Source organism: Caulobacter sp. Root343, from assembly GCF_001425745.1.
Classification (GTDB): domain Bacteria; phylum Pseudomonadota; class Alphaproteobacteria; order Caulobacterales; family Caulobacteraceae; genus Caulobacter.
On sequence record NZ_LMDF01000007.1, the window covers coordinates 661 to 55,442 of the forward strand.

General features: G+C 67.2%; 56 protein-coding genes (1 of these 56 running past the window's edge). 38 read left to right on the forward strand and 18 right to left on the reverse strand.

Annotated features, from left to right (window positions below):
* Positions 1 to 379: 379 nt before the first annotated feature.
* Positions 380 to 1,615, reverse strand: a complete 1,236-nt coding sequence (locus tag ASC70_RS12725) for a serine hydrolase (protein ID WP_082539703.1) — start codon at positions 1,613 to 1,615, stop codon at positions 380 to 382.
* A gap of 247 nt (positions 1,616 to 1,862) precedes the next feature.
* On the opposite strand from ASC70_RS12725, the gene ASC70_RS12730 reads away from it, so the two are divergent.
* Positions 1,863 to 3,626 (forward strand): class I adenylate-forming enzyme family protein, encoded by a 1,764-nt coding sequence (locus ASC70_RS12730; protein WP_056050629.1) that lies wholly within the window; start codon positions 1,863 to 1,865, stop codon positions 3,624 to 3,626.
* A gap of 123 nt (positions 3,627 to 3,749) precedes the next feature.
* Here the strand turns inward: ASC70_RS12730 and ASC70_RS12735 are convergent, their stop codons facing one another.
* On the reverse strand, positions 3,750 to 5,237 hold the full coding sequence (locus ASC70_RS12735) for an amidase (RefSeq protein WP_056050630.1): 1,488 nt from the start codon (positions 5,235 to 5,237) through the stop codon (positions 3,750 to 3,752).
* Positions 5,238 to 5,358: 121 nt separating this feature from the next.
* Between ASC70_RS12735 and ASC70_RS12740 the strand changes: the two genes are divergently transcribed.
* The gene (locus ASC70_RS12740) at positions 5,359 to 6,090 is read left to right on the forward strand and encodes a TlyA family RNA methyltransferase (protein WP_056050632.1); all 732 of its coding nucleotides are present in this window, start codon (positions 5,359 to 5,361) and stop codon (positions 6,088 to 6,090) included.
* A gap of 58 nt (positions 6,091 to 6,148) precedes the next feature.
* Here ASC70_RS12740 and ASC70_RS12745 read toward each other — a convergent pair whose 3' ends face one another.
* Complete coding sequence (locus ASC70_RS12745; RefSeq protein ID WP_082539704.1) at positions 6,149 to 6,811, reverse strand: hypothetical protein; 663 nt, start codon at positions 6,809 to 6,811, stop codon at positions 6,149 to 6,151.
* Between the two features lie 184 nt (positions 6,812 to 6,995).
* Between ASC70_RS12745 and ASC70_RS12750 the strand changes: the two genes are divergently transcribed.
* From ASC70_RS12750 to ASC70_RS12785, 8 genes are all read left to right on the forward strand, one after another.
* Complete coding sequence (locus tag ASC70_RS12750) at positions 6,996 to 8,237, forward strand: class I SAM-dependent RNA methyltransferase (RefSeq protein ID WP_056050636.1); 1,242 nt, start codon at positions 6,996 to 6,998, stop codon at positions 8,235 to 8,237.
* A 7-nt stretch (positions 8,238 to 8,244) separates the two neighbouring features.
* A complete protein-coding gene (locus tag ASC70_RS12755; protein ID WP_056050638.1) occupies positions 8,245 to 9,318 on the forward strand; it encodes a class I SAM-dependent methyltransferase in 1,074 nt (357 codons plus the stop codon).
* A 55-nt stretch (positions 9,319 to 9,373) separates the two neighbouring features.
* Positions 9,374 to 10,381, forward strand: coding sequence for an acyltransferase (locus ASC70_RS12760; protein ID WP_056050640.1), 1,008 nt, complete (start codon positions 9,374 to 9,376; stop codon positions 10,379 to 10,381).
* Positions 10,382 to 10,455: 74 nt separating this feature from the next.
* A complete protein-coding gene (locus ASC70_RS12765; RefSeq protein WP_056050641.1) occupies positions 10,456 to 10,851 on the forward strand; it encodes a YciI family protein in 396 nt (131 codons plus the stop codon).
* A complete protein-coding gene (locus tag ASC70_RS12770) occupies positions 10,848 to 12,107 on the forward strand; it encodes an RNA polymerase sigma factor (RefSeq protein ID WP_056050643.1) in 1,260 nt (419 codons plus the stop codon). Before ASC70_RS12765 ends, ASC70_RS12770 begins: the two co-directional genes overlap by 4 nt.
* Positions 12,108 to 12,184: 77 nt before the next feature.
* On the forward strand, positions 12,185 to 12,589 hold the full coding sequence (locus ASC70_RS12775) for a glyoxalase/bleomycin resistance/extradiol dioxygenase family protein (protein ID WP_047407124.1): 405 nt from the start codon (positions 12,185 to 12,187) through the stop codon (positions 12,587 to 12,589).
* Positions 12,590 to 12,618: 29 nt separating this feature from the next.
* On the forward strand, positions 12,619 to 13,152 hold the full coding sequence (locus ASC70_RS12780) for an SRPBCC family protein (protein ID WP_056050644.1): 534 nt from the start codon (positions 12,619 to 12,621) through the stop codon (positions 13,150 to 13,152).
* A gap of 90 nt (positions 13,153 to 13,242) precedes the next feature.
* The gene (locus ASC70_RS12785) at positions 13,243 to 13,473 is read left to right on the forward strand and encodes a hypothetical protein (RefSeq protein WP_056050646.1); all 231 of its coding nucleotides are present in this window, start codon (positions 13,243 to 13,245) and stop codon (positions 13,471 to 13,473) included.
* Between the two features lie 4 nt (positions 13,474 to 13,477).
* On the opposite strand, the gene ASC70_RS12790 is transcribed toward ASC70_RS12785, so the two are convergent.
* Complete coding sequence (locus ASC70_RS12790) at positions 13,478 to 13,897, reverse strand: response regulator transcription factor (RefSeq protein WP_056050648.1); 420 nt, start codon at positions 13,895 to 13,897, stop codon at positions 13,478 to 13,480.
* Between the two features lie 174 nt (positions 13,898 to 14,071).
* Here ASC70_RS12790 and ASC70_RS12795 point away from each other — a divergent pair, with 174 nt between their 5' ends.
* A complete protein-coding gene (locus ASC70_RS12795) occupies positions 14,072 to 15,163 on the forward strand; it encodes a PA0069 family radical SAM protein (protein ID WP_056050652.1) in 1,092 nt (363 codons plus the stop codon).
* 88 nt (positions 15,164 to 15,251) lie between these two features.
* Positions 15,252 to 15,716 (forward strand): hypothetical protein, encoded by a 465-nt coding sequence (locus tag ASC70_RS12800; protein WP_056050654.1) that lies wholly within the window; start codon positions 15,252 to 15,254, stop codon positions 15,714 to 15,716.
* 9 nt (positions 15,717 to 15,725) lie between these two features.
* On the opposite strand, the gene ASC70_RS12805 is transcribed toward ASC70_RS12800, so the two are convergent.
* A complete protein-coding gene (locus tag ASC70_RS12805) occupies positions 15,726 to 17,330 on the reverse strand; it encodes a lytic transglycosylase domain-containing protein (RefSeq protein WP_056050657.1) in 1,605 nt (534 codons plus the stop codon).
* A 57-nt stretch (positions 17,331 to 17,387) separates the two neighbouring features.
* The gene (locus tag ASC70_RS12810) at positions 17,388 to 18,209 is read right to left on the reverse strand and encodes a uracil-DNA glycosylase (RefSeq protein WP_056050659.1); all 822 of its coding nucleotides are present in this window, start codon (positions 18,207 to 18,209) and stop codon (positions 17,388 to 17,390) included.
* 151 nt (positions 18,210 to 18,360) lie between these two features.
* Here ASC70_RS12810 and ASC70_RS12815 point away from each other — a divergent pair, with 151 nt between their 5' ends.
* The 4 genes from ASC70_RS12815 (at position 18,361) to ASC70_RS12830 (ending at position 23,408) form a co-directional block, all read left to right on the forward strand.
* Positions 18,361 to 20,034: an electron transfer flavoprotein-ubiquinone oxidoreductase gene (locus ASC70_RS12815; RefSeq protein WP_056050661.1), complete on the forward strand. Its 1,674-nt coding sequence runs from the start codon at positions 18,361 to 18,363 to the stop codon at positions 20,032 to 20,034.
* Positions 20,035 to 20,118: 84 nt separating this feature from the next.
* Entirely contained in the window at positions 20,119 to 21,849 is a 1,731-nt protein-coding gene (locus ASC70_RS12820; protein ID WP_056050663.1) for a tetratricopeptide repeat protein, read from the forward strand.
* A 41-nt stretch (positions 21,850 to 21,890) separates the two neighbouring features.
* Positions 21,891 to 22,763, forward strand: coding sequence for a 4-(cytidine 5'-diphospho)-2-C-methyl-D-erythritol kinase (locus tag ASC70_RS12825; RefSeq protein WP_056050665.1), 873 nt, complete (start codon positions 21,891 to 21,893; stop codon positions 22,761 to 22,763).
* Between the two features lie 9 nt (positions 22,764 to 22,772).
* Entirely contained in the window at positions 22,773 to 23,408 is a 636-nt protein-coding gene (locus ASC70_RS12830) for a peptidylprolyl isomerase (protein ID WP_056050667.1), read from the forward strand.
* Here ASC70_RS12830 and ASC70_RS12835 read toward each other — a convergent pair.
* The 3 genes from ASC70_RS12835 to ASC70_RS12845 form a co-directional block, all read right to left on the reverse strand.
* Positions 23,405 to 24,208 carry a lipid II flippase Amj family protein gene (locus ASC70_RS12835; RefSeq protein ID WP_056050668.1) on the reverse strand — a complete coding sequence of 268 codons (804 nt, stop codon included), beginning with the start codon at positions 24,206 to 24,208 and terminating at the stop codon, positions 23,405 to 23,407. The two genes, ASC70_RS12830 and ASC70_RS12835, sit on opposite strands and share 4 nt — an antisense overlap.
* Positions 24,209 to 24,330: 122 nt before the next feature.
* The gene (locus tag ASC70_RS12840) at positions 24,331 to 25,857 is read right to left on the reverse strand and encodes an ammonium transporter (protein WP_047406250.1); all 1,527 of its coding nucleotides are present in this window, start codon (positions 25,855 to 25,857) and stop codon (positions 24,331 to 24,333) included.
* A 26-nt stretch (positions 25,858 to 25,883) separates the two neighbouring features.
* Positions 25,884 to 26,222, reverse strand: a complete 339-nt coding sequence (locus ASC70_RS12845) for a P-II family nitrogen regulator (protein ID WP_004623580.1) — start codon at positions 26,220 to 26,222, stop codon at positions 25,884 to 25,886.
* Between the two features lie 328 nt (positions 26,223 to 26,550).
* Between ASC70_RS12845 and ASC70_RS12850 the strand changes: the two genes are divergently transcribed.
* From ASC70_RS12850 to glyS, 4 genes are all read left to right on the forward strand, one after another.
* Positions 26,551 to 26,901 (forward strand): DMT family protein, encoded by a 351-nt coding sequence (locus ASC70_RS12850; RefSeq protein ID WP_056050675.1) that lies wholly within the window; start codon positions 26,551 to 26,553, stop codon positions 26,899 to 26,901.
* An 85-nt stretch (positions 26,902 to 26,986) separates the two neighbouring features.
* Positions 26,987 to 27,931 (forward strand): fasciclin domain-containing protein, encoded by a 945-nt coding sequence (locus tag ASC70_RS12855; protein ID WP_052196708.1) that lies wholly within the window; start codon positions 26,987 to 26,989, stop codon positions 27,929 to 27,931.
* A gap of 103 nt (positions 27,932 to 28,034) precedes the next feature.
* Positions 28,035 to 28,934 carry a glycine--tRNA ligase subunit alpha gene (locus ASC70_RS12860; protein WP_056050681.1) on the forward strand — a complete coding sequence of 300 codons (900 nt, stop codon included), beginning with the start codon at positions 28,035 to 28,037 and terminating at the stop codon, positions 28,932 to 28,934.
* 6 nt (positions 28,935 to 28,940) lie between these two features.
* Positions 28,941 to 31,349 carry a glycine--tRNA ligase subunit beta gene (gene glyS, locus ASC70_RS12865; RefSeq protein WP_056050683.1) on the forward strand — a complete coding sequence of 803 codons (2,409 nt, stop codon included), beginning with the start codon at positions 28,941 to 28,943 and terminating at the stop codon, positions 31,347 to 31,349.
* A 154-nt stretch (positions 31,350 to 31,503) separates the two neighbouring features.
* On the opposite strand, the gene ASC70_RS12870 is transcribed toward glyS, so the two are convergent.
* Positions 31,504 to 32,346, reverse strand: a complete 843-nt coding sequence (locus tag ASC70_RS12870) for a metal-dependent hydrolase (RefSeq protein ID WP_056050685.1) — start codon at positions 32,344 to 32,346, stop codon at positions 31,504 to 31,506.
* A 73-nt stretch (positions 32,347 to 32,419) separates the two neighbouring features.
* On the opposite strand from ASC70_RS12870, the gene ASC70_RS12875 reads away from it, so the two are divergent.
* A complete protein-coding gene (locus ASC70_RS12875; RefSeq protein ID WP_047406236.1) occupies positions 32,420 to 33,016 on the forward strand; it encodes a TetR/AcrR family transcriptional regulator in 597 nt (198 codons plus the stop codon).
* On the opposite strand, the gene ASC70_RS12880 is transcribed toward ASC70_RS12875, so the two are convergent.
* From ASC70_RS12880 to ASC70_RS12900, 5 genes are all read right to left on the reverse strand, one after another.
* Positions 33,013 to 33,408, reverse strand: a complete 396-nt coding sequence (locus ASC70_RS12880; RefSeq protein WP_056050687.1) for an NUDIX domain-containing protein — start codon at positions 33,406 to 33,408, stop codon at positions 33,013 to 33,015. The genes ASC70_RS12875 and ASC70_RS12880 overlap by 4 nt on opposite strands.
* Before the next feature lie 35 nt (positions 33,409 to 33,443).
* Positions 33,444 to 34,550 (reverse strand): serine hydrolase, encoded by a 1,107-nt coding sequence (locus ASC70_RS12885; protein ID WP_056052733.1) that lies wholly within the window; start codon positions 34,548 to 34,550, stop codon positions 33,444 to 33,446.
* A gap of 30 nt (positions 34,551 to 34,580) precedes the next feature.
* Positions 34,581 to 35,444 carry an AraC family transcriptional regulator gene (locus ASC70_RS12890; protein WP_056050689.1) on the reverse strand — a complete coding sequence of 288 codons (864 nt, stop codon included), beginning with the start codon at positions 35,442 to 35,444 and terminating at the stop codon, positions 34,581 to 34,583.
* A 1-nt stretch (position 35,445) separates the two neighbouring features.
* Entirely contained in the window at positions 35,446 to 36,447 is a 1,002-nt protein-coding gene (gene hemB / locus ASC70_RS12895) for a porphobilinogen synthase (RefSeq protein WP_056050691.1), read from the reverse strand.
* A 73-nt stretch (positions 36,448 to 36,520) separates the two neighbouring features.
* Positions 36,521 to 36,982: a DUF2147 domain-containing protein gene (locus ASC70_RS12900; RefSeq protein WP_056050693.1), complete on the reverse strand. Its 462-nt coding sequence runs from the start codon at positions 36,980 to 36,982 to the stop codon at positions 36,521 to 36,523.
* A gap of 263 nt (positions 36,983 to 37,245) precedes the next feature.
* Here ASC70_RS12900 and ASC70_RS12905 point away from each other — a divergent pair, with 263 nt between their 5' ends.
* From ASC70_RS12905 to hemA, 6 genes are all read left to right on the forward strand, one after another.
* The gene (locus tag ASC70_RS12905; protein WP_200939215.1) at positions 37,246 to 38,394 is read left to right on the forward strand and encodes an isobutyryl-CoA dehydrogenase; all 1,149 of its coding nucleotides are present in this window, start codon (positions 37,246 to 37,248) and stop codon (positions 38,392 to 38,394) included.
* Positions 38,391 to 38,990 (forward strand): histidine phosphatase family protein, encoded by a 600-nt coding sequence (locus tag ASC70_RS12910; protein ID WP_056050697.1) that lies wholly within the window; start codon positions 38,391 to 38,393, stop codon positions 38,988 to 38,990. Before ASC70_RS12905 ends, ASC70_RS12910 begins: the two co-directional genes overlap by 4 nt.
* A 12-nt stretch (positions 38,991 to 39,002) precedes the next feature.
* Positions 39,003 to 40,055: an enoyl-CoA hydratase/isomerase family protein gene (locus tag ASC70_RS12915; protein ID WP_056050699.1), complete on the forward strand. Its 1,053-nt coding sequence runs from the start codon at positions 39,003 to 39,005 to the stop codon at positions 40,053 to 40,055.
* Positions 40,056 to 40,112: 57 nt separating this feature from the next.
* Positions 40,113 to 40,913, forward strand: a complete 801-nt coding sequence (locus tag ASC70_RS12920) for a class I SAM-dependent methyltransferase (protein ID WP_056050701.1) — start codon at positions 40,113 to 40,115, stop codon at positions 40,911 to 40,913.
* Between the two features lie 75 nt (positions 40,914 to 40,988).
* Positions 40,989 to 41,885 carry a 3-hydroxyisobutyrate dehydrogenase gene (mmsB, locus tag ASC70_RS12925; protein ID WP_056050703.1) on the forward strand — a complete coding sequence of 299 codons (897 nt, stop codon included), beginning with the start codon at positions 40,989 to 40,991 and terminating at the stop codon, positions 41,883 to 41,885.
* A gap of 177 nt (positions 41,886 to 42,062) precedes the next feature.
* Positions 42,063 to 43,289 (forward strand): 5-aminolevulinate synthase, encoded by a 1,227-nt coding sequence (gene hemA / locus ASC70_RS12930; RefSeq protein ID WP_056050705.1) that lies wholly within the window; start codon positions 42,063 to 42,065, stop codon positions 43,287 to 43,289.
* A gap of 101 nt (positions 43,290 to 43,390) precedes the next feature.
* Here hemA and ASC70_RS12935 read toward each other — a convergent pair whose 3' ends face one another.
* Entirely contained in the window at positions 43,391 to 43,834 is a 444-nt protein-coding gene (locus ASC70_RS12935) for a MucR family transcriptional regulator (protein WP_056052736.1), read from the reverse strand.
* Positions 43,835 to 43,998: 164 nt separating this feature from the next.
* Here ASC70_RS12935 and glyA point away from each other — a divergent pair, with 164 nt between their 5' ends.
* From glyA to ASC70_RS12970, 7 genes are all read left to right on the forward strand, one after another.
* A complete protein-coding gene (glyA, locus tag ASC70_RS12940; protein WP_056050707.1) occupies positions 43,999 to 45,285 on the forward strand; it encodes a serine hydroxymethyltransferase in 1,287 nt (428 codons plus the stop codon).
* A gap of 32 nt (positions 45,286 to 45,317) precedes the next feature.
* A complete protein-coding gene (gene nrdR, locus ASC70_RS12945; RefSeq protein WP_056050709.1) occupies positions 45,318 to 45,791 on the forward strand; it encodes a transcriptional regulator NrdR in 474 nt (157 codons plus the stop codon).
* 64 nt (positions 45,792 to 45,855) lie between these two features.
* A complete protein-coding gene (ribH, locus tag ASC70_RS12950) occupies positions 45,856 to 46,320 on the forward strand; it encodes a 6,7-dimethyl-8-ribityllumazine synthase (RefSeq protein WP_047406202.1) in 465 nt (154 codons plus the stop codon).
* Positions 46,317 to 46,766 (forward strand): transcription antitermination factor NusB, encoded by a 450-nt coding sequence (gene nusB / locus ASC70_RS12955; RefSeq protein ID WP_047406200.1) that lies wholly within the window; start codon positions 46,317 to 46,319, stop codon positions 46,764 to 46,766. The genes ribH and nusB overlap by 4 nt, the downstream gene beginning before the upstream one ends.
* On the forward strand, positions 46,726 to 47,787 hold the full coding sequence (gene thiL, locus ASC70_RS12960) for a thiamine-phosphate kinase (RefSeq protein WP_047406197.1): 1,062 nt from the start codon (positions 46,726 to 46,728) through the stop codon (positions 47,785 to 47,787). The genes nusB and thiL overlap by 41 nt, the downstream gene beginning before the upstream one ends.
* A 60-nt stretch (positions 47,788 to 47,847) precedes the next feature.
* Positions 47,848 to 48,351 (forward strand): hypothetical protein, encoded by a 504-nt coding sequence (locus tag ASC70_RS12965; protein WP_056050711.1) that lies wholly within the window; start codon positions 47,848 to 47,850, stop codon positions 48,349 to 48,351.
* Positions 48,352 to 48,596: 245 nt separating this feature from the next.
* The gene (locus ASC70_RS12970; protein ID WP_056050713.1) at positions 48,597 to 50,741 is read left to right on the forward strand and encodes a sodium-translocating pyrophosphatase; all 2,145 of its coding nucleotides are present in this window, start codon (positions 48,597 to 48,599) and stop codon (positions 50,739 to 50,741) included.
* A gap of 75 nt (positions 50,742 to 50,816) precedes the next feature.
* Here the strand turns inward: ASC70_RS12970 and ASC70_RS12975 are convergent, their stop codons facing one another.
* A complete protein-coding gene (locus ASC70_RS12975; protein WP_162247215.1) occupies positions 50,817 to 51,359 on the reverse strand; it encodes a response regulator in 543 nt (180 codons plus the stop codon).
* Positions 51,360 to 51,624: 265 nt separating this feature from the next.
* Positions 51,625 to 52,110, reverse strand: a complete 486-nt coding sequence (locus ASC70_RS12980) for an outer membrane protein assembly factor BamE (protein WP_047406184.1) — start codon at positions 52,108 to 52,110, stop codon at positions 51,625 to 51,627.
* Positions 52,111 to 52,231: 121 nt separating this feature from the next.
* Between ASC70_RS12980 and ASC70_RS12985 the strand changes: the two genes are divergently transcribed.
* The 4 genes from ASC70_RS12985 to ASC70_RS13000 all read left to right on the forward strand — a co-directional run.
* The gene (locus tag ASC70_RS12985; RefSeq protein ID WP_056050718.1) at positions 52,232 to 52,762 is read left to right on the forward strand and encodes a ubiquinol-cytochrome C chaperone family protein; all 531 of its coding nucleotides are present in this window, start codon (positions 52,232 to 52,234) and stop codon (positions 52,760 to 52,762) included.
* Positions 52,747 to 53,289, forward strand: coding sequence for a DUF177 domain-containing protein (locus ASC70_RS12990; RefSeq protein ID WP_056050720.1), 543 nt, complete (start codon positions 52,747 to 52,749; stop codon positions 53,287 to 53,289). Before ASC70_RS12985 ends, ASC70_RS12990 begins: the two co-directional genes overlap by 16 nt.
* 95 nt (positions 53,290 to 53,384) lie before the next feature.
* Positions 53,385 to 54,467, forward strand: coding sequence for a phosphate acyltransferase PlsX (gene plsX / locus ASC70_RS12995; RefSeq protein ID WP_082539705.1), 1,083 nt, complete (start codon positions 53,385 to 53,387; stop codon positions 54,465 to 54,467).
* Positions 54,464 to 54,782 carry the beginning of a beta-ketoacyl-ACP synthase III gene (locus tag ASC70_RS13000; protein ID WP_056050723.1) on the forward strand. It continues 659 nt past the right edge of the window, so 319 of the gene's 978 nt are visible here — the first part of the coding sequence; its start codon is at positions 54,464 to 54,466; the stop codon falls past the right edge of the window. Before plsX ends, ASC70_RS13000 begins: the two co-directional genes overlap by 4 nt.

Genomic DNA, 54,782 nt, shown 5'->3' on the forward strand with positions numbered 1-54,782 from the left:
AGAACAGCCTGGCGGAGCGGACGACGAACCGAAACGCACACAAACACCCACGGTCATCCGGGTTCGCCCGGCCGCTCCGTCGCCTCCCCACCAACTTCAGCGGAATGCCGCGTGAAGCCGATGTCACTTGCCCCCACCTGACCACGCTCCGCGTGGTCGTCCGCCCCCGGAGGGGGCGGAAGGATGACCTTCTTCCCCCTCCGGGGGAGGAGCGCGAAGCGCGGAGGGGGCCAGTGANGACCACGCTCCGCGTGGTCGTCCGCCCCCGGAGGGGGCGGAAGGATGACCTTCTTCCCCCTCCGGGGGAGGAGCGCGAAGCGCGGAGGGGGCCAGTGACTCGCCTCGAAACCGCGTGAAGCGGAGGACGCATGCCATGGCGCTATCGCCCGTACACCGCGTCACGCAGTTCCCGCGTCACCTGGCCGTTCATGCCCTCGAAGGCGGTGTTGGACATCAGCACCACGGTCAGGCCGTTCTTCTTGTCGACGAACCAGTTGTGGCCATAGACGCCGCCCCAGGCCAGCGTGCCGGCCGCCTGCGGGGTCTTGGCGACCGCCGGATCGTCCAGCACCGCCCAGCCATAGCCGAAGCCCCAGCCGGGACCTTGCGTCGCCGCCTGTGGGCCGGTGTGGTCCTTCATCATCTCGGCGACGGTCGAGGCCTTCAGGATTGGCGCGCCGCCCTTGCGGATCGCCTCCAGGAAGGTCAGCACGTCGCCGGCCGTACCGACCATGCCGGCGCCGCCCGACGGAAATTCTTCCGGATGCGTCGCGCGGCTGGGGGCGAAGCGGACGGCGGTCGGGCCAAGCGGGACGTCCTGATTGTCGGTGATCCTGGCCGGCGTCGGCTGGGCGTTGGCGTAGGGCGTGGCCAGGCGGGCGGGGGTCTTGGCCAGGAAGCCGGTGTCCTTCAGGCCCAGCGGCAGGGTCACGGTCTCGGCGACGACCTCGGGCAAGGGCTTGCCGGCCGCCTTCTCGATCACGTCGCCCAGCACGTCGATGGCGACGGAGTAGCGCCAGGCCGAGCCCGGCGTGAAGGCCAGGGGCGCCTGGCCGATGCGGCGGACGTTTTCGTCGAGGCTGAGGCCGGACAGGTCGATCCCGTCCGAGACGCCCAGCCTGTGGTACGGGTGGGAAGGGCCTTCCGCGAGGCCGTAGGTCAGGCCGGCGGTGTGGTCCAGAAGCTGGGCGATGGTGATGACCGGCGTCGTCCCGTCGGCCAGTTTCGGCTTGAAGTCGGGCAGATAGGCGGTTACCGGCGCGTCGAGCTTGATCTTGCCCTGTTCGACCAGGCGCATCAGGGCGGCGCTGACGAACGGCTTGGTCACCGACGAGAAGCGGAAGACGGCGTCCTCGGTCATCGGCCGGTTGGCTTCGCGATCGGCCAGGCCGGCGGCGCGGTGGTAGACCAGCTTGCCATCCCGGGCGACCAGGACGACGACGCCCACGAGGCGCTGCTCGGCGATGGCGCGGTCCAGCACGCCGTCGATCCGCGCCTTCAGGGCCGCGTCGGGCGCCTGGGCGGCGGCGGGAAGGCGCGGCGCGGCGGCGGTCGCGCCCGGGATGGCCAAGGCCAGACTGGCGGCGGCCGCCAAGCCGGTGAGCAGGACACGCATCGGAACCTCTTCCCTCGAATAGCGGCGACTCCACGCCTTGTCAGGGCATGTGAGGTCGCCAAGCGGGAGCGCAAGGCCTTGCCCAATCCAGGGTGTGATGACCCGGCGTAAACCGGCGGTCGCGCCACCTAGGTTATCAATGTTCTCTTTGGATCAAACGTACGTTTGCATCCGGCTTCGGGCTGTGCTCTGTCTTCAGCGAACGCGCTCGATCAACAAGGCGCGACACCATACCGGGAGAGTAAACATGACCCAGGCCGCCCCCCAAGCCGCGTCCAAGCCCGCGCCGTGGCCGGCGATGTCCGTGCAGCAGGCCTACGCCCTGATCACCGCCCCCGGCACGCCCGGCGAGATGGAAGAGGTCGAGATCCGGGGCGTGAAGACCCGGACCTGGAAGAACGCTCCGCCGACGTTGCGCGACACCGTTCTGGTCGGCCGCGCCCATGGCGAGAAGATCTTCCTGGTCCACGAGGACGAGCGCGTCAGCTTCGAGGCCTTCTATCGCGCCGTGACCGTGATGGCCGCCGAGCTGGAGGCCTTCGGCCTGCAGAAGGGCGATCGCGTCGCCATCGTCATGCGCAACCTGCCCGAATGGCCGGTGGCCTTCTACGCGGCCCTGTCGCTGGGGGCGATCGTCACGCCGCTGAACGCCTGGTGGACGGGGGCGGAGCTGGAATATGGCCTGGTCGATTCCGGGGCGCGCCTGGCCATTGTCGACGTCGAGCGCTTCGAACGCCTGGCCGAGCATTTCGACAACTGCCCGACGCTGGAACGCGTCTATGTCAGCCGCGCCAAGGAGGAGATCGCCCACCCGTACGTGAAGCGGCTGGAAGGCGTGATCGGCTGTCCGAACGACTGGATCAAGCTGGACGAAAAGCCGATGCCGACCGTGCCGATCGGCCCCGACGACGACGCGACGATCTTCTACACCTCGGGCACCACGGGGAAACCCAAGGGCGCGATCGGCACCCACCGCAACGTCAACAGCAACATCTTCGCCGCCGCCGCCGCGGGCGCACGCAGCTTCTTGCGCCGCGGCGAGGCGCCGCCCCAGCCCGACCCCAACCTGCCGCAGAAGGGCTCGCTGATCTCGGTGCCGTTCTTCCACGCCACCGGCTGCTTCGCGGTGCTGAATCCCTCGCTGTTCGGCGGGGCCAAGCTGGCCATGATCCGCAAGTGGGATCCCGACAAGGCCATGCAGCTGATCCAGGACGAGCGCCTGACTCAGATGGGCGGGGTGCCGACCATCGCCTGGCAGATCATCGAGCACCCCAACCGCGAGAAGTACGACCTGTCGTCGATCGAGGCCGTGGCCTATGGCGGCGCGCCGTCGGCCCCGGAACTGGTGCGCAAGATCAAGGAGATCTGGCCCAAGGCCTCGCCGGGCAACGGCTGGGGCATGACGGAGACGTCGGCCACGGCCACCTCGAACTCGGCCGAGGATTACGAGAACCGTCCCGACAGCTGCGGGCCCGCCGTACCCGTCACGGACCTCAAGATCATGACCGTCGAGGCGCCGTATCGCGAGCTGCCGATCGGCGAGGTCGGCGAGCTGTGGTGCAAGGGGCCCCAGGTGGTGCGCGGCTACTGGAACAAGCCCGAGGCCACGGCCCAGACCTTCATCGACGGTTGGGTGCGCACGGGCGACCTGGCGCGCCTCGACGCCGAGGGCTTCTGCTTCATCATCGACCGCGCCAAGGACATGCTGATCCGGGGCGGCGAGAACATCTACTGCATCGAGGTCGAGAACTGCCTCTACGACCACCCGGCGGTGATGGACGCGGCCCTGGTCGGCATCGAGCACAAGACCCTGGGCGAGGAGCCGGCGGCCGTGGTGACCCTGAAACCGGGCGCGGAGGCCACCGAGGCCGAGCTGCGCGCCTTCGTCGCCGATCGCTTGGCGGCCTTCAAGGTGCCGGTCAAGGTGGTGTTCTGGCACGAGACCCTGCCGCGCAACGCCAACGGCAAGATCATGAAGAACGAGCTGAAGAAGGTGTTTGTCGAGGGATAGGCCGTGAAAGCTGTCATCCCGGCCAAGCGCGAAGCGCGCCGAGCCGGGACCGCCGGAAGCGCCGACGCCTTTTGCGGTCCCGGGTCTTCGCTGCGCTTCGCCCGGGATGACAGTGTTAGTTGACTACGCGCTGACCGGCGGTCTCTTGTGCGCCCACGGCTGGGCTTCCTCCAGCTGATAGGCCAGGCCCAGCAACGTGGCTTCGCCGCCCGCGCGACCGGCGATCTGGACGCCGACCGGCAGGCCGTCCGCCGTCCAGTGCAACGGCACGCTCATGGCCGGGGCGCCGGCGACGTTCTGCACCGGGGTGTAGCCGACATAGGCCGTCAGGCGGGCCTGCAGCTCTTCGAACGGGACCCAGCCGGCGACATAGCCCAGCTCGACCGGCGGCATGCCCAGCACGGGCGACAGGATGACGTCGTACTTGGAGAGCCAGGCGTCATAGGCGCCGATATTGGCGTTCAGGCGCTGAATGGCGGCAGGCAGGGCGGCTTGCGGCAGCTTGCCGACCAGCTCGGCCATGCCCAGGCTGAACGGCTCCAGCACGCTCGTATCGGGCTTGCGGCCCATGGCCTTGCCGATGCCGGCGACCAGTTCCGCCGCGCCGCTGGCCCACAGCAAGGTGAAGTCCTGGCCGAACTGGGCGCCGTCCATCGGCCAGGCGGTCGGCTCGACCTTGTGTCCGAGGTCCTTCAGCAGCTTGGCGGCGTTGTTGACGGCGGCCTGCACCTCTGGATGGGGCGTCAGGCCCGTGCCGGTGTTCATGACCAGGCCGATCTTCAACTTCCGCTTCAGAGGCGCGGTGACCACCCCGATTGGCTTGAACGGAGCGCCGGCGTCCGTGCGCTCGGTGGCGGCGAACAAGGCGGCGGAGTCGCGAACGCTGTGGGCCACGCAGTGCGAAACCGACAGGTCGATGCCCCGGCTGCTGGGCCGGTTCTCGATCATCCGGCCGCGCGAGGGCTTGAGCCCGAACAGGCCGCAGTTCGACGAGGGGATGCGGATCGAGCCGCCGCCGTCGCTGGCGTGGGCGATCGGCACGATGCCCGAGGCGACGGCCGCCGCGGCCCCGCCGGACGAGCCACCCGACGAATGCTTGGTGTTCCAGGGATTGCGGGTGGGCAGGAAGCCCATCGGCTCGGTGGTGGGCAGGAAGCCGTATTCCGGCGTCGCCGACTTGCCGATCGTCACGAAGCCGGCCGCGTCGAAGGCGTCGATATAGGCGGTCTGCGCCGTCTCCGGCTTCGCCCCCAGGCTGGCGCGCGTGCCATAGCGTGTGGGAACGCCCTTGTAGGGATCCAGGTCCTTGACCAGGAACGGCACGCCGGCGAACGGACCCGAGATCTGGCCGGTCTTGGCCCTGGCCAGGGCGCGATCGAAATCGGAATCGACCAGGGCCTGGACCTGAGGCTGCAGCGCCTCGGCCTTGCGGATGGCGTCCTCGACGGCCTCGACGGCGCTGATCTCCCTGCGGCGGATGCGGCCGGCGATCTCGGTGGCGTCGGGCGTCCACGGCGTCGGAGCGGCGGACGTCCCGAGCTTGGCGAAGGCCGAAGGCGCGGCCGCGATCGCGGCGGTGGCGGCCATCAGGCCGCGGCGGCTGAAATGCATTGAATTCCCTCCCGACGGGACCGGCGTCTGATGCGCCGGTGATCACTGTTCAGTTGATCCCGAAGAGACCTTGGCCGCAAGCCCGTGCTAAACGGCGAACCCAGAGTTTTCAGGAGGCCGCATGGCCCGCAAGCGCATCGATCAGTTGCTCGTCGAGCGGGGCGTCTTCGACAGCCGCTCCAAGGCTCGCGCGGCCGTGGAGGCCGGACTGGTGTCGATCGCGGGCAAGGTGATCCTCAAGCCGGCCGAAACGGTCGAGAAGGACGTCGAGATCGTCGCCGAGGCTGCTCATCCGTGGGTGGGACGCGGGGCGCTGAAGCTGGTCCATGCGCTGGATCTCTGGCCGATCGCCGTGGAGGGGCGCGTCGCCGTCGACGTCGGCGCCTCGACCGGCGGGTTCACCGAGGTGATGCTTTCGCGGGGCGCGACCCGGGTGTTCGCGGTCGATGTCGGACGTGAGCAGCTGCACGCCAAGCTCAGGGGCGACCCCCGCGTCGTCGAGCTGTCGGGCGTCGACGCCCGGGCGCTGGACGAGAGCCTGATCTCGACGCCGCCGGCCCTGGTCGTCAGCGACGTCAGCTTCATCTCGATGATCAAGGCCCTGCCGGCCGCGCTGGGTCTGGCGGAGGCCGGCGCGGATCTGGTGGCGCTGATCAAGCCGCAGTTCGAGGCGGGGCGCGGCAATGTCGGCAAGGGCGGCCTCGTGAAGGATCCCGAGACCATCGCCCGCGTCGAGCGCGAGGTCGTCGATTTCCTGGAGGCGTCCGGCTGGTCGGTGAAGGGCCTGGCCGAAAGCCCCATCAGGGGCGGCGAGGGCCAGGTCGAGCGCCTGGTCTGGGCGACCAAGGACTAAACGAAATCGGCCGCCCCGAGGGACGGCCGATCGTCTTCCACAAGATGGTCGGTCGGACCTAGTCGACGACCTGGTACTTGCCGTTGGCGTCTGGGCAGACGCGCACGAAGCGCTTCTGGACGCGGCCGTCCGGCAGGTAGATCGGGCTTTCGGCCAGGGTGCAGCCGTTGACGTCGGCCTGACCGCTGCGGTCGCTGACGCGATAGCCTTCGCGACGCTCGTAGCTGCGCTCGTAATAGCTGTCGCGATCGGCGTCGCGGCGGGCGTCCTCATACGAGCCCGAGCGATAGGCCGGATCCTCGTAGGAACCATTGTAGGCGGCCGGCGGCGGGGGAGGCGGCGGCGGAGCCTGGCCGGGACGGCAGGCGGCCGAGCTCTTGCCGGCCATCGACCCGACCACCGCGCCCAGCACGCCGCCCAGGACCGCGCCGTCGGTGCGGTGACCGCGCGCGGCGATGCCGCTGCCAAGCGCCATGCCGATGCCGGCGCCGGCCAGACCGCCGCCCGTGGTGCGGTTGGTCGTCGAGCGCTGGCAGGGGTCGTAGTAGTAGCCTCGGTTGTCGTAGGCGCCGCTGCCATAGCTCGACGAGCCGTAGGCCTGGGCCGAGGCCAGGGTCGGCGTCAGCACGCCGCAGACGAGGGCGGCGGTCACGCCCAGAACGGTCTTGATCATCGGAGTCCTGCTCGTTGAGGCGGTCGCGGTCTTGAGAGAGAGGGTCATGAGAGAGCTTGTCTTTTTGTGGGCGTCCGCCGCGTCCGCGCCGACCGCCCAAGTCCGTCCGTTGATGTAGGAATGGCCCGGCTAACATGAACGGCGCCTGACCGGACTATTCAGCTTTGTTCACCCGCACGGAAAATCATTCACGGCCCGCGCTCAAGCCCTGTTTTTGGGGTATGGACGGCAAATGCAAGAAATGATGATCAACGCCGTCGGCGCCCAGGGCGACGGTCTCGCGCGGACCGGCGACGGCAAGCCGGCCTTCGTGCCCCTGACCCTGCCCGGCGAGACCATCCTCGCCCACATGGATGGCGCGCGTGGCGAGATCGCCGAGATCCTCAAGGCCAGCGCCGACCGCGTCACGCCGCCCTGCCGGCACTTCGGCGTCTGTGGCGGCTGCGCCCTGCAGCACTGGGCCGCCGAGCCTTATCTGGCCTGGAAGGCCGAGCAGGTCCGCATCCAACTGTCGATGGAAGGCTTGGAGACCGAGATCCTGCCGACCTTCGCCGCCCCGCCGGCCTCGCGCCGCCGGGTGGCTCTGCACGCCCGCAAGGTGAAGGGCGGGGCCGCTTTGGGCTTCAAGGAGCGTCGGTCCTGGAACCTCGTGCCGATCGAGGAGTGCCCGGTCACCGATCCCCGCATCGTCGCGGCCCTGCCGGCGCTGTCGCGCTTGGCCGAGCCGTTCCTGGAGCATCCCAAATCGGCGCCGACCCTGCACGTCACCCTGACCGCCACGGGCCTGGACATCGATGTCACCGGCGTGGAGCGCAAGAGCGGCGGCTTGTCGGCGGACGCCCGGATGCGCGCGGCCATGGCGGCGGGCGAGGGCGACTTCGCGCGGGTGACCCTGGCTGGGGAGACCGTCTACGGCGCTCGCCAGCCGCTGGTGAAGCTGGGACCCGCCGTGGTCGCCCTGCCGGCCGGCAGTTTCCTACAAGCCGTGCCGGCCGCCGAGCGAGCCATGGTCGATTTCGCGGTCGCGGAAGCGCAAGGGGCCAGCCGTATCGCCGACCTCTATTGTGGCGTGGGCACCTTCACGTTCCGCCTGGCCGAGATCGGCGCGGTCCATGCCGCCGACAGCGCCGCGCCGGCGGTGGCCGCCTTGAAGGTCGCCCTCGGCTCGATATCGGGCCTCAAGCCGATCACCGCCGAGGCTCGCGATCTGGTCCGCCGTCCAGTGCTGACGACCGAGCTGGCCAAGACCGACGTGGTGGTCGTCGATCCGCCGCGCGCCGGGGCGGCCGAACAAACCGTGGAGGTGGCCCGTTCGAAGGTCGCCAAGGTGATCAGCGTGTCGTGCAATCCGGCGACCTTCGCCAAGGACGCCCGCGTCCTGGTCGACGCCGGCTTCCGCCTGGACAAGGTGCTGCCAGTGGACCAGTTCGTCTGGTCGCCCCATATTGAACTGGTCGGGGTGTTCTCGCGCTGAGGCCAGCATGGATGAGCTCAAGGTGGACGCGCAGCGCGCGAGAGGGGCCTTCGCGGTCGACGCCGTAAGCCAGCGCGCCAGGGCCGCGGTCAAGGCGGCCTGGTGGACGGCCACCGGAAGCCTCGCTCGATCCTTGACCCAACCGACGAAAGGCGAGCAGGCCCGGCGTTTCGCGCCCAAGTCAGGACCGACCGTCAAGACCAGCCTGCGCCAAGCCTATCTGGAGGCTTTCGAGAAGGACGCCCGCGACGTCGCCGCCGGCCTCTATCCCGCCGCCGATGACGGTCCCGTCCGTCCCTCCGCTTCCCTGCGCGAGGCCGCCGACTTCATCGCCGACGCCTTCGAGGTCGACCAGCGCCGCAGACGTGGCGACGGCGTCGAGGCGCGCAATGAAGATAATGGTCGAGCTTATCCCAACTATTATCGCCAGAACTTTCACTATCAGTCGGGCGGTTGGTTCACGGCCGAGAGCGCCCGGCGCTACGAGGCCCAGGTCGAGGCGCTGTTCTCCGGCACGGCCGGAGCCATGCGGCGGCGAGGGCTGTCGTTGCTGGCCCGGCACTGGCGCGGTCGCGATCACCGAGACGCGAAAATCCTCGACGCGGCCTGCGGCTCGGGCGCCTTTCTCAAGGACCTGAAGGCGACCTTCCCTCGGGCGGCCATCGCGGGCCTCGACCTCTCCGCGGCCTATCTGGCCGAGGCTCGCAAGCGCGCGGGCATCGGCGCGATCCAAGCCAATGTGGAAGCGCTGCCGTTCGCGGAGTCGTCTTTGGACGCGGTGACCTGTGTCTATCTGTTCCACGAACTGCCGCCGCGCGTGCGCCCGGTCGTGGCGGCCAGTCTGGCGCGGGTGCTGAAGCCCGGCGGCGTGCTGGTCTTCGTCGACTCGATCCAGCCGGTCGACACACCCGACCTGGCCCGACTGCTGGAGGCCTTTCCGGTCTATTTCCACGAGCCGTACTACGGAACCTACGCCGAGACCGACCTGCCGGCATTGTTCGCCGAGGCCGGTCTGCGGGTGATCGGCGAGGATCGGGCCTTCCTGACCAAGGCGCTGCTGCTGGAGAAACCGAAGACCTGAGTTGCGTCGACCGCTCCACCTTGGCAAGCAAGGACGGGGAGCGGGGGAAACGGGCTTGCGAGAGCAGGACGCGGGACGACGATACGAGGCGCTGGACGGCCTGCGCGGCGTCGCGGCGTTCGCTGTCATGCTCTACCACGTCGGGGGTTGGACCGGCCGGCCGTGGCTGGCGGTCCACGGCTATCTGGCCGTCGACTTCTTCTTCTGCCTGTCGGGCTTTGTCCTGGCCCACGCCTACGGCCGTCGCGAGATCGGCTGGCTGGGCTATATGCGCGACCGCCTGATCCGCCTGTGGCCGTTGATCGCCATCACCATGCTAGCCGGCGCGGCGGTGACCATCGAACATCGTGAGCGGCTGCCGGGCTGGATCGCCCTGGGCCTGTTGATGATCCCTCGGGTGTGGCCGGACGAGGCGATGTTCTCGCCGCTGTTTCCGCTGAATCCGCCCAGTTGGTCGCTGTTCCTGGAGCTGGCCGCCAGCGCCCTATGGTTTCCGCTGCGGCGGATCAACGTCATGGGCCACGTGCTGCTGATCGTGGGCTTCGGCTGCGCCATGGTCTTTATCAGTCACGGCATGGGCGGGGTGCAGACAGGTTGGGACCGCGCCACCTTCTGGATCGGCCTGCTGCGCACGGCCCTGCCGTTCCTGCTGGGTTTCGGCTGCTATCGGATCCGGGCCTATGTCGCCGCGACAGTCCCCGTCTGGCTGCTGGCTGTCGTATTGGCGGCGGTGTTGAGTTTCCCGTGGACCCCTTTGAATTGGCTCTACGATTTCGCCTGCGTCAGCCTGGCCTTTCCGCTGATCGTGCTGGCCGGCCGGCGCGACCCCGACGGCCTCCTCGGGAAGGTCTGCCGGGTGAGCGGCGCCATCTCGTACCCGCTCTACATCCTGCACTGGGTCGGCTGGGAGCTGATGCTGCGGCTGTACAAAGCGTTCGGCGGCCATGGCTATCCCTGGACCTTCGCCATCGCCGCGATGGTGGTCATCGTGCTGGGCGCCTGGGGCGTCTTGAAGCTCTACGACGAGCCGGTCCGACGTCGGCTGCGCGCGCTGACGCGCTGATCCAAAAAATCTTCGAGGCCCTGTCGGATGCGGGCATAGTCCGCCGTCCTTGAAACGGGAGAAGAGGATCGCCCATGCTGTACGCCATACTTTGCTACAACCAAGAAGACGTCATCTGCGCCTGGTCCAAGGAGCACGAGGACGGTGTGATGCAGAAGCTGATGACGGTGCAGGAGCGCCTGAGCCGCGAGGGCCGGCTGGGCCCCGTCGCCCGCCTGATGCCGACCACCGCCGCCACCACCCTGCGCAAGGACCGCGAGCCGGCCCTGGTACTGGACGGCCCATTCGCCGAGACCAAGGAACAGCTGCTGGGCTTCTACGTCGTCGACTGCGACTCGCTGGATGGCGCGCTGGAGATCGCCAAGGACCTGGGTAAGGCCAATCCGGGCGGCTCCTACGAGATCCGTCCGATCGCGCTGTTCCAGCCGGGAGCCGCTTCGGGCGCCATGGGGGGAGCCGTGGGCGCGTGACGGACCTCGGCTGGATCGAAGGCGCGATCACCGCCGCCCGGCCCCAGGCCATGGCGGCGCTGCTGCGCTATTTCCGTGAGATGGACGCGGCGGAGGAGGCGTTCCAGGACGCCTGCCTGCGCGCCCTCAAGGCGTGGCCCAAGAACGGGCCGCCGCGCGATCCGACCGCCTGGCTGATCATGGTCGGCCGCAACGCCGCCATCGACGCGGTGCGCAAATCCAGCCGCAACACGGTGCTGCCACCCGAGGAGCTGCTGTCCGATCTCGAGGACGCCGAGGCCGAGGCCGCCGAGCGCCTCGACGGCTCGCACTATCGCGACGACGTCCTGCGATTGCTGTTCATCTGCTGCCATCCGGACCTGCCGGCCACCCAGCAGATCGCCCTAGCCCTGCGGATCGTCTCGGGGCTTTCGGTGAGGGAGATCGCGCGCGCCTTCCTGGTCAGCGAGGCGGCCATGGAGCAGCGGATCACCCGGGCTAAGGCCAAGATCGGGGCCGGCGAGGCCTCGTTCGAAGCCCCCGGGCCGATCGAGCGCGCCGAGCGTTTCGCGGCCGTGGCGGCGATGCTCTACCTCGTTTTCAACGAAGGCTATTCGGCCAGCGGCAGGGCCGTCGAGGCTAGGGGCGGATTGTGCGACGAAGCCATCCGCCTGGCCCGCCTGCTGCTGCGTCTGTTTCCGGCCGAGCCGGAGATGATGGGGCTGACCGCGCTGCTGTTGATCCAGCACGCCCGCTCGGACGCCCGCTTTGACGCAGACGGCAATGCGATCCTGCTGGAAGATCAGGATCGAGGCCTTTGGAATCGCAAAATGATCGGGGAGGGGCTGGCTCTGATCGACAAGGCCATGCTCAAGCGCGCGCCGGGTCCCTACCAAGTCCAAGCCGCCATCGCCGCCCTGCATGCCCGGGCCGCGAAGCCCGAGGACACCGACTGGGTCGAGATCGACCAGCTCTACGCGGTGCTGGAAAGGATGCAGCCGTCGCCGGTGGTCACCCTGAACCGGGCGGTGGCCGTCGCCAAGGTGCGCGGCCCCGCGGCGGCGCTCGAGATGATCGAGCCGCTGGCCACGCGTCTCGACGGCTATTTTCATTTCCACGGCGCGCGCGGCGCCTTCTTGCTGCAGGCCGGTCGCCAGGCTGAAGCCCGCCAGGCCTTCGATCGCGCGATCTCCCTGGCCAACACGGCCGCCGAGGCGGCCAATATTCGCCAGTACCTGGATCGCGTCTCCGCGGATGCGAAAAAATCTTCGTCCTAGTGTCGGACAGCGGACATCGCGTCCGTCCTTGCTTCGAGGCCGCGACAGGCGGCGTCGAGAGCGCAAAGGAAAACGTCATGACCGACCAATCGCCGCCCCTGACCGGTGTCATCGCCTACATCAACCTGGAAGGCGCGGCCGAGGCTTCGGCCCTCTATCAGCGCGCCTTCGGCGCCCGCGAGCTGCTGCGTTTGCCCTACAAGGACGACGACGGTCGGCTGATCCATTGCCACCTGGAGATCAACGGCGGCAACCTGATGGTCAGCGACTTCTTCCCCGAGCACGGCTTCAACCCCGAAAAGCCGCAGGCCTACACTCTGCACCTGCAGGTGGCCGACGTTGACGCGGCGTGGGAGCAGGCCGTCAAGGAAGGCTTGGAGGTCGTCATGCCGATCGAGTTGATGTTCTGGGGGGATCGGTACGGTCAGCTGAAGGACAAGTTCGGTGTTCGCTGGTCCCTGGCCACGACGCCCAAGGCATAAGAGGAACAGAACACAAAGGGAGAGGGCTCATGTTGAAGATCGTACTGCTCGTCATCGTCGTCGCCATCGTTGCGGTGCTCGGCTTCGCGGCCACTCGGCCGAACAGCTTCGTCGTCAAGCGCACCGCGGTAATTAACGCGCCGGCTGAAAGGCTGGTCGGCCTGGTCCAGGACTTTCATCAGTGGGGCGCCTGGTCACCGTGGGAGAAGATGGATCCAGGCATGAGCCGCACCTACGAAGGGCCTGCCGCCGGCGTCGGCTCGGCCTACGCCTGGTCCGGCAACGACAAGGTCGGCGCAGGCCGCATGGAGATCCAGAAGGTGGTTCCGGCCCGCGAGGTCGTGTTCAAGCTCGACTTCCTCAAGCCGTTCAAGGCCAGCAACACCGGCCGCTTCGTGTTCGAGCCGGAAGGCGCGGCCACCAGGGTCACGTGGACCATGGAAGGCAAGAGCCCCTACATCTCCAAGTTGATGGGCCTGTTCTTCAACATGGACAAGATGATCGGCAAGGACTTCGAGACCGGTCTGGCCAACATGAAGGTCGCCGCCGAAAAGCAAGCTTGAACCTGGGCGTGGCGGCGCTTGTCGCCGCCACGCATTCTCGGAACTTGGCCGGTCGAGCCGGGGTTCCCTCCTCAAAGCCAGGAGGAACCCATGGCCCAATCGACCGACAACACCGAACGCTGGGGCGGACCCGGCGCGAGCCACGAGAACCGCGACAAGCCGAGGCCTGATCCGACGGTGAAGGATCCCGACGATCCGGACCGCTACAGCCGACACGCCAAGGTCTCCGGCGGTGGCGGCGAGGGCGACGTCCACCATGCGCACGACCCCAAGCGCAAGGGTGACTTCCAGGCCAACGACGCGCAGAAGCGCAAGCAGTAGGGCCTTAGTCCAGGATGATCTCGTCGCCGGGCGCTTTTGCCGGCGCCGACCTCGGCGGGGCCGGTCCGCGAAGCACCGTCTCCACGCGCTTGATCAGGTCCAGGGGCTGGAACGGCTTGGCCAAATAGCCGTCGGCGCCTTGCTGCATGGCCTTCATGATCGTTTGGGAATCGCGATGCGCGGTCATCATCAGGATCTTCGGCCGCTTCGGGCGCGAGCGCATCACGCGTAGGATATCGAGGCCGGTCATGCCGGGCATGTTGATGTCCAGCAGGACGAGGTGAAAGCTCTCGCGTCCCAGCACCTGTAGAGCCGTCTCCGACGTCGCGGCGGACGACGTCGCGTAGCCCTGCTGGGTCAGCACCAGTTCGACGAACTGCCGCACCACGGGGTCGTCATCGACGATCAGGATCCGATCCGACATCAGGCGGCCTCGCGCTCGAGCGTGCAAACCTTGCACTGCCGTGAAGGCAGGATGCGGGAAGCCACCTTTCCAAAACCTGACGCCTCCCTGGAGGGGTATGCGGCGGATTGGCGCACGGGCGGCTGCGAAAGTGTGTTCTTGTTATGTTCCAATTGCCGGCGCATAGTCGCCCTCATGACCGAGGCAGTGAAATTGAAGCCCGCGCCCCGAGGAAGGGGTGCGAAATCCAATCGAACCGGACGTTTCGAGTCGCAGGCGCGCGAAGCGTTCGACGACGGCTGGACCGAGGAGGGGGAGGACGAGCCCAAGCAGTTGAAGACCGAGCTGCAGCCGATGAAGTCGCGGACGATCATCGCCCGCAACCAGAGCCCGGACGTCGGTTTCGACCGCTCGATCAATCCCTATCGCGGTTGTAGCCACGGCTGCATCTATTGCTACGCGCGGCCCAACCATGCCTATCTCGGCCTGTCGCCGGGCCTCGACTTCGAGAGCAAGATCTTCTTCAAGCCGCACGCTGGCGAACTGCTGGAGAAGGAGTTGGCCAAGGCCAGCTACAAGCCGGCCACGATCCATATCGGCGGCGACACCGATCCCTACCAACCCGACGAGAAGCAGTTGCGCGTCACACGGCAGGTGATCGAGACGCTGGAGCGCTACAGCCATCCGTTCACGATCATCACCAAGTCAGCCTTGATCCTGCGCGACCTCGACGTGCTCAGCGCCATGGCGGCGCGCAAGCTGACGCGGGTGGCGATCTCGATCACAACCCTGGATCGGCGACTGGCGCGCAGCATGGAGCCCAGGGCGGCGACGCCGGGCAAGCGGATCGAGGCGGTGCGGCGGCTGACCGAAGCCGGCGTGCCGGTGACGGTGATGTTCGCCCCCGCCATTCCCGGCCTCAACGACCACGAGGTCGAAGCCGTGCTGGAAGCCTCGGCCAAGGCCGGGGCGCGGGGCGCGGGCTATGTGGCCCTGCGTCTGCCGCGCGAGATCGCCCAGCTGTTCGAGGAGTGGCTCGAGACCGACTATCCGGACCGAGCGCGCAAGGTCATGTCGCTGGTGCGCCAGATTCGCAAGGGCGAGACCTACAGCGCCAACTGGGGCGAACGGATGATCGGCGACGGGCCGGTAGCCGAGGTGCTGCGCCAGCGCTTTCACCTGGCGGTCAAGAAGTTCGGCCTGGATCAGCCCTGGACGCCGCTGGACGCCACCCAATTCACGCCGCCCCGGCCGAGGAGCGCGCAGATGGATCTGTTTGGTCCGTAGAGGGCGGTCCATGCTCTCCGCCCCGCTGCGGGCGGGTGACGAGAAAGCGGCTCTTGACCCCCGCCGCGCCCTCTGGCCAAGCAGGGGCATGATCTCCGTTGTCCTTGTCGCTTCCGAAGACCTGACAGGCCTGGCCGCTCAGATGGCCATGCTGGTGCCCGCCGCCGTGGATGGCCTGGTCAAGGAGGTGATCCTGGTCGCCGATGGCGAGCCTGGTGTCGAAGCCCTGGCCGAGGACAGCGGCGCGCGCCTGGTGAAGGCGCCGGGCGAGGTCGGGGTGAGGCTGTCAGCCGGCGCGGCGGTGGCGCGGGGCGATTGGATCCTGACTCTGCGGTCGGCTCCGGCCTTGCGCGAAGGCTGGCGCGAGCCGGTCGAGAAGCACTTGGCGGGCGGGGCGGGGGCGCCGGCCTACCTGACGGTCCCGGGCGGAATGCTGAGCAAGCTTTCACCGCGCCTGCACGGCGTGGTCGTGCGTCGATTGGACTGGCCGGCGGTCGTTGGCGACGAAAAGGCCCTGGCGAAGGCGCTGAAGGCTCGTCGCTTGAGCTACTAAACTCGCCGGCTACTGAAGCGTGGCGACCAGCTGGTCGATCGAGGTGGGCTGCAGGATCTGTGAGTCGAGGCGGAAGTCCACGAGCTGCGCGCCGCTCGCCACCGCGTCCAGGGTCTTGGTCTCCGCGCCCATCAGCCGGCGATAGGTCCAGTAGCTGGCCATCACCTTCTCGACGTAGTTGCGGGTCTCCTGGGCCGGCAGGCTCTCGATCAGCAGCAGGCTGTCGCAGTCGGCGCCCAGTTGGGCCACGGCCTTGTTCAGCGTACCGGGGCCGCCGTTATAGGCCGCGACCGCGCGCAGGATGTCGGGGCTCTGCAGGCCGCGATCCATCAGCCAGGTGAAATAGTCCTGGCCGACCCGCAGGTTGAAGGCCGGATCGAACAACGGTGTGCTGTCGGTTAGCAGCTTGTCGTCGCCGGCGGCGCGGGCGGCGGCGACCGGGCGCACCTGCATCAGCCCCATGGCCCCGGCGTTGGAAACGGCCAGCGGATCGAAACGGCTCTCCTGGCGCACCAGGGCGTAGACGAGGGCCTTGTCGATGGTGAAGCCGCCGATCGGCTCCAGCGGCGGCAGCGGATAGTCCTCACCGCCGACCCGCTTGATCGCCCGGCCGCCGTTCAGCGGCGCATTGGCGTTCAGCGCCAGGGCCAGGGTGGTCCAGTCGGCGCGCAGGGCGTCGGTGTCGGCCAAGGACAGGCCAGCGCGCAGCTCCAGGCCGGCTTCGCGCCAACGGCCGATCTGGGCGAGGGCGGCGGCGCGGCGGGCGCGCGGGTCGACCTGCATCAGTTGGCTCAGCGAGGCGGTGTCGGGGCCAGCATAGGCGGCGCGGCTGATCAGGGCCGCGATCGGATCATCGGGATCATTGGGCATGGCCACGCCGGTGAGGGCCAGTTGGCGGGCGGCGATCATGCCGTAGAAGGTCTGCGGAGCGTGGGCGGCCTGGATCAGCAGGGCCTGCGCTTGGCCGGCCTTGCCGACTTGGCTGGCGGCCCGGGCGGCCCAAAAGGCGCCAGCGGCGTGCAGCCACTCATCTTCGTTCGGATCGTTGGCGACCTGCTCGAAGAAATCCTGAGCCTTGGCGGGTGCGCCCAGGCGGAAGGCGGCCAAGCCCGCGATCCAACGCTCGCCGCCGGCGATCGCCAGGGTCAAAGCCTTTTTCACGTCACCGGAATAATAGGCCTCGCGGGCGGCGCGTCCCTTGTCGGCCGGCGGCGGACCGTTCTCGTCGGCCATGAACAGGATGGGGACGGGCGGGGCGGCGACACGCTTGCCGGCCGGCTTGCGCTTGATGGCCAGGGCGTAGACCCGATCGGCGCCGGCCTCGTCAGCGTAGCGCTTCAGCCATCCCGTGAGATCGTCGTAGCTGGCCGAATACAACGTCGGATGCATGACCTTGGCGAAGGCCAGGCGGCCGGCCAGGCTATGGTCACGGGCGTTGGCGTAGGCGGCTTCGGCGGCGTCGAAATCGCCCCGGTCGATCGCCGCGAAGGCGGCCCGGTAGTAACGGACGTCGTCCTGAGACAGAGGGTCGAGGCTGCCGGCGTGGACGGCGGTGGCCGTCACGCACAGGAAAAGGGCCGAAAGCGCGGCCACAAGGCGAGCCCAAAGCTGCAAACTCGATCCGCGCTGCCCCCAAGGCGCGCGTCCCCCGTTTCGACTGGTCGCGAAGTTCTAGTGCGGGCGGTCCGGACGATCAAGTCGCTCGGTCAGCGTCAGAAGGTCCTGCCAAGCCTTCTTCTTCTGGGCGGGGGTGCGCAACAAGAAGGCCGGGTGCAGGGTCGGCATGGCCGGAAGCTCGACGGACTTGTCCTCCGACGTCCATTCGAACCAGCGGCCGCGCATCGACAGGATGCCCTCGTCGCGCTTCAGCATGGCCTTGGCCGAGGCCCCCCCAGCCAGCAGCAGCATCCTGGGTTTCACCAGGGCGATGGCGCGTTCGACGAACGGGGCGCAGACGGCCTGCTCCTGCGGCGTCGGCGTGCGGTTGCCTGGCGGACGCCAGAAGACGGTGTTGGTGATAAAGACGCGCTCGTTGAGACCGGCGGCTTTCAGCATCCGGTCCAAGAGTTTGCCCGCCCGACCGACGAACGGCGCGCCTTGAGCGTCCTCGTCGGCGCCGGGACCCTCGCCGATGACCATCAGCGCCGCGTCGGCGACGCCGCGCGAAAACACCGCCTGCTTGGCGCCCTGTGTCTTCAGCGGACAACCGTCGAAGGCGGCGATGGCCGCGGCCAGGCTCTCAAGGTCGTTGCAGGCGGCCGCAGCGGTCCTCGCCTCGGCGATGGCCGAGCCGACGTCGGGGCCGCGCGCGATGGCCAAGCCCGGACGAGTAGCGGGCGGCGGGGGAGGCGGAGGCTGACTCTTGGCGCGCAGCATCGCCGCACCCTCGGCCAGACGGTCGATCGGCGCGTCGGCGTAGCAGGCCTCGACGCCCGCATCGGCCCAGAAGGCCAGCAGACTTTCGACGGCGCGTTGATCGACGGCGAGGCTCATGCGACCGTCTTAGCGCGGATTGCCCCCGGTCTCCACGCTGCGGCGCAGCAAAAAAGCGAGAACAGGTGCTTGACCGCCCACGCGTCACGTTCGGATAAGCTGTGATTCAAACAGTCATAAGACGGGCTAACGGGCCCAGCCGGGAGACCTCATGAGCGAAGACCTCGAACGCGAGTCGATGGAATACGACGTCGTCATCGTCGGCGGCGGTCCCGCGGGCCTCTCGGCAGCGATCCGGCTCAAGCAGCTGGCCGCCAAGGCTGGGACCGAGATCTCGGTTGCCCTGCTGGAAAAGGGCTCCGAGGTCGGGGCCCACATCCTGTCCGGCGCGGTGATCGATCCCAAGGGTCTGGCCGAACTCTTCCCCAACTGGAAGGAAGAGGGCGCGCCGCTGGAGACGCCGGTCACCAAGGACCGCTTCAAGCTGTTGGGTCCGCAGGGCGAACTCAGCCTGCCGATGTTCGCCATGCCGCCGTTCATGCACAACCACGGCTGCTATATCGCCTCACTGGGCAACCTGACCCGCTGGCTGGCGACCAAGGCCGAGGAGTTGGGCGTCGAGATCTATCCCGGTTTCGCCGCCTCGGACTTGGTCTGGAACGAGGACGGTTCGGTCAAGGGCGTCGTCGTCGGCGTCGTCGGCGTCGCCAAGGACGGCCACCACAAACCGGACTTCCAACCGGGCATGGAGCTGCACGGCAAGTATGTCTTCATCGCCGAGGGCGTGCGCGGCTCGCTGGCCAAGCAGCTGATCGGCAAGTTCAAGCTGGACGACGGCAAGTCGCCCCAGAAGTACGGCCTCGGGATCAAGGAGCTGTGGCAGGTTCCGCCTGAGCAGCATCAGCCCGGTCTGGCCGAGCACACCACGGGCTGGCCGCTGGACAACCAGACCGGCGGCGGCAGCTTCATGTACCACTTCGGGGACAACTACGTGGCCATCGGCTACGTCGTGCACCTGAACTACAAGAACCCTTGGATCTCGCCTTTCGACGAATTCCAACGCTTCAAGCAGCATCCGAGCGTGAAGCCGCACCTCGAAGGCGGCAAGCGCATCGCCTACGGCGCGCGGGCCATCACCGAGGGCGGCTATCAGTCGGTGCCGAAGCTGACCTTCCCCGGCGGCGCGCTGATCGGCTGCTCGGCCGGTTTCGTCAACGTGCCGCGGATCAAAGGCAGCCACAACGCGATCAAGACGGGCATGTTGGCGGCCGAGGCCGCCTATGAAGCGGTCCAGGCCGGGCGCGCCAGCGACGAGCTGACCGCCTACCAGGCCTCGTACGAGACATCGTGGGTGGCCAAGGAGCTGAAGGTCGTCCGCAACGCCAAGCCGATGCTTGGCAAGTTCGGCACCGCTCTGGGCGGCGCTGTCAGCATGTTCGACATGTGGTGCACGCACCTGTTCGGCGGCTTCTCGTTCTTCGGCACGATGAAGCACGAGAAGACCGACGCGGCCTCGACGGGCCTGGCCAAGGACTTCAAGCCGATCGTCTATCCCAAGCCCGACGGCGTGATCAGCTTTGACAAGCTGAGCTCGGTGTTCCTGTCGGCCACCAACCACGAGGAAGATCAGCCGGCCCACCTGAAGCTGAAGGACCCGTCAATCCCGATCGCGGTCAATCTGCCCAAGTACGGCGAGCCGGCGCGGCTCTACTGCCCGGCCGGAGTCTACGAGGTGCTCTACAACGAGCAGGGGCAGGATCCGCGTTTCCAGATCAACGCCCAGAACTGCGTCCACTGCAAAACTTGCGACATCAAGGACCCGTCGCAGAACATCGTCTGGACCACGCCCGAAGGCGGTGGCGGACCGAACTACCCGAACATGTAGGCCCGCGCGCCACGAACGAGCCTCCCGGTTTCGGCCGGGAGGCTTTTTCTTGCGGACCACCTCGAAACCTCCGAGGGTGGGCGGATGACGCGTATCAAAGTCCTTTTCGCCTGCGTTTCCGTCTCCGTTCTGGCCGCCTGCGCCGCGCCTGGCGACGTGACGCTGCGAGGCCCCGTCGGCGCGGGGGCGTCGCTGTTCGACACCCGCACCTCCTATGGTCAGTTCCTGGCGGGCCAGGCGGCTCTGCGCGACGGCAAATCGAAGGAGGCGGCCACCTATTTCGGTACGGCCGCGGTGCTGGGCGAGGATCCCGGCGTGATCGGCGAGCGCTCGTTCACGGCCCTGCTGCTGGCGGGCGACATCAGCCGCGCGGCCCTGGCCGCCCCGACCGGTCCGGACGCCACCGAAGCGATCAAGCGGTTGGGCGTGCTGACCCGCGTCGTCGAATCCATCGCCGTCGGCAAGGGCAAGGACGCCCAGCTGCTGCTGAAGGGCGATCCGCCCGGCTTCCCGCATCAGCAAGCCGCCGCCTTGTTGGCGCCCTGGGCCGCGGCCGCGGCCGGGGACAACGAGGGCGCGATCGTCCAGCCGACCCTGCGCACCGACAAGCTGGTCCAGTATTTCGGCCAGCAGGGCCAGGCGCGCCTGTACGAACGGGCCAAGCGCTATGACGAGGCCGAGACCGATTACAAGGCCCTGACCGCCAACACGGCGACAGCCAGCATCTTCACGCTCGACTACGGCGCGTTCCTGGAGCGGCGCAAACGCCATGCCGACGCGGTGGCCGTCTATGACGCGGCCCTGCGCGCCGCGCCGAGCGACCTCGGTTTGCAGCGGGCCCGAGCCCGCGCGGCCGCCAAGGGCGCGCCGCCGCCGCTGCCGACCGTTCGCCAAGGCGCGGCCGAGGGTCTGGTGGCCTGCGCCGCCACCTTCGCCGGCGAGCGCCAGACCCAGTTCGCCCTGGCCTATCTGCGCCTGGCCTTGCGGCTGGATCCGGCCCGTGACGAGGCCTGGGTGCTGGTCGGCGATCTGCTGAACCAGAGCGAGGATCCGCAAGGCGCGATCGAGGCTTATGGCCACGTGCCGCCGGGCTCTCCGCACTATGCCTCGGCCCAGAGCAAGAGCGCCTGGGCCTGGAACGACCTGGGCGACAAGGCCAAGGCGCTAGAGGTGGCCCGCACTGCCGCCACGGCCGCGCCGAACGATCGCGACTCCCATGTCGCCCTGGCCGACCTGCTGCGAGCTGGAGGCCAGTGGAGCGAGTCCGTGGCCGTGCTGGACCCAATCATCGCTCGCGAGACGGATAAGCCCGACTGGCGGCTGCTCTATCTGCGCGCCGTGGCCCTGGAACAGGCCAAGCGCTGGCCCGAGGCCGAACGCGACCTGCAGGCGGCGCTGAAAGCCAATCCGGACGAGCCGGAGCTGTTGAATTTCCTCGGTTATTCGTGGATCGACCGCAACGAGCATCTGGCCGAGGCGCTGGGCATGGTCCAGAAGGCCGTCAGCGCGCGTCCGCAATCGGGCGCCATGCTCGACTCGCTAGGTTGGGCTTACTATCGGCTGGGTGACTACAAGACCGCCGTCGAGAAGCTGGAAGCCGCCGTCGAGATGGAGCCGGGTGATCCAGACGTGAACGGCCACCTTGGCGACGCGTACTGGAAGATCGGCCGCAAGACCGAGGCCGAGTTCCAGTGGCGGCGCGTCCTGAGCCTGGAGCCAGACGACAAGCAAAAGGCCGAGGCCGAGGCCAAGCTGAAGAACGGGCTGGGCCCAACGGGCGCGGCGGCGGTCAAGTCGACGGTCGTCAACAACTGAGCTATCGGGCGGACTTTCCTTCCAGCTGAGCTAGAGAATCCATGCGGCTGTCCGCCTTCGCCCCGGCCAAGGTCAATCTGTTCCTGCACGTGGGCGGGCCGGACGGCGAGGGCTATCACCCGATCTCCAGCCTGATGGTTTTCGCCGACGTCGGTGATCAGGTGGTGATCCAGCGCAGCGACGCGCCGGCCTTCGAGATCTCCGGGCCGTTCGGCGGCGCGATTTCGGCTGATGACGACAATCTCGTGATCCGCGCGGCCAAGGCGTTCCATGCCAAGCTGGGTGGGCCGGTTCCGCCGTATCGCCTGATCCTGGAAAAGCGCCTGCCGATCGCGGCAGGCCTGGGCGGAGGCTCCAGCGATGCGGGGGCAGCGCTGAAGCTGCTGCGCGACGCCCTGGCTCCCGATCTTTCCGATGACGACCTGGAGCCGATCGCCGCCAGCCTGGGCGCCGACGGCGCGGCCTGCCTGCGCGCCACGGCGCTGATGGCCGAGGGGCGAGGGGCGATCCTGACGCCCGCGCCGAAGCTGCCCGAGCTGCACGCGGTGCTGGTCAATCCGGGCGTCCCGTCGCCGACTGGCGCGGTCTATCGCGCCTATGACGCGGCCGTGCATCCCGGCGGCGCGGCGCGGCCGTTCCTGCCGTCCAATCTCGAAAGCGTGGAGGAGACCGCCGGCTGGCTGGCGGCGGCCACGCGCAACGACCTGGAGGCGCCGGCTGTCAGCCTGGAGCCGCGCATCGGGGAAGTGCTGGACGTCCTGCGCGACGAGCCTGAAAGTCTGCTGGTCCGGATGTCGGGCTCCGGGGCGACCTGCTTTGCTCTGTGCGCCGGCGACATCGAGGCCGAAGGTCTGGTCGAGCGTCTGGAGGCGATGCGGCCGGACTGGTGGGTGCGGCGCTGCCGCCTGTGCTAGGAGATCCGCATGAAGCGTCGTGACGTCCTGACGGGTCTGGCAGGCCTCGCCGCCACGCCAGGCTTGGCGCAGGGCCAAGTGCTAAACCTGCCGCCGACGCCGATCATGCCCGGGCCTGGTGATGTCGTCGTCAGCCTTGAGACCAGTCTCGGCGCGATCATCATCGCCTTGAAGGCCAAGCAGGCGCCGCTGACCACGGCCAACTTCCTCCAGTATGTCGATGGCAAGCTCTACGACGGGGCCAGCTTCTGGCGAGCGGCCAAGGCGCCCAGTTCGGTCGACTATGGTCTGATCGAGGGCGGCCTGGCCGGTGATCCGAAGAAGGTGCTCAAGCCCGTCGTCCACGAACCGACCACCCAGACCGGCTTGCGCCACGTCGATGGCACGCTTTCCCTGGCCCGCCGAGAGCCGGGCAGTGGCGACTCGGACTTCTTCATCTGCGTGGGTGAAGCGCCGTACCTGGACGCCAATCCGGCTGGCGAGGGCGACAACGCCGGTTTCGCGGCCTTTGGTCAGGTCGTGAAGGGCATGGAGATCGTCCGGAAGATCTTGAACCTGCCGACGCCCGGCGTGGCGACCAATCCGGTGATGAAGGGGCAAATGCTCGATCCGGTCGTGCCGATCCTCAGCGCGCGCCGCGTCTAGAGCATTCTCGCCAGCATCGCCACGCCGGTCGCCGCCGGGACTAGCAGAACTTGCGCCAGGACCGTGCCCGCCACGCGGCTGCCGGCGAACCAGACGACCGCGCGGCGGAAGGCGGCCTCGCTGACGCGGCCGTCCATCACGTCATCGGTCATAATCGACAAGGCGGGATCGATGAGTACGAACAGCAGGATCGTAGCCACCCCGTTGATCACCGATGACAGGCTCATGGCCGTGACCCGCAGCTGCGGGTCCAGATAGCCGGCATAAAGCGAGGCGAAGACTCCGACCGTCAGCAGGGCCTGGGCCAGGACGTTCATCACGATCACCCGGGCCGGGACATCGATCTTCTGCCGCAGCCCTTCGAGGTGGTGTGCCGAGGGCAGGGCGACCGCGTCGCGGATGTAGGATATCCCGCCCTTGGCGAAGGCGTGCATCAGTAGCTTCGGCACCGAGCGGTGGACCTGGAAGTGCGCCACGGCGCGGGTGAAAAGACGCTGGGCGGTCGGAACGGCCAGGGCGCCGACCAAGGCCGCCAGGCTGGCGCTGGCCATCAGCCACTGGAAGTCGGCTAGCAGGTGCTGGCCCGTGCCGGCCAGAAGATTGCTCTCGATCCGCTTGGACAGGAACGGGCCTTGGAAGGCATTCGAGGCGCGTGACAGCAGCACCAACACATTGAACAAGGCGAACGACATGGCGATCCGCCGGGTGCGGACGCCAGCGATGCGCACGGCGTAGGCCAGGGCGCCGACCAGGTGGATCACGAAGGTCAGGACGCACAGCAGGAAGAGTTGGACGTCCACGGTGATCTCCAGGCGAGCGTCGCAACTTGGCCGAACGAGCGCGAGACGCAAAGAGAAAGGGCGCGGAAGGTTTCCCTTCCGCGCCCTTCCGCGCCCTTCGGTTCCCGACGGGAGCCTACCGCTTAGCTGTGGTAGGCGCGTTCGCCGTGTTCCGAGATATCCAGGCCTTCTTCCTCGGCTTCGGCCGAGGCGCGGACGCCGATGACCAGCTTGATGATGAAGAAGACGATGGCCGAAGCGATGGCCGACCAGATGATCGTCACGCCGACAGCCTTCACTTGCGACATCACCTGGGTGGCCAGGTTGTAGACGGCCGTGTCGCAGGTGGAGATGTCGCCATCCTTGGCGCAGCTGGCGTAGTCGACCACGCCGGCGCCGCCCCAGGCGGGGTTGACCAGCAGACCGGTGCCGATGGCGCCGACGATGCCGCCGATGCCATGGATGCCGAAGGCGTCCAGGCTGTCGTCGTACTTCAGGGCGTTCTTCACGACCGAGCAGAAGAAGATGCAGATCGGCGAGACGACCAGACCCAGGATGATCGAGCCCATCGGACCGGCGAAGCCGGCGGCCGGGGTGACGGCCACGAGGCCGGCGACCAGGCCCGAGGCCAGGCCCAGGGCCGACGGCTTCTTGCGGGTGACCCACTCGACGACGATCCACGACAGACCGGCGGCGGCGGTGGCCAGGAAGGTGTTGATCATGGCCAGCGAGGCGTAACCGTTCGATTCCAGGTTCGAGCCGGCGTTGAAGCCGAACCAACCCACCCACAGCAGACCAGCGCCCACGAGGGTCAGGGTCAGCGAGTGCGGGGGCATCGGTTCCTTGCCGTAACCTTGGCGCTTGCCCAGGATCAGGGCGCCGATCAGAGCGGCGATACCGGCGTTGATGTGAACCACGGTGCCGCCGGCGAAGTCGAGGGCGCCGAAGCCCCAGGACAGGCCCGACTTGATCGGGTCGGTCGGGTGCAGGGCGATGGCGTCAGGACCAGGCCACCACCAGACCATGTGAGCGATCGGATAGTAGGAGAGCAGCGGCCACAGAACGGCGAACACGACGATCGCCGAGAACTTGAAGCGCTCCACCAGCGAGCCGACGACCAGGGCGGCGGTGATGGCCGCGAAGGTCGACTGGAAGGCGATGAAGGTCAGTTCAGGGATGACGACGCCGGTCGAGAAGGTGGCGACGGTGCTGGAGGGGGTGACGTCCTTCAGGAAGATGCGGCCCAGGCCGCCCACGAAGGTGTCCCAGCTGCCGCCGTCGGTGAAGGCGAAGCTGTAGCCCCAGAGAGCCCAGGCCAGGATGCCGATGATGCCGACGGTCGAAACCTGCATCATCACCGACAGCATGTTCTTGGCGCGCACCAGGCCGCCGTAGAACAGGGCCAAGCCGGGGATGATCATCAGCAGGACCAGCAGGGTCGAGACCAGCATCCAGGCGTTGTCGCCCTTGTCCGACTTGTCCACGATGGTCGGAGCGGCGGCGGGCGCCGGGGCGGCGGCCGGAGCCGGCGCGGCCTCGGCGGGCGCGGCGGCGGTAGCGGCGGCCGGCGCGGGCGCGGCCTCCTGGGCGAAGGCGGTCGCCCCCAGCGGAGCCCCCGCCAGGGTCGCGGCGAGCAGCAGCCCGGCCAGCGGTTTGAAGGTGAGTTTCATCGTCGGTATCCCCTTTTCCCGATGCGTTACAGAGCGGCCGAGCCGGTTTCGCCGGTGCGGATGCGGACGGCTTCCTCGACGTTCAAGACGAAGATCTTGCCATCGCCGATCTTGCCGGTGGCCGCGGCGGCCTTGACCGCTTCGACGGCCTTGGCGGCGGACGCGTCGTCCACGACCGCTTCGAGTTTCACTTTCGGCACGAAATTCACCTGGTACTCGGCGCCCCGGTAGATCTCGGTCTGGCCCTTCTGGCGGCCGTAGCCCTTCACTTCAGAAACCGTCAGGCCTTCGACGCCGGCGGCGACGAGCGCTTCGCGCACCTCGTCCAGCTTGAAGGGTTTGACGACCGCTATGATCAGTTTCATCCGCCTTGCTCCGACCCGCTGAAGCACGGGCTTGCTTTGCTTGGTTGTCAGAAGCGGAAGACCGCCCCCGGTTTGATCACCGCCGACGCCGCCATCACGCGCTGCATCGTTTCCCCGGCGCGGCCACGCTATCGGCGACGGTTCCGTGACGGGGCTCAAGGACAAGAATTTGGAAAGGAAATAGGCAAGGCGCCTAAAATGTGTGCGATCGGCGCTGCATTTGCGTCAGAAACCGGCGATTCGGGTCGACGGGACGGTGGTGGCGAGGGGGAGGGCTCTTGCTCTAGGTTGCGAGAATCCCCATCGCCCAGTTCCGGAGCCTTTCGACATGCCGCCACTCGCTATGAAGATCGCGCCCTGGCTGCTGCTGGTGTTGTCGAATGTCTTCATGACCTATGCCTGGTATGGCCATCTGAAAGGCAAGCCGATGGCGCTGCCCGTGGCGATCCTGTCCAGCTGGCTGATCGCGCTTCCCGAATACATGCTGGCCGTTCCCGCCAATCGCATCGGGCACAGCATGTATTCGACAGCGCAGTTGAAGGTTGGGCAAGAGGTCATCACCTTACTGGTCTTTACGCTGTTTTCCTATTTCTACCTCGGAGAAGCGATCAAGTGGACGACGCTTGCTGGCTTTGCGCTGATCGTCTGCGGCGTGGCTGTGGTGTTCTTCTTCAAGTAGAGCTTCGTGGCTATCACGAGGCCGTGATCGCGGAACCGAGTCCCCGGTCCGGGCGTACACCGCTCGAACCGAGAGGAACTCGACCATGTACATTCAGCGTCTCTTGACCGCCGCCGCGGCTATCGCCCTGCTGGCCGGCGCCGCCCAAGCCCAGGACATGACCTCGTCGGCGCCCGCCGCGCAGGCGCCGGCCGCCGCTTCGCCGGTCGTCGCCAAGGGCGATCTGATCGAAACGGCGCAAGCCTCGGGCCAATTCAACACCTTCCTGAAGGCCGTTTCGGCGGTGAACCTGACCAGCGTCCTGAAGACCAATCAGAACCTGACCCTGTTCGCCCCGACCGACGCGGCCTTCGCGGCCTTGCCGGCCGGCGAGCTGGACAAGCTGATGCTGCCCGAGAATGGGCCGCTGCTGCAGAAGGTGCTGACCTATCACCTGATCAACGCGAAGGTGGACTCCACCAAGATCAAGGGCGCCAAGGGCGAGGTGAAGAGCGTCGAGGGCTCGCCCTTGCTGCTGGACGGCAGCGGGGCGACGCCAATGGTCGACAACGCCGCCATCGTCCAGACCGACGTGATGGCCAGCAACGGCGTGCTGCACGTCGTCGACAAGGTGCTGCTGCCCAAGGACGTTCCCGGCCTGCAGGCCGCGGCCACGCCGTCGGCCACCGACCCGGGCGCGACCATGAACGTGGCCGCCAACGAGCAGGTCGCGCCGGCCATGCCGTCGGATCCGACGACCCCGTCGGCTCAAGCTACCACGCCGTCCGCCACGACCGCGCCGACCTCGACCACCGACCTGGCCGCCGATCCGGCCGCCTCGCCGTCGGCCATGGCCGCCCCGGCCGCCGGGGTGAACACTTCGGGCACGGTCCCGGTGTCGTCGCAATCGCCGGACGCCCAGGCCTCTTTGAAGGCCGGCGACGCCAATGTGGTCTCCAACCCGCCGGTCGCCGACACGCCGGAGAACCGCGCCAAGTACGGCAAGCCGATGTCGAACGCCGGCAAGCGCACCGCCCCGCGCGGCAACTAGTTCGCCGCCTGGCACTTTCGCCGGACACGCTCCGGACATCGCTTGAAGCAGCAGTCGGCGGGCCCTATGGTCCGCCGACTTTTTTCCAGCCCTGCTTTGATTGATGTCGCGCGAAAAACCCAAGTCCTTCCAGAGCCTGATCCTGACGCTCCATGACTATTGGAGCCGGCAGGGCTGCATCATCCTGCAACCGCATGACGTGGAAGTGGGGGCGGGGACCCTGCACCCGGCCACGGTGCTGCGCGCCCTGGGCCCCAAGCCGTGGAACGCGGCCTATGTGCAGCCCTCGCGCCGCCCGGGCGACGGGCGCTATGGCGAGAACCCCAACCGCCTGCAGCACTATTACCAGTACCAGGTGATCCTGAAGCCGAACCCCGAGAACATGCAGGACCTGTATCTCGGCTCGCTGGAAGCGATCGGCCTTGATTTGCGCACCCACGACATTCGCTTCGTCGAGGACGATTGGGAAAACCCGACCGTCGGCGCCTGGGGCCTGGGCTGGGAAGTCTGGTGCGACGGCATGGAAGTCAGCCAGTACACCTATTTCCAGCAGGTCGGCGGCCTGGACGTCTCGCCGGTGGCCGGCGAACTGACCTACGGCCTGGAACGCCTGGCCATGTACGTGTTCGGCGTCGACAACGTCTACGACCTGCCGTTCAACGACCCCGACTCGCCGCTGGGCGCCACGACCTATGGCGAAGTGTTCCTGGAGAACGAGCGCCAGCAGTCGGAGGCCAACTTCCACGGCTACGACGTCGCCGTGCTCAAGCAGCAGTTCGAGCAGATGGAACAGCAGGTCCCGCTGATGCTGGCCCGCTCGTATCAGGGCAAGGCCCTGGTGCTGCCCGCCTACGACATGGTCCTCAAGGCCAGCCACCTCTTCAACCTGATGAACGCCCGCGGCGCGATCGCGGTCGCCGAGCGCGCCAGCTACATCGGCCGCATCCGCGACCTCTGTAAGCTGTGCGCCAGCGCGTGGGTCGATCAGCAGGAAGCCGCGTAAGTACCGATGCCCCAACTTCTTCTCGAACTGTTCTCCGAAGAGATCCCGGCCCGCATGCAGGCCCAGGCCGCCAAGGACCTGGAGCGCATGGCGCGCGAGCATCTGGCCGCCGCCGGCTTCCTGCCCGAGGCCCTGAAGACCTTCGCCGGCCCGCGCCGCCTGACCCTCGTGGCCGAGGGCCTGCCGCTGGCCCAGGCTGACCGCAAGGAAGAGCTCAAAGGTCCCCGCGTCGGCGCTCCTCCTCAAGCGATGGAAGGCTTCCTGCGCAAGGCGGGCCTGACGCAAGACCAGCTGGTCGAGCGCGACGGCGTCTACATGGCCTTCATCGAGAAGAAGGGCCGCCCAACGCCGGAGATCGTCGCCGAGATGGTCGAGGCGATCGTCCGCAACTTCCCCTGGCCCAAGTCGATGACCTGGGGGACCAAGAAGTTGCGCTGGGTGCGTCCGCTGAAGCGGATCCTCTGCGTGCTGGACCGCGAGGTCGTGCCGTTCGCCATCGAGGGGATCGAAAGCGGCGACATCACCGAAGGCCACCGTTTCATGGGCGACGCCCAGCCGTTCGTCGCGAAGGATTTCGACGAGTACGCGGCCGGTCTGGAAGCTCACTACGTCGTGCTTGACGTCGAGGAGCGCAAGGAACGCATTCTCGAGGGCTGCAAGACCCTGTGCTTCGCGCGCCATCTCGAGTTGGTCGAAGACCAGGGCCTGCTGGAAGAGGTCGCGGGCCTCGCCGAATGGCCGACGCCGGTGCTGGGCGACATGGATCCGGTGTTCCTCAGCCTGCCGTCCGAGGTCATCCGCACCTCGATGCGCACCCACCAGAAGTACTTCGCCGTCCGCAAAGCGGGCGAGCAGGGCCTGGCGCCGCACTTCATCACCATCGCCAACATCCAGGCGGCCGACGGCGGCGCGGTGATCGCGGCCGGCAACGCCAAGGTGCTGTCCTCGCGCCTGTCCGACGCCCGCTTCTTCTGGGACGAGGACGTCAAGGTCGGCTTCGAGCCGTGGCTGAAGAAGCTGGACGGGGTGACCTTCCACGCCAAGCTCGGGACCATGGCCCAGCGCGTCGAGCGCATCGTCGCCCTGGCTGGCGAGATCGCCCCGCTCGTGGGCGCTGACGTCGAGAAGACCAAGGAAGCCGCGCGCCTGGCCAAGGCCGATCTCGCTTCGCAGATGGTCGGCGAGTTCCCCGAGCTGCAGGGGATCATGGGCGGCTATTACGCCCGGACCTTCGGCCTGGACGGCGAGATCGCCGATGCGGTGCGGGACCACTACAAGCCGCAAGGGCCGTCTGATGCGGTGCCGACCGCGCCGGTGAGTGTGGCGGTGGCGCTGGCGGACAAGCTGGACACGCTGGTCGGCTTCTTCGCGATCGACGAAAAGCCGACGGGGTCGAAGGATCCCTATGCGCTGCGCCGCGCGGCGTTGGGCGTGATCCGGATCATTCTAGAGAATCAAATTCACGCCGAGTTACGCCCGCTAGCCGTGAAATCTCTCGTGGCAATGCACGCGAATTTGGACTCTACGAGACTACACGCGATTTGGGGTCGTATCGAGTATGGTGGTCTCGTCGACTCTATTTCGGATGAAGATATTCAATTCCTGCTGCAGTCCTATTTCGTCGACCGTTGGCTGAATTTCGACGGTGTTGTCGACGATCTACAAAAGAAATCAAAGGCCGCTCACGGTGTTGTAAGTCCAGACTCCGAGGTCGGCACGGCAGTTCTAAAGTTGCACAAGCCCGTGGGTGAGCGGATCATTGATCTGGCCTACTTGGTTGAACGAGTTAGAGATCCATCAAAAGAGTTGTCCGAACTGACGCATGAGAACGACGTCAAGCACGTCCGGGCGGAAATTGAAAATATTCCGAATATCGTGGCGGAGAAGTTCTCGAAGGATCTTCGTGATTTCGATAGTTTCTTCGCCGACCGTCTGAAGGTCACCCTCCGCGACCAAGGCAAACGCCATGACCTCGTTGACGCGGTCTTCGCCTTAGGCGACGACGACCTCGTTCGCATCGTCGCGCGGGTCGAGGCCCTGGACGGTTTCCTGAAGACCGACGACGGCAAAACCCTGATGGCTGGCTACAAGCGTGCTTCCAACATCCTCAAGGCCGAGGAGAAGAAGGGCGCTCTGCCGACCGGCGAGCCGCAGGCTCCGGCCGCCGGCAGCGACGCCGAGGTCCAGCTGTTCGACGCCCTGCGCGTGCTGAAGGCGCCGCTGGCCGACGCCCTGGCCAGGGAAGACTTCACCGGCGCCATGGCTCAGCTCGCTGGCCTGCGCGGTCCGGTCGACGCCTATCTGGACGGCGTGTTCGTGAATGATCCCGAGCACCGCGACAACCGCTTGAAGACGCTGGCGGCGGTGCGCGACGCCATGGGCCAGGTGGCGGACTTCGGGCTGATCGCGGGCTAACCCCATCCGACCTCCCCGGCGAAAGCCGGGGTCCAGATCGAACCCAGAGCGCCGTGCGGCTTCGCGCGGCGCTCTTTCGCATTCACGGCTGACGCCCAGGATGAAACTGGGCCCCGGCTTTCGCCGGGGAGGTCGGGGTTAGGGAGGACCCTCGCTAAGCCGCCGCCACGTCGAACTCCGCCTTCCAGTCGGCCACCAGGGCGCGGTCGTCCTGGTCCCATGGGTGGAAGCCTGGCCGGTACCAGGCCAGGTAGGTCTTCCAGCCGCGGCGGAAGATGCCGGGGTTGCCCCACACGAACCGCTTCACGGCCTTCAGCGCCGCCTTGGGCGTGTAGCCGTCGGCCTCCAGCAGTCGGGCGGCGTAGCGGCTGATGTTGCGGGTGAACATGAGGGTCACCAGGACCATCGCCCGGCAGCGGATCATGTAGCGGCGCAGCGGCGGCCAGTCCTTGGTGACTTCCAGGAAGACGTCGTAGGCCACGGCCTTGTGCTCGGTCTCTTCCATGGCGTGCCAGCGCCACAGCTGCTCGACGCCGGCGGGAGCGCCGTCAAACAGGTCGCGATGGCGGGCGTGCATCTCGGCCATCATCGCCGTGAAATGCTCGAGCGCGATGGTCGACAGCAGCATGGCCATCTTGCCCCGTCCGCGGACCAGCTCGACGCGGCCGCGAATAGCCGCCTCAACCTCGGTCACCGGATAGCGCTGGCGATCGATAAGACTGTTCAGCTGGTGGTGCTCGCGCGAGTGGATGGCCTCTTGCGCGATGAAGCCGCGCACGTCCTCGGCCAGCTTGCCGGTCAGCAGGTGGCGGTAGTTCTTCACCGCGTCCATGAACACCCGCTCGCCGTCCGGGAAGGTCAGGGACAGGGCGTTGAACACCGCCGTGCCGACCGGATCGCCGCCCAGCCAATGGCCCTGACGGGCGTCCTCCAGCGAAAAGCGGATGTCGCGCGGCTGGACGGTCAGGTCGCCGGGCGTGGTTTTGGTGTCGGTCATGGCGTTGCGCGCTCCGCCGGTTTACGGCTCTGTCGGCCTGTCTCGCGGTCATGAGTGAGTTATACTGACAAAAATGTCAATAGAAGCATCCGCTCCGAAACCGCGCGTCCGCCGCTCGCCCGAGGCGGCGCGCGAGAACATTCTGGCCGCCGCCGAGGCCTTGCTGGTCGAGCACGGTCCGCAGGCGATCAAGCTGGCCGACGTGGCCAAGGCCGCCGGGGTGGTCCACGCCAACGTCATCCATCACTTCGGCTCGATTGCCGGCGTCGAGACAGCGCTGATGGAGCGGATGATCCGCCAGCTGGCCGACAAGATCATCGCCGGCTTCAACGAGGAGGGCGCGACGCCTGGCTTCGGCGCCCAGGCCTTGTTCGACGCGTTCGAGGCCAAGGGCGCGGCGCGGCTGGCTGCTTGGCTGGAGCTGACCGGCGAGGGGCGGCGCATGACCCTGGTCCGGGCGGTGGTCGACCAGGTGGTCCAGACGCGACTGGCGCGCGAGGTGGTCGCCGACCGCGAGGCGGCGGTCGATTTCATCCTGCTGAACATCATCCTGGCCATCGGCGTGGGCCTGTTCGGCCCGACCCTCAGCGAGCTGCTCGGCCGGCCGCCCGAGCGGGCGCGAGAGCTGGCGCTGGAGCTGATCCAGGGCCGGATCAGCGGTAAGCTCTAGACCCGCGCCAGCAGAGCCGGCAGCACCGCGTCGGTCAGCAGCGGCGCCAGGCGCAGATCGCCCGGCGCGGCCGGGTCGATCCAGGCCAGCTCCTCGATCTCAGCCAGCGCGGCGATGTCGCCCTCGACCGACGCCAGGTAGGTGGCCGATTGCACCGTGAAGCCGGCCTCGTTGGCGGCCGGGGCGGAGAACCGGCCCAGCAGCTCGGCGTGGACCAGCCGGCAGCCCAGCTCTTCCGCCAGCTCGCGGGCCAGGGTGGTCAGGTCGTCCTCGTCGCGATCGCGCTTGCCGCCGGGCTTCATGTAGGTGGTCGTGCCGCGCTTGCGGACCAGCAGCATGCGGCCGTCCGCGTCGCGGATCACGGCGGTGACGATGTCGAGGACGCGGCTCATGACGGCAGGGTAGCCGCGTCCCGAGATTCGGGCCGCTACTTCTCGATCGCCGCCAGGATGTGCTCGGTCAGCAGCTTCTCGGAGATGGCGTGCGGCTGGCGGACGCCGAAGTTGGTGGTGGTGATCACGGCGACCAGATCGAGGTCCGGAACGATGGCCACCTTGTTGCCGCCTGAGCCGCTCATCAGCCAGGCCTTGTGGTCGGCCCCATCAGATCCTGGGAAGGTCTGCAACCAGATCAGATAGCCGTAGTCGGTGTTTTCTCGGGCGTTGGCGTGCGGAGCCACGGAAGCCCTCACGAACTCGGCCGGCAAGACGGTCTTGCCGTCCCACTGGCCGCCGTTCGCGTAGAGTTGGCCCAGTTTCAGCAGGTCGCGACTACGCAGGCCCAGGCCGCCGCCGCCCATGGCGAGGCCCTTCGGCGACATTTGCCAGTGCGGGGCCTCAATGCCGAGCGGCTTGAACAGGACCTCATCGGCGAAGGCGGGCAGGGGCTTCTTCACTGCATTCTGGACGACCGCGCCCAGGGTCACGACGCCCGCGGTGCAGTAGCTGAAGGCGCGGCCGTAGGGCGCGGCCTCGGGTTTGGGGCTCCACTCCGGAAAGCCGCGCACCGGCAGGTCGAGGTAGAAGCCCACCCAGTCCTCGATCAGGTACATCCGCTCCTCGTTGCCGCGCGAGTATTGGTTGTCGTCGTCGCACTCGGCGATCGAGCTCATGGTCAGCAAGTCCTCTACCGTGACCCTGTCCTTGCGCGGATCCGGATTGGCGGCCGGCGGCCGGTCCTTGAGGTAGGTCTTGATCGGCGCCTGGACGCTGGGCAGAGCGCCGCGGGCGATCGCCGCCCCGGCCAGCATGGCGGTGACGGTCTTGGTGGTGGAGCGTGTGTTGCGCCGCGCCTCCGGCCCGCCATCCGGCTTGCCCTCGTCGTAATAGGCCTCGAACACCAGCTTGCCGTGGCGGGCGATCAGGACGCTGGTGATCTGCTGGAACTGACCGGCCTTGATGGCGACGGACATCGCGTCGAGCTTGGCGGCGGATAGGCCTTCGGCGGCGGGCGTCGCGACGGGCAGGTCGGACGCGGCGAGCGCGTTGGACAGCGGAGAGAGGGCCAGGGCGGCGGCGAAGGCGAGGGCTTTCAAGGGCGGGAACTCCACGGAGACGCCCGAGCTCTAAGCCGCGTCGGACGTCTCGTCTTGGACGCGTGCAACATCCGGCGGGCGGCCACACAGCCGGGCGAACTCGCCGGGCGTGACGCCATAGGCGCGCTGGAACTGGCGATTGAGGTGGCTCTGGTCGCAGAATCCGCAGGCCAGGGCGATCTCGCCGATCGGATCGCGGCCGCGCATCAGAAGGTCGGCGGCGCGCTCCAGGCGACGGGTTCGCAGCCGATCGCCCGGCGCCGCGCCCATCCAGCGGCGATAGCCGCGCGCCAGGTGGACCGGATGTACGCCCGCTACGCGAGCCAGGTCGGCGACGCCGATCGGCTGGTCGAAGGCGTCGGCCAGATAGGTCTCGGTGAGTTCCAGCCAGGACGGGAGCCGTTCGCCGTCGCGTGTCGGGCTCAAGGCCTGGGCCGCCAATTCCAGGCTCAGGCCCTCCAGCGACAGGGGCTCGGCGTCGCGAGCGAGCAAGGCGCGAGTCAGGCGCAGGGCCGCGCGGCGCGCATCAGGGCCAACGAGCCGCAGGGCGTCGATCGCCGCGCCGCGTCCGGCGTCAGCCAAGGCTCGCCAGTCCGAGGCCTCGAAGCTGACAGCTAGAAAGTAGCCGCCGACCTCGACGAAGCGGTCGCGATGGACGACTCCGGGCGGATTGAAGACCAGCACCGGCCCTTCGGTCTCTGGACCGGCGGCGGTGGTGATGTAGCGGCCGTGGGTGGCCAGCACGAAGTGGGCGTCGTCGTGGCTGTGCTCGTCGACGTGCTCGGCGCGCTTGGTGGCTTCCAGATGCGCAAGACGTACGCCTGGCAGGCGGCGTTCAATTGTGGGCGCGCCGTAGAACCGGCCTTGGCTGAAGGCGGTTCTCGGCGCGGCCATGCTAGCCCAGCTTCTCGGCGGCCCACGGGGCGAAGTAGGTGATGATCCCCGCTGCGCCCGCCCGCTTGAAGGCGGTGAGGCTCTCCAGAATGGCGCGGTCCTGGTCGATCCAGCCGTTCTGGGCGGCGGCCATGATCATCGCGTACTCGCCGGAGACCTGGAAAGCGTAGGTCGGCATGCGGAACTCGTCGACCAGGCGCCGCAGGATATCCAGATAGGGCATCCCTGGCTTGACCATGACCATGTCAGCGCCCTCGGCGATGTCGAGCGCGACCTCGCGGATCGCCTCCTCGGTGTTGGCCGGATCCATCTGGTAGGTCTTCTTGTCGCCCTGGCCACCGGCGAGCTTCGCGGAGCCGATGGCGTCGCGGTAAGGGCCATAGAAGGCCGAGGCGTACTTGGCCGCGTAGGACATGATCATCACGTCCTGGAAGTTCGCGCCCTCCAGCGCTGCGCGCAGCTTGCCGACGCGGCCATCCATCATGTCGGACGGCGCCAGGATGTCGGCGCCGGCCTCGGCTTGCATCAAGCCCTGTTCGATCAGGCGCTCGATGGTCGGATCGTTGAGGATCTTGCCGCCCTCGATCACGCCGTCATGGCCGTGGTCGGTGAAGGGGTCCAGCGCCACGTCGCACATGATGCCGACCTCGGGGGCGGCGTCCTTCATGGCTTTCACGGCGCGCGGGATCACCCCGTTCGGATCGGCGGCGATCGAGCCGGTCGCGTCCTTCCGGGAGCCGTCGATATGCGGGAAGATGGCGATAGCCGGTATGCCCAGGTCGCGCGCCCGGACGGCGGCCTTGGCGGCCTCCTTGACCGACAGCCGCTCGACGCCGGGCATCGAGGCGACCGGAATGGTCCCTTCGCCCTCATGCACCACCATCGACCAGATCAGGTCGGAGGGCCGAACCTCGGTTTCACGGACAAGACGGCGGGTCCAGTCGGCCTGGCGCAGGCGGCGCAGGCGCGTGGCGGGATAGGGGGCGAGGGGCGGGGTGGTCATGCGACTGGTTTCGCGCGGCGGACCGCGCGAGGCAAGACGAAGAAGCGCCCTCTTGGCTCCTTAAGGTCGTTGCCTACGGGGCAGCGCGCGAGGCCAGGACCGACGGACCGTCGATGCGGGTCCACAGCTGCGACTTGCACAGGAAGTTGCCGATCACGCAGCCCTTGGCGCGCATCGTGCGGGTGTCGACGATGTCGGCCGAGCCCACCAGGGTGACCTTCAGGGTCGGGACCCAGACGCGGCCCTTCAGCGAACCGTCGCGTTGAGCTTCGAAATCGCGCAGCAGCTGCTTGCCGACCAGGGTGTCGGTGCCAGACTTGCGCGCGTCCGCTTCGGCCTTTGCGCTGGCCCACACGACGACGCCGCAAGTGCTGGGGCCGCAGTCCTTGATTTCCAGATGGACGGTGTTCCTGGGATTGCGCCAAACGCCATAGCTGCGCGAGATGTCGCCGTCGGCCGCGAAGGCCGGCGCGGAGACCGCCGCCATTCCCAGGGCCGCCGCGAGAGCGGCCAGTGCAAGTTTCACGAAACGCATTGTTGTTCTGAGCAAATTTGAAAGTTGGAGGACGCCATCCCCGTGGACTGGGGATTTGAGGGGAACGACCATGGTTATCAAGGGGGTGTGGCGTTTCTGCCGATTCAAGTCGTGTAACGGAGGATTTCAGGTCACACCCTCCGGACGCTGATCAAAAGGCTCTGATCAGCGTCGAAATGGCGGTGCGGCCGATTGACAGGCGCCCCCTGGCGCGGCACGTCAGCCGCCAAGAAGGTGAGGGCGGTTCTGCCCCGAACGGGAGGATGTCGCGCATGGATTTCGCGCTAAACGAAGATCAAGTCGCGATCCAGGACGCCGCCCGTGCGTTCGCCGAGGGACAGCTTGCCCCGCATTCGGCGGAGTGGGATGAGAAAAAACACTTCCCGATCGACGTGCTGCGCCAGGCCGCCGAGCTCGGCTTCGCGGGCATCTATGTGAACGAAAACGTCGGGGGGAGCGGATTGTCGCGCCTCGACGCCTCGATCATTTTCGAGGCCTTGAGCTACGGCGACGTGCCGACGGCCGCCTACCTGACCATTCACAACATGGCCTCGTGGATGATCGACCGCTTCGGCTCCGACGATCTGCGCCAGCGCTACCTGCCGCGCCTGACGACCATGGAGCTGATCGCCAGCTACTGCCTGACGGAACCGGGTTCCGGGTCGGACGCGGCCAACATGCGCACGAGCGCCAAGCTGGATGGCGACCACTACGTCTTGAACGGCGGCAAGGCCTTCATCTCGGGCGGCGGCGTCTCGGACGTCTATGTCGTGATGGCCCGTACGGGCGGCGAGGGCGCCAAGGGAGTCTCGGCCTTCGTCGTCGAAAAGGGCGCCGAGGGCCTCAGCTTCGGCGCGAACGAGCGCAAGATGGGCTGGAACGCCCAGCCGACGGCTCAGGTCAATTTCGACAACTGCCGCGTACCGGTCGAGAACCGCATCGGCCAGGAGGGCGAGGGCTTCCGCTTCGCCATGATGGGTCTGGACGGCGGGCGGCTGAACATCGCCTCGTGCTCGCTGGGCGGCGCCCAGTTCGCCCTCGACACGGCCAAGGCCTACATGGAGACCCGAAACCAGTTCGGCAAAGCCTTGAAGGACTTCCAGGCCCTGCAGTTCAAGCTGGCCGACATGGCCACGGAACTGGAAGCCGCGCGCCTGATGGTGCGCCGCGCCGCCCACGCGCTCGACAATCGCCATCCCGAGGCGACCAAGCTGTGCGCCATGGCCAAGCGTTTCGCCACCGACGCCGGCTTCCAGGTGGCCAATGACGCCTTGCAGCTGCATGGCGGCTACGGCTACCTCCAGGACTATCCGCTCGAACGCATCGTGCGCGACCTGCGGGTGCATCAGATCCTGGAAGGGACCAACGAGATCATGCGCGTCATCATCGCCCGCGAGCTGTTCCGGCAGTGATCTATCTCTGTCGCCACGGCCAGACCTTTCACAATCGCGAAGGCCGCATGCAGGGCCAGACCGAGTCGGACCTCACGCCGCTGGGCCGCGCCCAGGCGGCGGCCATGGGCGACCTGCTGTTCGACCTGGTCCGACGCGACCCTCCGGCCGATTGGCGCATCGTCGCCAGTCCTTTGCGCCGCGCGCGTCACACGGCCGAGACAATCGGCGCGCGCCTCGGCCTGCCGGTGGAATTCGACGATCGCCTGTTGGAGATCAGCGTCGGCGACTGGTCGAACCGTTTGCGCGACGAGGTCAAGCGCGAGACGCCCGCGCTGCTGACGGACCCGGAATGGGCGTTCAAGTCGCCCGGCGGCGAGACCTACGAGGACATCATGGGCCGGATATCCGGATGGCTCGCAGAACAGGCGCCCGAGCCCGAGCGCCGGCTGATCGTGGTCAGCCATGGCATCGCCGGCTGGATGCTGCGCGGCGCCTATGCCGGCCTGTCGCGCGCCGAGGTGATCGGCCAGGACGTACCGCAGGACGCCATCTTCCGCCTGAGCAACGGCCAGATCGATCGCCTCAGCTGCGCGCCCGTCGCCGAACCCGCCTAGACACGGATCGCCATGACCGAAGACCCCGAAGTCCTGATCCGCGTCGAGAAGAACGTCGGCCGGATCACGCTGAACCGCCCCAAGGCCCTGCACGCCCTGACGCTCTCCATGTGCGAGACCATGATCGGCGCGCTGCTGGACTGGCAGGACGATCCCGAGGTCTACATGGTCTTGATCGACCATGCGGGCGAGCGCGGCTTCTGCGCCGGCGGCGACATCCGCATGCTGGCTGAAAGCGGAGCCAAGGACGGCGAGGAGGCGCGCCGTTTCTTCCATACCGAGTACCAGCTGAACCATCTGCTGTTCAGCTACGACATCCCGGTCGTGGCGGTGATGGACGGTGTCGTCATGGGCGGCGGAGTCGGCATCTCTATGCCGGCGCACGTGCGGATCGCCACCGAGCGGACGACCTTCGCCATGCCGGAGACCGGCATCGGCCTGTTCCCGGACGTCGGCGGCGGCTGGTACCTGCCGCGTCTGCCCGGCAAGGCCGGGCTGTGGCTGGCCCTGACCGGCGCGCGGATCAAGGGCGCGGACTGCATGCGCCTCGGGATCGCCACCCATTTCGTCGAGTTCGGCGCCGTCGAGGGGCTGAAGAAAGCCATCGTCGCCGACCCGCGCCGCATCGACGAGACCCTGCGCAAGTACCGCGCCGACGCCGGCAAGGCCGCGTTGCTGGGCTTCGAACAGGATCTCAACCGTCTGTTTGTCGGCGAGAGCGTCGAGGAAATCTTTGAATTCCTGACCCTCGACTCCAGCGACTGGGGCAAGGCTCAACTGGCCGCGATGCAGACCAAGTCGCCCCAGACCCTGAAGGTCGCCTTCGAGCAGCTGAAACGCGGCGCGGCCATGACCGACTTCGCCGACAACATGGTCATGGAATATCGGATCGGCTCGCGCGTTGTTCGCAAGCACGACTTCATCGAAGGCGTCCGAGCCGTGATCGTCGACAAGGACAACGCTCCGCGCTGGAACCCGGCGCGCCTCGAGGAGGTCACGGAGGCCATGTTGGACGATATTTTCGCCCCGCTTCCGCCTGGTGAGGAATGGACCCCGCTGACGTAGCGAAAGTCCTGGGTTAACGTCGCTCCAACAAGAACACGTCGGTTCGGAAGGATTGCCATGCGTAAGCCGCTTCTCAGTCTCGTCGCAGTACTCGGCCTCGCCGCCTGCGCGACGCAACCGATGGGGCCTCCGCCGCCTCCGCCCTCCCGTCCGGTCGCCATCGCGCTGCCGCCCTATGTGGCCGCGGCCCTGAGCGATCCGTCGCGCCCGGCCGCCGACATGGTGCGGGACAAGGACCGCCATCCCGGTGAGGTCTTGGCCTTCACGGGCGTGAAGCCCGGCGGCAAGGTCGCCGACCTGATCCCGGGCGGCGGCTATTTCACCCGTATCTTCTCCAAAGCCGTCGGCCCCCGTGGGCGTGTCTATGCCTATGTGCCGGACGAGCTGACCAAGCTCGCCAAGCGCGAGCCGGCGGTGAACGCCATCGCGCGCGATCCAGCCTTCTCGAACGTCACGGTGATCCTGAACACGCTGCCGAACTTCTCGGCGCCCGAGAAACTGGACCTGGTGTTCACGGCCCAGAACTATCACGACATGCACGACAAGTTCATGGGCCCGGCCGACCTGTCGGTGGTGAACCGGCAGATCTTCAGGGCGCTCAAGCCCGGTGGCGTCTTCCTGGTCATCGACCACTCGGCCGAGCCCGGTTCGGGCCTGCGCGACACCGAGACCCTGCATCGTATCGATTCGGCGGTGGTGAAGTCCGAAGTGACGGCCGCCGGCTTCATCTTCGAGGGCGAGAGCCGGGTGCTGCGCGACTCGGGCGACAGCCGCAAGGCCAACGTCTTCGACCCGTCCATCCGCGGCAGGACCGACCAGTTCGTCTACAAGTTCAGAAAGCCGTCGACCGCGCGGTAGGCGGAAAATTCCAGGTATATCAACGATAAGAGCCGCGCCCATGAGGCGCGGTTCGCATTTGCAGGGAGCTCCACAATGACGCGCATCGCCTTTATCGGCCTGGGCAACATGGGCGGCGGCATGGCCGCCAACCAGGCCAGGGCGCAGCATCATGTCCGCGCCTTCGACCTGTCGGCGGCGGCGATGGAGCGCGCTGTGGCGGCGGGCTGCTACGCGGCGGCTTCGGTGGCGGAAGCTGTTGCTGACGCCGAGGTGGTGATCACCATGCTGCCCGCCGGTCCCCACGTGCGCTCGGTCTATGGCGAGCAGATCCTGGCGAACGCGCCGAAGACGGCCCTGTTGATCGACTGCTCCACCATAGACGTCGAGAGCGCGCGGGCCGTGGCCAAGCAGGCGGCCGACGCCGGCTTCCGCTTCGCCGATGCGCCGGTGTCGGGGGGGATCATGGCCGCCGAGGCCGGGACCCTGGCCTTTATGGTTGGCTGCGACGTCGGCGATTTCGCGGCCGTCGAGGTGGCCCTGTCGCCGATGTCGCGCGTGACGATCCACGCCGGCGACCACGGCGCGGGGCAGGCGGCCAAGATCTGCAACAACATGCTGCTGGGCGTCTCGATGCTCGGAACCTGTGAGGCTTTCGCCCTGGCCGAGAAGCTGGGCTTGGCCGCCGACCGCTTCTTCGAGATCGCCAGCAAGTCTTCGGGCCAGTGCTGGTCGATCACCACCTATTGTCCGGTGCCGGGCGTCGGGCCGCAAACGCCCGCCGACCGCCACTACGAAGGCGGGTTCGCCACGGCGATGATGCTGAAGGATCTGAAGCTGGCCCAGGACGCCGCCGCCAAGGCCGGGGCCAGCACCCCGATGGGCGCCCAGGCCGAGGCGCTCTACGCCTTGCTCGACGGCAACGGTTTCGGCGGCAAGGACTTTTCGGCCGCCATCCAGATGTTGCGCGGCAAGCTGGCGGAACTCAACTGAATCGTCCAAGAACCGGCGTCCGCCTGAGTGGTCATTGACGAAATCAATGCGTCCAATCGCGTAATTCAATTTGCTAGGTAGACGCCCTTAGATGGACACTACGGGCGCTTGGTGCGAAAAGCCGAGCCTGGATTTAGGGGACCGTCGGACCAATCGACCGCCGGTTTAGAGATCGACATGGACTACAAAGCCGCGTTCCGCAGCGCCATCGACCAGATCCGCGAAGAGGGCCGTTACCGGGTCTTCGCCGACCTGAAGCGTCGGCGCGGCGCGTTCCCGCGGGCCACCTGGACCCGCCAGGACGGCTCGGAGCGCGAGGTCGTGGTCTGGTGCAGCAACGACTATCTCGGCCAGGGCCAGAACTCCGTCGTGATGGACGCCATGAAGACCGCCGTCGACGAGCACGGCTCGGGCTCGGGCGGCACCCGCAACATCTCGGGCACCAATCACGACCACGTCCTGCTGGAGGCCGAGCTGGCCGACCTGCACGGCAAGGAAGCGGCCCTGCTGTTCACTTCCGGCTATGTTTCGAACGAAGCCAGTCTGTCGGTCGTGCAGAAGATCCTGCCGGGTCTGATCATCTTCTCGGACGAGCTGAACCACGCCTCGATGATCGCCGGCATCCGCAATGGCGGCGGCCCGCGCAAGGTGTTCCGCCACAACGACCTGGCCCACCTCGAGGAACTGCTGGCGGCCGCGCCGGCCGATGCGCCCAAGCTGGTCGCGTTCGAAAGCGTCTATTCGATGGACGGCGACATCGCCGACCTCGCCGGCACCGTGGCCTTGGCCAAGAAGTACGGCGCCATGACCTATCTGGACGAGGTCCACGCGGTCGGCATGTACGGTCCGCGCGGCGGCGGCGTCGCTGAGCGTGAAGGCCTGATGGCCGAGATCGATATCATCGAAGGCACGCTGGGCAAGGCGTTCGGCGTCATGGGCGGCTACATCGCCGGCGACGCCGAAGTGATCGACGCCATCCGTCTGATGGCTTCGGGCTTCATCTTCACGACCTCGCTGCCGCCGGCCCTGGTCGCCGGAGGGCTGGCCAGCGTGCGCTGGCTGAAGCAGCACCCGGAAGTGCGCGAGATCCACCAGGAGCGCGCCGCGACCCTGAAGGCCATGTTCAAGGCCGCCGGTCTGCCGGTGATGGAGAACGAGAGCCACATCGTTCCGGTGCTGGTCGGCGATCCGATCCACACCAAGATGATCAGCGACATGTTGCTGGCCGATCATGGCGTCTATGTGCAGCCGATCAACTATCCGACCGTGCCGCGCGGCACCGAGCGCCTGCGCTTCACGCCCACGCCGTTCCATACCGATGAGATGATGCGCAAGCTGGTCTCGGCGATGGAAGCGCTGTGGGCCCACTGCAACGTCGCCCGCATGGGCGGCCACGCGGCCTAAAGGAACACGCGCACTTCAGCTTCGATCGAACCGCGCATCGCCGAAACGAGAAACGCCGCCGGACTCCGGCGGCGTTCGCGTGCCTCAAAGACGTGGATGGATCAGCTGCCGCGCCGCACGCCCTTGCCCAGGCCGATCTTCTTGGCGAAGTCGGAACGACGGGCCGCATAGGCCGGCGCGACCATCGGATAGTCGGGGGGCAGACCCCATTTGCGGCGATATTCCTCGGGGCTCATGTCGTAGTGCGAGCGCAGGTAGCGCTTGAGCATCTTCAGCTTCTTTCCGTCCTCGAGGCAGACGATGTAGTCGTGCTGCACCGAGCGGCCGACCGGCACGGCCGGCTTGGCCTTCTCGAGCGGACGGGGCGCCTCGCCGCCGTTGTTCAGCGAGGCGAGCGCCTCGTGGACCGTGCGGATCAGGTCCGGAATGGCCGTCTGAGAAACCGTGTTCTGACCCACATAGGCGGCCACGATCTCGGCGCTGAGCCCCAGGATGTCGACGCTGCTGTCGTTCGCCGTGTCCGTGCCGCCGCCCTGAGACGCCATGTGATACCCCATTGCCGTTGTTGCTGTTGTTACGCCGCGGGGGTTGAGAGCCGCCCTGCGCGACTGCAACGCACAGCTGAGCATGTGGTTCCGAGATTGATCGCCGCGCCTATCCCGTTAAAGAGGGCGCCTCTGCTGACTCCCCGTAACGCCTGGAGAGCGTCATGACCCAAGCCAATACCAGCGCCTTTTTCGGCGCGGACCTCGCCACCGCGGACCGTGACATCTTCGACCGTATCGGTCGCGAGCTGGACCGGCAGCAGAACCAGATCGAGTTGATCGCCTCGGAGAACATCGTCTCGAAGGCCGTCTTGCAAGCTCAAGGCTCGATCCTGACCAACAAGTACGCCGAGGGTTATCCGGGCAAGCGCTATTACGGCGGCTGCGAATATGTCGACGAGATCGAGACGATCGCGATCGAGCGCGCCAAGCAGCTGTTCGGCGCCGGCTTCGCCAACGTCCAGCCGCACTCGGGCTCGCAAGCCAACCAGTCGGTGTTCATGGCGCTGCTGCAGCCGGGCGACAGCTTCCTGGGCATGGACCTGGCCGCCGGCGGCCACCTGACCCACGGCTCGCCCGCCAACCAGTCGGGCAAGTGGTTCAAGCCGATCTCGTACACCGTGCGCCAGCAGGACCAGCTGATCGACTATGATGGCGTGGCCGAGATCGCCCAGCGCGAGAAGCCCAAGCTGATCATCGCCGGCGGCAGCGCCTACAGCCGCGAGATCGACTTCGCCAGGTTCCGTGAGATCGCCGACAGCATCGGCGCCTATCTGATGGTCGACATGGCCCACTTCGCGGGTCTGGTCGCTGGCGGCGTGTTCCCGAGCCCGATCCCGCACGCCCACGTCGTCACCACCACCACCCACAAGACCCTGCGCGGTCCCCGTGGCGGCATGGTGCTGACCAACGACGAGGCGATCATCAAGAAGGTCAATTCGGCCGTCTTCCCGGGCCTGCAGGGCGGTCCGCTGGAGCACGTCATCGCCGCCAAGGCCGTGGCGTTCGGCGAGGCGCTGCAGCCAGCATTCAAGGACTACGCCCGCCAGATCATCGCCAACGCCAAGGCGCTGTCCGAGGCTCTGCTGACTTCGGGCGTCAATATCGTCTCGGGCGGCACCGACAGCCACCTGATGCTGGTCGACCTGCGTCCCAAGGGCGTGACCGGCCGTGACACCGAGCACAGCCTCGAGCGCGCTCACATGACCTGCAACAAGAATGGCGTGCCGTTCGACACCGCGCCGTTCACGATCACCTCGGGCGTTCGTCTGGGCACGCCGGCCGGCACGACGCGCGGCTTCAAGGAAGCCGAGTTCACCCGCGTCGGCCAGCTGATCGGCGAGGTCGTCAACGGCTTGGCCGCCAACGGCCCCGAGGGCAATGCGGCAGTCGAGGCCCAGGTCCGCGAGGAAGTGCTGGCCTTGACGGCTCGCTTCCCGATCTACAACTAATAGACCTGATGGCGCCGGGGAGGGGCTAGATCATGCGATGCCCATTCTGCGGCCATGCCGAAAGCCAGGTGAAGGATAGCCGCCCGTCGGAAGACGGCGCGGCCATCCGGCGTCGCCGGATGTGCCCGGAGTGCGGCGGCCGCTTCACCACGTTCGAACGCGTTCAGCTGCGCGAGTTGATCATCCTGAAGCGGTCGGGCCGGCGTTCGCCGTTCGATCGCGACAAGCTGGTCCGCTCGATCGCCCTGGCCACCCAGAAGCGCCCGGTCGAGGCTGAGCGCGTCGAGCGGATGATCAACGGCATCGTCCGACAACTGGAAAGCATGGGCGAAACCGAGCTGCCATCGTCGACCGTGGGCGAAATGGTCATGAAGGCGTTGAAATCGCTCGATGACGTGGCCTATGTCCGCTACGCCTCGGTCTACCGGGACTTCAAGGAGACGAGCGACTTCGCGAAGTTCCTGGGTGAAGAAGGTCTGAGCGACGGCGCCGAGGACGAGCTATAGTCCGTTAATCCTTGATGTGTGTTTCTGGTCGCGCCGCGAGCGTGGCCGTGGAGATTCGAGTTAGATGGTTGAAGACAACATCCGCCTGCTGATCGTGGAGGGCCGAAGCCATTCGGGGATCTCCGACGAGCTGCTGCGCGGAGCCGCCCAGGCCATCGAGGCCTATGGCGCGGAATACGACGTGATCACGGTCTCCAGCGCCTTGCAGATTCCGACCGCCGTGGCCCTGGCCGAGGAAGCCGGCCACCGGCCGGTTGGCGCGCGCTACGACGGCTTCGTGGCCTTGGGCTGCATCATCCGCGGTGAGACCTACCATTTCGAACTGGTCGCCAACGAGACGGCTCGGGGCCTTCAGGATCTGGGCATTGGCAAGCGGCTGCCGATCGGCTTTGGCGTGCTGGCCGTCGATGACGAGGCCCAGGCCTGGGCCCGGGCCAGGGTCAGCGAAGGCGACCGCGGCGGCGCGGCCGCCAAGGCCTGCCTCGAGACCATCGCCCTGAAGCGCCAACTGCTGGGACAGGCCCGATGAGCGGCAACCGCATCCAACCGCGCTCGGTCGCGCGCCTCGCCGCCGTCCAGGCGCTGTACCAGATGGAAGTCTCGGGCGCGGGGGTCGACTCGGTAATCCGCGAATTCTCCGAGCACCGCTTCGACCGCGACGTCGAGGGCGAGCAACTAGCGGCCGCCGACGAGACCTTCTTCGCCGAACTGGCCAAGGGCGTGGTGACCAACCAGGCCAAGATCGACCAGGGCATCGTCAAGCGCCTGGCCTCGGGCTGGCGTCTCGAGCGTCTGGACGCCACGGCCCGCGCCGTGCTGCGCGCCGGGGCTTTCGAACTGATGTACAGGCCGGACGTTCCGACCGAAGTCGTCATCAATGAGTATGTCGAGATCGCGAAATCCTTTTTCGAAGGACCCGAGTCAGGCTTCATCAATGGCGCCCTCGACGCGATCGCCCGTGATGCACGAGACTGACGAAGACGACTGGTTCGCCGAAGACGACGCCGCGCCCGCCGCGGCGGTCGCGCAACCGACGGAATTCGACCATATCGCGCGCCTGCTGCGCCCGCTGACGCGAGGCGATCCGGTCGCGCTGGACCTGCTGGACGACGCGGCCGTGCTGCCGTCGCGTCCGGGCTATGACCTGGTGGTCACCAAGGACGCCATGGTCGCCGGCGTGCACTTCCTGGCCGACGAGGCGTTGGACGTCGTCGCCCGCAAGCTGCTGCGCACCAACCTCTCCGACCTGGCCGCCAAGGCCGCGGAGCCGTACGGCTATTTCCTGGCCGTGGGCTGGCCATCCGGTTCCGACGTGGCCGCGCGCGAGACCTTCGCTCGCGGCTTGGCCGAGGACGGCGCGCTGTTCGACATTTCGCTGCTTGGCGGCGACACCGTCACCACCTCGGGTCCGTTGGTCGTCTCGGCGACCCTGCTGGGCTGGGTTCCGGCCGGCGGAGCGATCCTGCGGCGCGGGGCGAAGCCTGGCGACCGTCTGATGGTCACCGGCACGATCGGCGACGGCTGGTTGGGCCTTCTGGCTCAATGGGGCGAGGTGATGGACGCCGACGGCGCCCTGCTGCGCCACTACCGCCAGCCCGAACCGCGCGTGCAGCTGCGCGAGGCGATGCGCGTCCACGCCAAGGCGGCCGCCGATGTCTCCGATGGTCTGTTGGCCGACAGCGCCCACTTGGCCAAGGCCAGTGGCTGCCGCGTACGCGTCGATCTCGAGCGCCTGCCGCTATCGCCCGGCGGCCAAGCCTGGCTGGATCACCAGCCCGAGCAGGTTGAGGGGCGCATCTCCCTAGCCTCCGGCGGCGACGACTATGAGATCGTCTGCGCCGTCGATCCCAACGAGGCCTGGGCCTTCCGCGTGGCCGCCGCCGCCGCGGGCGTGAAGGTCAGCGAAATCGGCGAGTTCGTCGAAGGCGAGGGGGTCTCGGCCTACTACAAGGGGCGAGACGTGACGCCCTCGCGTTTGGGCTGGCTGCACGGCTGAGCCGCTGATCTTTCGACGATTAGGCCAATCTCAAGGCCTGTCGGGCTATGGGAGATTCCCATGACCGGTCGTCCCGCTCCTTCTCGTCGTCTTTTCCTCGCCGCGGCCTGCGCCGTCTATGGCGCATGGGCGGCCAGTCCGGCCCTGGCCAACGCCAAGAAAGAAAAGAAGGAGGGCGGCGAACAGGCGCTCGATCCGTCTTACAAGCTGGGCTCGATGACCATTCCGATCATCTACAACGGTCGGATCGTGAACTACGTCTTCGTCGCCATGACCCTGACATTGACCTCCGGCACGGAGGTTCAGGCGTTCAAGGACAAGGAACCGGCCCTGCGTGACGCGATCATACGGGCGGCCTACAGGACCCCGTTCACACGCGGCGATACGTGGAAAGAGGTGGACGGTCCTCGCTTGACCGGCTTCGTCATGGGCCAGTGCGCCAGTCTGTTCGGCAAGGGCAAGGTCGCCTCGGTCGAGATCGTCAAGCAGATCCCTCGCCAGCAGTTGATGCCGCCCAGGTCAAACACCGTGAAAGCGGGCGCGAGCTCCAGTCTGAACCCCTGATTCCGCCTTCGCGGCCAAGCTTTACCCCTGAAAAGGCTTGCGCCGACACGGGTTGCGCGCCTCCCGGCCATCTGACAGTCTCATTCGCATGACGCCGTTCGAGCGTCATGCAAGGGAGCATCGAGGGGGTACGAGGCCAAAGGCCCACCCGTCGATCCAGGCGGCGGTGTGGCGTTGGTCATTCCTCCAGTCGCCGGACCGGCGTCCCCCCTTTTGATTTGGAAGCGCGAAGGGGCGATGAACTAATGAGTCTTTGGCTTTATCTGGCCATCGGGGCCGGGCTGCTGGCGGTGCTGTACGGCGCCGTGCAGGCGGCCAGTCTGATGCGGGCCTCGGCCGGCAATGCAAGGATGCAGGAGATCGCCGCGGCGATCCAGGAAGGGGCCCAGGCCTATCTGCGTCGGCAATATCTCACCATCGCTGTCGTCGGCGTGGTCATCCTCGTCATCGTCTATCTGCTGATCGGACAGTGGGCTGCTCTGGGCTTCCTGGTGGGCGCGGTGCTTTCGGGTGCGGCCGGCTTCGCGGGCATGCTGATCTCGGTCCGCGCCAATGTCCGCACCGCCCAGGCCGCGTCCGAAAGCCTGGCCAAGGGCCTGTCGCTGGCCTTCACGTCCGGCGCCATTACGGGCATGCTGGTCGCCGGCTTCGCCCTGCTGGGCGTGGCGGGCTACTATTGGGTGCTGACGGGCGTGCTGGGCCTGGAACCAACCAGCCGTGGCGTCGTCGACGCCCTGGTGGCCCTGGGCTTCGGCGCTTCGCTGATCTCGATCTTCGCCCGTCTGGGCGGCGGCATCTTCACCAAGGGCGCCGACGTGGGCGGCGACCTGGTGGGCAAGGTGGAAGCGGGCATCCCCGAGGATGACCCCCGCAACGCCGCCACGATCGCCGACAATGTCGGCGACAACGTCGGCGACTGCGCGGGCATGGCCGCCGACCTGTTCGAGACCTATGCGGTGACCACGGTCGCGACCATGGTGCTGGCGGCGATCTTCTTCCGCGGCGCCGGCGCTGAAATCGTCTCTTCGATGATGCTGCTGCCGCTGGCTATTTGCGCGGTCTGCATCGTCACCTCGATCATCGGCGCGTTCTTCGTCCGCCTGGGCAAGAGCCAGAACATCATGGGCGCCCTGTACAAGGGCCTGATCGTCACGGGCGTCCTGTCGATCCCGGCCGTCTGGTACGTGCTGCACGACCTGATCCCGGCCCCGGTCGTAACGGCCACGCGCACCTATACCGCCGACGGCCTGTTCTATTGCGGTCTGGTCGGCTTGGCGGTCACCGCCGCCATCGTGATGATCACCGAGTACTACACCGGCACCAACTTCCGCCCGGTGAAGTCGGTGGCCCAGGCCTCGGTCTCGGGTCACGGCACGAACGTGATCCAGGGCCTCGCCATGTCGCTGGAATCGACGGCCCTGCCGGCCCTGACCATCATCGTCGGCATCGTGGTCACCTATAATCTGGCGGGCCTGTTCGGCATCGCCATCGCCACCACGACCATGCTGTCGCTGGCCGGCTTCATCGTCGCCCTCGACGCCTTCGGTCCGGTCACCGACAACGCCGGCGGCATCGCCGAGATGGCCGGCCTGCCGCCGGAAGTCCGCGTCACCACCGACGCCCTGGACGCCGTGGGCAACACCACCAAGGCCGTCACCAAGGGCTACGCCATCGGTTCGGCGGGCCTGGGTGCGCTGGTGCTGTTCGCCGCCTATACCGAGGACCTGAAGTTCTTCTCGGCCAATGCGGCGCCGGGCAGCTTCTTCGACGGCATGGGTCCGGTGACCTTCGACCTGTCCAATCCGTACGTCGTGGTCGGCCTGCTGTTCGGCGGTCTGCTGCCGTTCCTGTTTGGCGGCATGTCGATGACCGCGGTTGGCCGAGCGGCCGAGTCGGTCGTGGCCGAGGTGCGTCGCCAGTTCCGTGAGAACCCGGGCATCATGACCGGCGAGGTCAAGCCGGAGTACGGCAGGGCCGTCGATATCCTGACGAAGGCCGCGATCCGCGAGATGATCGTGCCCAGCCTGCTGCCGGTGGTCTCGCCGGTGGTGCTGTTCTTCGTGATCAAGGCCATCGCCGGCAAGGTCGACGCCTTCGCTTCACTCGGCGCCATGCTGATGGGGGTGATCGTCACCGGCCTGTTCGTCGCGATCTCGATGACCAGCGGCGGCGGCGCCTGGGACAACGCCAAGAAGGTGATCGAGGAAGGTTTCACCGACAAGAACGGCGTCCTGCACACCAAGGGCGGCGAAACCCACAAGGCCGCCGTCACCGGCGACACTGTCGGCGATCCCTACAAGGACACCTCGGGTCCGGCCGTGAACCCGATGATCAAGATCACCAACATCGTGGCCCTGCTGCTGCTGGCGGTGCTGGCCCACGGCGGCTAGCGCCTTAGCAAGGCTGAAACTGAAACGCCCCGGAGGAAACTCCGGGGCGTTTTGCTTCGAGCTTTGGCGTCGGACTCAATAGACGTCTTCGTGGTCCATCTCGGCCAGCGCGTCCTGCATTTCGACCTGCGGCGCGCCCCGACGTTCGGCGCCCTGGAAATCGTGATCGATCTTTCGGCGACGACAGGGGCCGAAATACTCGCCGGTCCGGACGAAGGAGCGGGGATTGTTCACGACCTCGTTGATGCGGTGCATGACCCCCCGCGCGGTCAGCGGTTTGGCCAGAAACTCGGTCACCCCGGCCATGAGCGCATCGTTCAGCGACCGCTGGGTGGCGTGGCCCGTCATCATGATGATCGGCACGTAGGGGTTGGGGCTGGCCGTCGAGGTGCGAACCCAGCGGATGAAGGCCAAGCCGTCGACCGGGTGCATCATCAGGTCGGTGAAGATCAGGTCGATCTCCTGGCTTTGGAAGATCTTGAGGGCGTCCAGCCCGTCGCCAGCTTCGCGAACCCGGCGCACGCCGGCCGCCTTCAGGATTTCACTGACGACTTTCCGCATGTTCGCATTGTCATCGACAAGCAGAACCGACACATCGCGAAGATCCATGCTCTCCACAGTGCGCCTCCCACAGCTGCCGTGAATTCGCATCGCCAAATCTCAGGCGATCAGAGTCTGAAACTCACTCAACTTGGGTTTAGGAAGTGTTTAGGGTGCGGCAATCTGTCAGACTTAAGAAGGTCAATCTCAAGTTCACAGTAAATGCGCGGGATTTACTCACCCTCTCTGGTGGAGGGCTCTCGCGCTACAAAACCAGCACGCGAAAAAGCCGCCCGCCTTGCGGCGGACGGCTTTCAAATCTTTCGGATCATCGGCGCTGGATTTAGCGGCGTTCGCCCGGACGCTGGCCCGGCGCCTCGTCGTCCTGCGGGAGCATCCCGCCGCGACCGACGTTGCCTAGCAACTGCTCCAGGATCGTCATCTCGCGACCGCGGGTCGGCGTCTCGCGACCATTATAGGCGATCACCTTGCCGTCCTTCAGCGTGTAGGTGTTCACCGAGGCGACTTTTTCGTCGGCCGGATTGAACTTGATCGCCACCACGTCGCGCTTGATCACGCGCGGCATGTAGAAAGCCACGCGGTCGGTTGTCTGGGAAATATAGTACCAGGTGTTCTGGTCGAAGGTCGAAACCGCCGACGGCGAACCCAGCTTTTCCATCAGGGTCGACTTGCTGTCCTGGCCGACCTTCATGTCGGCGGGCTTGGCCTCGATGGCCTGGAAGCCGGAATAGCTCGTCAGCGGCGTGCAGGCCGAAGTAGACAACGCCAGGGCCAGGACGGCGGCGGCGAAAACGGCGGGGCGAGACATCAAGGCTCCGGAACCGGAAAAATGCAGACTTTGACCTATCGCCCGCGGGGGCTTAGTTCAATGCCCGCGTGAAGGCGGACCCCGCGCATAGCGGGATGTCGCGGCGAAATCGAGGCGTTTCATGTTTCTGGACAGGTTGCTCAAGCCCAGGCCCGCCAAGGCGGCGGGGGCCAAGCTGTATGCTTCGGCGGTCGGGCAGGCGCGGTCCGCGGCCTTTTATCGTGATTTCGGCGTTCGCGACTCGATGGAAGGCCGGTTCGAGCTGTTCAGCCTGCACGTGATCTTTCTGATCGAACGGCTGAAGGGGGAGGGCGACGCGGCGGCCGAGACCTCGCAGACGGTTTTCGACTCGTATGTGAAGGGACTGGACGACGCCTTCCGCGAGATCGGCGTGGCCGACACGGCAGTCGGCAAGAAGATGAAGAAGCTGGCCGGCGCCTTCTATGGCCGTCTGAAGACCTATGATGACGCGCTCGCGACCCTGCCGGACACCGCGGCCGTTACCGATTTTCTGGCTCGCACCGCGTTCGAGGAGCGCGGGGAGGGCGACGTGACGGCCTTGAGCGCCTATCTGATCAAGACGCGCGCGTCGCTGGCGGAACAGCCGCTGGAGGCCCTGCTGCAAGGAGACGTGACTTGGCCGAACCCGTGACCGCCCCTTGGCCCTGCGAGATCCCGCTGGCCCAGGTCGACCGCGGCGCCGTGAAGCTGCGCCTGGAGCCGACAGCCGAGCAGCGCAAGGCTATCGCCAAGCAGCTGAACCTCGTCAGCCTGGAAGAGTTCAGCGCCGAGGTGTTCCTGGTCTCGTGGCTGGACGGGGCCGAGGTCTCGGGCTTGCTGCGCGCGCGCATCGTTCAGACCTGCAGCGCTACCGCCGACGACTTCGAAACCCCGATCGACGCTCGCTTCGACCTGCGGGTGCTTCCCGCTAATAGCAAGAACGCGCCGCAGGACGAGGACAGCGGCGACCTGGGCGTGGATCCGGACGCCGACGATCCGCCGGACGTGCTGGACGGTGATAAGATCGACGTCTCTGGCTATGTCCTCGAGCACTTGGCGCTGGAACTGGATCCGTTCCCCCGCAAGCCGGGCGCGGTGTTCGTCCAGCCGCCGGAGCCGGTCGAGCTTTCCCCGTTTTCGGCGCTGAAGAGCCTTAAATTGAAGGACGAGGAGGGCTAGAGCCTCCGACTCGACCGCTTGCGTGATATTCACGCGGATGTATCGTCCGCCGCCTTGAGGGCGGCGTGACCGCCTGCCGGAGCTCACTGCCCCACGTGTCCCAATCCGTAGTCATCTCCGTCGACGCCATGGGCGGCGACCACGGCCCCTCCATCGTCGTGCCAGGTGTCGCCCAGGTGGCCCAGGCCATGCCCGGAGTGCGGTTTTTGCTGCATGGGGACGGCGAGAAGATCCTGGCTGAACTGGCCAAGCATCCCGCCGCCAAGGCCGTCAGCGAGGTCCGCCACAGCGACAAGGCCATCGGGATGGACGAGAAGCCCGCCCAGGCCATGCGCCGGGGCAAGGGTTCCAGCATGTGGAACGCCATCGAGACGCTCCGCGACGGCCAGGCCCAGGCCTGCGTCTCGGCCGGCAACACGGGCGCTCTGATGGCCATCTCCAAGCTGATCCTGCGTATGGGCGCGGACCTGGAGCGCCCGGCCATCGTCGCCAACTGGCCCAACATGAAGGGCGTGACCACGGTTCTGGACGTCGGCGCCAATGTCGAGAGCGACGCGGCCCAACTCGTCGAGTTCGCGATCATGGGCGCGGCCTTCCACCACGCCGTGCACGGCGCCAAGCGTCCGACCGTGGGCCTGTTGAACGTCGGTTCCGAAGATCAGAAGGGCCACGAGGAGGTCCGTGAGGCGCACGCCATTCTGCGCGAGGCCAAGCTTGATTTCGACTACCACGGCTTCGTCGAGGGCAACGACATCGCGTACGGCACGGTCGACGTGGTCGTTACCGACGGCTTCACCGGGAATGTCGCGTTGAAGACCGCCGAGGGCCTGGCGCGGTTTTTCTCGAATGAGATCAAGATCACCCTGACCTCGGGGCCGATGGCCATGTTGGGCGCCTTGATCGCCTCGGGCGCGCTGAAAAAGATGCGCCAGCGCCTGGACCCGAGCCGGGTGAACGGGGCCCCGCTGTTGGGCCTGAATGGTATTGTGGTGAAAAGCCATGGCGGCGCGGACGCGGGCGGCTTCGCCTCGGCGATCCGGGTCGCGACAGACCTGGCGCGCAGCGATTTCCGCGCCGAGATCGACAGAAATCTGAAACGCCTGACCGCTGTCGCGGCTACGGACGCGCCCGTCGATGGGCAAGGTCCTGGCGTGGATGCCCAGGGAGCGGCCGAGTGAGCGTAACCCGCAGCGTAGTGACCGGCGTCGGCGCGTATCTGCCGCCCAAGGTCGTGACCAATGACGACCTAGCCAAGTTCGTGGACACCAGCGACGAATGGATCGTCGAGCGCACGGGGATCCGCCAGCGTCATCAGGCCGCCGATGACCAGCCGGTCTCGGACCTCGCCGCCGAGGCCGCCAAGGAAGCCCTCGCCGCCGCCGGCAAGACGGCCGCCGACGTCGACCTGATCATCGTGGCCACCACCACGGCCGACCTGACCTTCCCGGCTGTCGCCACCATCGTCCAACGCAAGCTGGGCGCGCCGGTCGGCA

Bases quoted from the DNA above. Each gene is read 5' to 3' on its own strand.
- hemA (WP_056050705.1), top strand. From the start codon at position 42,063: ATGGACTACAAAGCCGCGTTCCGCAGCGCCATCGACCAGATCCGCGAA.
- ASC70_RS12815 (WP_056050661.1), top strand. From the start codon at position 18,361: ATGAGCGAAGACCTCGAACGCGAGTCGATGGAATACGACGTCGTCATC.
- ASC70_RS12785 (WP_056050646.1), top strand. From the start codon at position 13,243: ATGGCCCAATCGACCGACAACACCGAACGCTGGGGCGGACCCGGCGCG.
- ASC70_RS12730 (WP_056050629.1), top strand. From the start codon at position 1,863: ATGACCCAGGCCGCCCCCCAAGCCGCGTCCAAGCCCGCGCCGTGGCCG.
- ASC70_RS12890 (WP_056050689.1), bottom strand. From the start codon at position 35,444: ATGGCCGCGCCGAGAACCGCCTTCAGCCAAGGCCGGTTCTACGGCGCG.
- ASC70_RS12845 (WP_004623580.1), bottom strand. From the start codon at position 26,222: ATGAAACTGATCATAGCGGTCGTCAAACCCTTCAAGCTGGACGAGGTG.
- ASC70_RS12825 (WP_056050665.1), top strand. From the start codon at position 21,891: ATGCGGCTGTCCGCCTTCGCCCCGGCCAAGGTCAATCTGTTCCTGCAC.
- ASC70_RS12920 (WP_056050701.1), top strand. From the start codon at position 40,113: ATGCGTAAGCCGCTTCTCAGTCTCGTCGCAGTACTCGGCCTCGCCGCC.
- ASC70_RS12765 (WP_056050641.1), top strand. From the start codon at position 10,456: ATGCTGTACGCCATACTTTGCTACAACCAAGAAGACGTCATCTGCGCC.
- ASC70_RS12875 (WP_047406236.1), top strand. From the start codon at position 32,420: ATGTCAATAGAAGCATCCGCTCCGAAACCGCGCGTCCGCCGCTCGCCC.
- ASC70_RS12855 (WP_052196708.1), top strand. From the start codon at position 26,987: ATGTACATTCAGCGTCTCTTGACCGCCGCCGCGGCTATCGCCCTGCTG.
- ASC70_RS12775 (WP_047407124.1), top strand. From the start codon at position 12,185: ATGACCGACCAATCGCCGCCCCTGACCGGTGTCATCGCCTACATCAAC.
- ASC70_RS12860 (WP_056050681.1), top strand. From the start codon at position 28,035: ATGTCGCGCGAAAAACCCAAGTCCTTCCAGAGCCTGATCCTGACGCTC.
- ASC70_RS12915 (WP_056050699.1), top strand. From the start codon at position 39,003: ATGACCGAAGACCCCGAAGTCCTGATCCGCGTCGAGAAGAACGTCGGC.
- ASC70_RS12850 (WP_056050675.1), top strand. From the start codon at position 26,551: ATGCCGCCACTCGCTATGAAGATCGCGCCCTGGCTGCTGCTGGTGTTG.
- nusB (WP_047406200.1), top strand. From the start codon at position 46,317: ATGAGCGGCAACCGCATCCAACCGCGCTCGGTCGCGCGCCTCGCCGCC.
- ASC70_RS12880 (WP_056050687.1), bottom strand. From the start codon at position 33,408: ATGAGCCGCGTCCTCGACATCGTCACCGCCGTGATCCGCGACGCGGAC.
- thiL (WP_047406197.1), top strand. From the start codon at position 46,726: ATGGCGCCCTCGACGCGATCGCCCGTGATGCACGAGACTGACGAAGAC.
- glyS (WP_056050683.1), top strand. From the start codon at position 28,941: ATGCCCCAACTTCTTCTCGAACTGTTCTCCGAAGAGATCCCGGCCCGC.
- ASC70_RS12810 (WP_056050659.1), bottom strand. From the start codon at position 18,209: ATGAGCCTCGCCGTCGATCAACGCGCCGTCGAAAGTCTGCTGGCCTTC.
- ASC70_RS12935 (WP_056052736.1), bottom strand. From the start codon at position 43,834: ATGGCGTCTCAGGGCGGCGGCACGGACACGGCGAACGACAGCAGCGTC.
- ASC70_RS12780 (WP_056050644.1), top strand. From the start codon at position 12,619: ATGTTGAAGATCGTACTGCTCGTCATCGTCGTCGCCATCGTTGCGGTG.
- ASC70_RS12740 (WP_056050632.1), top strand. From the start codon at position 5,359: ATGGCCCGCAAGCGCATCGATCAGTTGCTCGTCGAGCGGGGCGTCTTC.
- nrdR (WP_056050709.1), top strand. From the start codon at position 45,318: ATGCGATGCCCATTCTGCGGCCATGCCGAAAGCCAGGTGAAGGATAGC.
- ribH (WP_047406202.1), top strand. From the start codon at position 45,856: ATGGTTGAAGACAACATCCGCCTGCTGATCGTGGAGGGCCGAAGCCAT.
- ASC70_RS12795 (WP_056050652.1), top strand. From the start codon at position 14,072: ATGACCGAGGCAGTGAAATTGAAGCCCGCGCCCCGAGGAAGGGGTGCG.
- ASC70_RS12980 (WP_047406184.1), bottom strand. From the start codon at position 52,110: ATGTCTCGCCCCGCCGTTTTCGCCGCCGCCGTCCTGGCCCTGGCGTTG.
- ASC70_RS12790 (WP_056050648.1), bottom strand. From the start codon at position 13,897: ATGTCGGATCGGATCCTGATCGTCGATGACGACCCCGTGGTGCGGCAG.
- mmsB (WP_056050703.1), top strand. From the start codon at position 40,989: ATGACGCGCATCGCCTTTATCGGCCTGGGCAACATGGGCGGCGGCATG.
- ASC70_RS12735 (WP_056050630.1), bottom strand. From the start codon at position 5,237: ATGCATTTCAGCCGCCGCGGCCTGATGGCCGCCACCGCCGCGATCGCG.
- hemB (WP_056050691.1), bottom strand. From the start codon at position 36,447: ATGACCACCCCGCCCCTCGCCCCCTATCCCGCCACGCGCCTGCGCCGC.
- ASC70_RS12965 (WP_056050711.1), top strand. From the start codon at position 47,848: ATGACCGGTCGTCCCGCTCCTTCTCGTCGTCTTTTCCTCGCCGCGGCC.
- ASC70_RS12840 (WP_047406250.1), bottom strand. From the start codon at position 25,857: ATGAAACTCACCTTCAAACCGCTGGCCGGGCTGCTGCTCGCCGCGACC.
- ASC70_RS12830 (WP_056050667.1), top strand. From the start codon at position 22,773: ATGAAGCGTCGTGACGTCCTGACGGGTCTGGCAGGCCTCGCCGCCACG.
- ASC70_RS12870 (WP_056050685.1), bottom strand. From the start codon at position 32,346: ATGACCGACACCAAAACCACGCCCGGCGACCTGACCGTCCAGCCGCGC.
- ASC70_RS12755 (WP_056050638.1), top strand. From the start codon at position 8,245: ATGGATGAGCTCAAGGTGGACGCGCAGCGCGCGAGAGGGGCCTTCGCG.
- ASC70_RS12985 (WP_056050718.1), top strand. From the start codon at position 52,232: ATGTTTCTGGACAGGTTGCTCAAGCCCAGGCCCGCCAAGGCGGCGGGG.
- ASC70_RS12900 (WP_056050693.1), bottom strand. From the start codon at position 36,982: ATGCGTTTCGTGAAACTTGCACTGGCCGCTCTCGCGGCGGCCCTGGGA.
- ASC70_RS12725 (WP_082539703.1), bottom strand. From the start codon at position 1,615: ATGCGTGTCCTGCTCACCGGCTTGGCGGCCGCCGCCAGTCTGGCCTTG.
- ASC70_RS12750 (WP_056050636.1), top strand. From the start codon at position 6,996: ATGCAAGAAATGATGATCAACGCCGTCGGCGCCCAGGGCGACGGTCTC.
- ASC70_RS12970 (WP_056050713.1), top strand. From the start codon at position 48,597: ATGAGTCTTTGGCTTTATCTGGCCATCGGGGCCGGGCTGCTGGCGGTG.
- ASC70_RS12905 (WP_200939215.1), top strand. From the start codon at position 37,246: ATGTCGCGCATGGATTTCGCGCTAAACGAAGATCAAGTCGCGATCCAG.
- glyA (WP_056050707.1), top strand. From the start codon at position 43,999: ATGACCCAAGCCAATACCAGCGCCTTTTTCGGCGCGGACCTCGCCACC.
- ASC70_RS12745 (WP_082539704.1), bottom strand. From the start codon at position 6,811: ATGACCCTCTCTCTCAAGACCGCGACCGCCTCAACGAGCAGGACTCCG.
- ASC70_RS12820 (WP_056050663.1), top strand. From the start codon at position 20,119: ATGACGCGTATCAAAGTCCTTTTCGCCTGCGTTTCCGTCTCCGTTCTG.
- ASC70_RS12800 (WP_056050654.1), top strand. From the start codon at position 15,252: ATGATCTCCGTTGTCCTTGTCGCTTCCGAAGACCTGACAGGCCTGGCC.